Genomic DNA, 57671 nt, shown 5'->3' on the forward strand with positions numbered 1-57671 from the left:
TGACCCGCCGGAGGATCTCCACGATCCCCATGCTCACGTCCGCGGTGGAGCGCATCCGGCCGGGCTCCGCCGCCCACCCGAAGCGCCGGCTCGCGAAGCCGGCATAGGCCTCCGCCAGAGGCGTCCGCGAGGCCACGTACCCGGTGTCGCCGGTGCGGACCGCACGCTCCAGCGCGGCGGTGACCGCGGGTGCGAGCGGGAAGTCGGTCTCCGCGACGAACAGCGGCAGCACGTCGTCGGGATACTCCCGCCACTTCTCGCTCGTGCGCCGCCTGAGCTCATCGAGAGGGAGTGCGCGGATCGGTGCGGCGGTCATGGCCTTCAGCCTACCCAGCGCAGGGACGACGAACGGGTGCGGCCGTCGGACGGCCGCACCCGTTGCAGGCAGATGTCAGATCGCGAAGCCGAGGGCGCGCATCATGTCGCGGCCGTCGTCGGTGATCCGCTCCGGGCCCCACGGCGGCATCCACACCCAGTTGATGCGGAAGCGGTCGACCACGGAGTCCAGGGCCTGCGCCGTCTGCTCTTCGAGCACGTCGGTCAGCGGGCATCCGGCGCTCGTGAGCGTCATGTGGATGACCAGGGCGTCGTTCTCGTCGTCCCAGGCGAGGTCGTAGATCAGTCCCAGGTCGACGACGTTGATCCCCAGTTCGGGGTCCATGACGTCCTTCAGAGCCTCGGTGACCTCGTCGTACTTCTCGTCGGTCAGCGTTGCGGTCATGGCCTCAGCCTACGCTTCGATGGGCGCGCTCGGGTCGAGGAAGCGGTCGTAGCCCTCCTCCTCGAGGCGGTCGGCCAGCTCGGGGCCGCCCTCCTCGACGATCCTTCCCTTGACCACGACGTGCACGTAGTCCGGACGGATGTAGCGCAGGATGCGGGTGTAGTGGGTGATCAGCAGCACGCCGAGGTTCGTGGCCTCCTTGGCGCGGTTCACGCCCTCCGAGACGATCTTGAGCGCGTCGACGTCGAGACCCGAGTCGGTCTCATCGAGCACGGCGAGCTTCGGCTTGAGCACCTCGAGCTGCAGGATCTCATGACGCTTCTTCTCACCGCCGGAGAAGCCCTCGTTGACGTTGCGCTGTGCGAACTTCGGGTCCATGCGCAGGTTCGTCATGGACGTCTTCACGTCCTTGGTCCACTGGCGGATGGCGGGTGCCTCGCCGTCGAGCGCGGTCTTGGCCGTGCGCAGGAAGTTCGTGACGGTGACCCCTGGGATCTCCACCGGGTACTGCATCGCCAGGAACACGCCCGCCCTGGCGCGCTCGTCGACGCTCATCGACAGGACGTCCTCGCCGTCGAAGGTGATGGTGCCCTGCGTGACGGTGTACTTGGGGTGACCGGCGATCGTGTACGCCAGGGTCGACTTGCCGGAGCCGTTCGGCCCCATGATGGCGTGGGTCTCACCGGTCTTGATCGTCAGGTCGATGCCGTTGAGGATCGGCGTCGTACCCTGATCGGTCTCGACCGTCACGTGAAGGTCGCGGATCTCGAGAACAGACATTCAGACTTCCTTAATGACAGTGGGGTCGATGAGCACATCGTCGCCGTCGATCTCGACGGAGTACACGGGGACGGGCTCGTAAGCGGGGAGATTGAGGGGCTTGCCGGTGATCAGCGAGAAGCGGGAGCCGTGCGCCCAGCATTCCAGCGTGTCACCCTCGACGAACCCCTCGGCCAGGGAGATGTCGCCGTGCGTGCAGCGGTCGCCGATCGCATGGATGTCTCCGGCGGAGTCCTTCACGATCGCGATCGCCACGCCGTCGAGCTCGACGCGCAGCGGCGTGTCCAGCTCGAGGTCGTCGACGCCGCAGGCGCGCTGCGCGCTCACGCCTCGACTCCGACGAGCTCGGCCTCGATCGCGGCGAGCAGCTCGTCCTGCAGCTCCGGGATGCGGATGCGCTGCACGATCTCGGTGAGGAAGCCGAGCACCACGAGCCGCCGGGCCTCCGCCTCGGTGATCCCGCGCGCCTGCAGGTAGAACAGCTGCTCGTCGTCGAAGCGACCGGTCGCGCTCGCGTGGCCGGCGCCGACGATGTCGCCGGTCTCGATCTCCAGGTTCGGGATCGAGTCCGCGCGCGCACCCTCGGTGAGCACCAGGTTGCGGTTGGCCTCGTACGAGTCGGTGCCGGTGGCGTCCGGCCCGATGAGCACATCGCCGATCCACACGCTGTGCGCGCTCGCCCCGCGCAGCGCCCCCTTGTAGAGCACGTCGCCGACGGTGTGCGGCCCCTTGTGGTGCAGGTAGACCTGGCTCTCCAGGTGCTGACCGGAGTCGGCGAACGACAGGCCGTAGAGCCTCCCGTTCGCACCGGCGCCCGCGAGCTCGACGTTCGGGTTCACGCGCACCACGCCGCCGCCGAAGCTGACGACGACGTGGGTCAGCTCCGCGTCGCGGTCGACGCGGGCCTGGTGCGCGGAGGCGTGGATCGCGTCGTCCTGCCACTGCTGCACGCTGATCAGCGTGAGCCTGGCGCCGTCGCGGACGATGATCTCCAGATTCTGCGCGTACTGGGCGGTGCCGGTGTGGCGCAGCACCACCGTGGCGGAGCTGTGCGGCAGCGCCTCGATCACCAGGTGCGCGTCGGCGCGGCCGCCGGTGCCGTCGATGTGCACGAAGATCGGCTCGGCGACGGCCTCATCGGCCGGGATGCTCAGATGCATGGCATCCGTCGATCCCTGCCAGGCGACCGCCGAGACGACGTCCTCGGGAAGGAAGAACTCGCCGCGCGGCGCCGTGCCGTGACCGAGCGCCGGGCGCAGGTACTGCTCGTGACTGATCGCGTAGGTGACGCCGTCGTTCGGCTCCGCCGGCTCGAACAGCGGCTTCAGCTGCGCGACGGGGGTGTGCTTCCAGTTGACCTCGCGGCCGGTCGGCACGCCGAAATCGGCCGGGTCGAAGGAGCGGGGCCGCTCGGAGCGGGTCTGCACCGGCACGAAGCCGGCGTTCGCCACCTGTGCGGCAGGGTCGATGTGCGCGTTCGCTCGCGGCGCCACCGCGGGCGCCTGTGTGGGGGCCGCCATCAGCCGACCGATCCTTCCATGCCCATCTCGATGAGCTTGTTCAGTTCCATCGCGTACTCCATCGGCAGCTCGCGCGCGATCGGCTCGATGAAGCCGCGCACGATCATCGCCATGGCCTCGGTCTCCTCGATGCCGCGCGACTGCAGGTAGAACAGCTGCTCCGCGCTGACCTTCGAGACCGTGGCTTCGTGACCGAGCTGCACGTCGTCGACGCGGATGTCGATCGACGGGTAGGTGTCCGAGCGGGACTGCGTGTCCACGAGCAGGGCGTCGCAGACCACGGAGTTGGAGGAGTGGTGCGCAGCCGGGTCGACGCGCACCTCGCCGCGGTAGCCGGAGCGGCCGCCGCCGCGGGCGATCGACTTCGAGACGATCGACGACTGCGTGTACGGGGCCTGGTGCACCATCTTGGCGCCCGCGTCCTGGTGCTGGCCGGGGCCGGCGAAGGCCACAGACAGCGTCTCGCCCTTGGCGTGCTCGCCCACGAGGTAGATCGACGGGTACTTCATGGTCACCTTGGAGCCGATGTTGCCGTCGACCCACTCCATGGTCGCGCCCTCGTGCGCGACAGCGCGCTTGGTGACCAGGTTGTAGACGTTGTTCGACCAGTTCTGGATCGTCGTGTACCGCACGCGGGCGTTCTTCTTCACGATGATCTCGACCACGGCCGAGTGCAGCGAGTCGGACTTGTAGATCGGAGCCGTGCAGCCCTCGATGTAGTGGACGTAGCTGTCCTCGTCGGCGATGATCAAGGTGCGCTCGAACTGCCCCATGTTCTCGGTGTTGATGCGGAAGTACGCCTGCAGCGGGATCTCCACGTGCACGCCCTTCGGGACGTACACGAACGAGCCGCCCGACCAGACGGCCGCGTTCAGCGCGGCGAATCTGTTGTCGCCCGCGGGGATCACCGTGCCGAAGTACTCCTCGAAGAACTCGGGGTGCTCACGCAGCGCGGTGTCGGTGTCCATGAAGATGACGCCCTGCGCCTCGAGGTCCTCGCGGATCTGGTGGTACACCACCTCGGACTCGTACTGCGCGGCGACGCCCGCGACCAGGCGCTGACGCTCGGCCTCGGGAATGCCGAGCCGCTCATAGGTCTCGCGGATGTCCTCGGGCAGGTCCTCCCAGGACTGCGCCTGCTTCTCGGTGGAGCGGACGAAGTACTTGATGTGGTCGAAGTCGATCTCGCTGAGGTCGGCGCCCCAGGTCGGCATCGGCTTGCGGTCGAAGAGCGCCAGCCCCTTGAGCCGGGTCTTCAGCATCCACTCCGGTTCGGCCTTCAGCGCCGAGATGTCGCGCACCACGGCCTCGCTGAGACCGCGCTTCGCGCTCGCTCCGGCGGCGTCGGGATCGTGCCAGCCGAATTCGTACACCCCCAGACCATCCAGCTCCGGGCGGTCGATCAGCACATCCGACATCACACACTCTCCTCAAACGGGCCGCAACGGTGTCATCCGCCCCGACACACCTGACCCCCGTCGAGTCTGCGGGGATCGGATGCCGCTGGTGGGCCCCATCATTCAGGCGCTCGCATCGCGCCTAGACTGTCTGTGGTGGACGCAGCGCTCTGCGCGGCCATCACAACAATCCCGATTCTACAGGTTCCGCCCTGCCGACGGGCCGCTCCGGTCCGCAGCCGCCGTGAACCGGAGGACACATGCCCGCCAGCTCCGTCACGACCGAATCCGCTCCGCCCGCGGCCGCCACGGGGTTCGTCCCGCGCCGTCCGCTGCGGGTGATGGCCTGGCTGTCGTTCATCGCCGAGATCCTCATCATCGGCACCGGGGGCGCGGTGCGGCTGACCGGATCCGGGCTGGGATGCTCGGAATGGCCGCTGTGCACGCCGGAGTCCCTGGTCCCGATCCTGGAGCTGCAGGGCATCCACGGCGCGATCGAGTTCGGCAATCGCACCATGACCGGCCTGGTCGGACTGCTCGCACTCGGTGTGCTCATGCTCACCCTGCACGCGATCAGCGGACGGCGACTCGTCGTGCGCGCGGTGTGGTTCGCGATCGGCGGAATCGTGCTCGCCGTCGGCGTCTACGCCGCGGCCTCCGCTCTGAACGTGGTCGCGGCGGCCGCACTGATGTCGGCCGCGCTGCTCCTGGCCGTGGTCGTGGGGATGATCGATTCGCTGCGACGGACCACGCGACGCCGCGACCTGGCGGTGCTGGCCTGGATCGTGCTGGTCGGCGTGATGGCGCAGGCCGTCGTGGGCGGCTTCGCCGTGATCAGCGACCTGAACGCGTTCATCGTGGGATTCCACTACACCGTCTCGCTGCTGCTGGTGTGCGTCACGGCGCTGTTCCTGGTGCGACTGCACGCGGCGCCGGGCCCGCGCGAGAGCGCCGTCCCGGCCTGGTTCGCCGCGCTCACCCACGTCACAGGTCTCGCCCTGGCGCTCACCATCCTGTTCGGCGTGCTGACCACCGGCTCGGGGCCGCATTCCGGCGATGCCGACATCAAGAGGAACGGATTCGACGCGAGCGTCCTCGCGCACGTGCACTCCTGGCCCGGCTACCTGCTCGCGGCGCTCGTGCTGACGCTCGCGATCGCCGCCTGGATGCTGAGACTGCAGCCCCGCACGTGGCTGCTGGTGCTGATCCTGGCGATCCTGGTGCAGGTGGGCGTCGGCGTGCTGCAGGCCCGCACGGGTCTGCCGGCGATCGCCGTCGGCATCCACATGATCCTGGCGTCGCTGTCGGCGGCCGCCTACACGGTCGTGGTCACCAGGCTCAAGCGGCCCGTCGCCGGCTGAGGCCCTTCGACCGGCTCAGGGACCCGATCAGAACGGCAGCAGCGGGTCGACCGCCACCGCCAGGAAGATCAGCGTCAGGTACGTGATCGACGCGTGGAACACGCGCATCGGTCGCGGCTCGGTGCCGCGCAGTGCCCGGTTGTACAGGCGGTGCGACTCGTAGATGAACCACCCGCCGAAGACGAGGGCGGATGCCGTGTACACGACGCCCATCTGCGCCACGGGCACGAGCAGCAGCGAGCACGCCACGGTCGCCCATGCGTACAGGATCACCTGCAGTCCGACCTGGTGGGCCGGACGCGTCACGCCGAGCATGGGCACGTCCACGTCGTCGTAGTCGTCCTTGTACTTCATCGACAGCGGCCAGTAGTGCGGCGGCGTCCACAGGAAGATCAGCACGAACAGCACGAACGGCGCCCAGTCCAGCGAGCCGGTGACGGCGCTCCACCCAATGAGCACGGGGAAGCATCCGGCGATCCCGCCCCAGATGATGTTCTGCTCGGTGCGGCGCTTGAGGATCATCGTGTAGATGACGACGTAGAAGAAGATCGCGAACGCCGACAGCGACGCGGCCAGCCAGTTGGTGAACGCCAACAGCCAGACGGTGGAGATCACCGCGAGCACCCACGAGAACACCAGCGCGCCGCGGGGCGAGACCTCCCCCGTCACCAGCGGACGATTCTCGGTGCGCTTCATGTGCACGTCGATGTCGCGGTCCAGATACATGTTGAAGGATGCCGCCGATCCGGCGCTCATGGCGCCGCCGACCACGGTGGCGACGATCAGCCACAGGTCGGGAACACCGCCCTGGGCGAGGAACATCACAGGCACGGTGGAGACGAGGAGCAGCTCCATCACGCGGGGCTTCGTGAGGACGAAGTAGCCGCGGATCTTCTGGCCGACGGAGAACGTGCTCTCAGCGGTCTGCGATGTCGATGAGATCGCGATCCCCTCCTTCTGCGCGCAAGTGGGCACTCGTTCCAGTCTAGTGCTTCCGGCGTGTCGCGAGGACGCGTGCCGGAGCCGCGGAGACGCGTGAAATGCACCTGGGGAGGGTGCGGACGCACGAGTATGCTGAAACCACTCGCGCGCCCCTTGCGCTGTGCAATCTCTTCTCCGTGACGATGCGGAGCGCGCAGGATCAGGAATACGGGCGCCTCCGAATGTGTCAGAAGGAGTATGACCGTGGCAGAGCTTCAGTGGGACGACATCGACCGCCGAGCGGTGGACACCGCACGAGTGCTGGCGGCCGATGCCGTGCAGAAGGTCGGCAACGGCCACCCGGGCACGGCGATGAGCCTGGCTCCGCTCGCCTATCTGCTCTACCAGCGCGTGATGCGCCACGACCCGGCTGATGTGGACTGGCTGGGCCGCGACCGCTTCATCCTCTCGGTGGGACACTCCTCTCTCACGCAGTACATCCAGCTCTACCTGGGCGGCTTCGGTCTGGAGCTGAGCGACCTCGAGGCGCTGCGCACCTGGGGGTCGCTGACCCCCGGTCACCCGGAGTACCACCACACCCGCGGCATCGAGATCACCACCGGTCCGCTCGGGCAGGGGCTGGCCTCGTCGGTCGGCTTCGCGTACGCGGCCCGCTACGAGCGCGGTCTGTTCGACCCGGATGCCGCTGCCGGCACGAGCCCGTTCGATCACTTCGTGTACGTGATCGCCGGCGACGGCGACCTGCAGGAGGGCGTCACGAGCGAGGCGTCCTCGCTGGCGGGCCACCAGGAGCTCGGCAACCTGATCGCGTTCTACGACTCCAACGAGATCTCCATCGAGGGCGACACCGACGTGGCGTTCACCGAGGACGTGCGCCAGCGCTACGAGGCCTACGGCTGGCAGGTGCTCGAGGTCGACTGGCGTCGCACCGGCCAGTACGTCGAGGACGTGCAGGAGCTCGACGATGCGATCGAGCAGGCCAAGGCCGAGACGGGCAAGCCGTCGCTGATCATCCTGAAGACCATCATCGGCTGGCCGGCCCCGAACATGTCGGGCACCGAGAAGGTGCACGGCAACGCGCTGGGCGCCGACGAGGTCGCCGCCACGAAGAAGGTGCTCGGCTTCGACTCCGAGCAGTCGTTCGTGGTCGAGGATGCCGTGCTCGCGCATACCCGCGAACTGGGCGCCCGCGCCGCAGAGGCGCGCAAGGCGTGGCAGCAGTCGTTCGACGAGTGGGCGTCCGCCAACCCCGAGCGCAAGGCGCTGCTGGACCGCCTCGAGCAGCACGCTCTGCCGGAGGGCATCGAGAAGGCGCTGCCCGTCTTCGAGGCGGGCACCGAGACGTCGACCCGCGCGGCCTCCGGAAAGGTGCTGAACGCACTGGCCGCCGAGCTGCCCGAGCTGTGGGGCGGATCCGCCGATCTGGCCGGCTCCAACAACACCACGATCTCCGGCGCCGCGTCGTTCATCCCCGCCGAGCGCTCCACGCACGACTGGAAGGGCGACCGCTACGGGCGCGTGCTGCACTTCGGCATCCGCGAGCACGCGATGGGCGCGATCCTCAACGGCATCACGCTGCACGGCCCGACCCGCGCCTACGGCGGCACGTTCCTGATCTTCAGCGACTACATGCGCCCCGCCGTGCGGCTGGCGGCGCTGATGGACATCCCGAGCACGTTCGTGTGGACGCACGACTCCATCGCGCTCGGCGAGGACGGCCCCACCCACCAGCCGATCGAGCAGCTGGCCTCGCTCCGCGCCATCCCGAACTTCACGGTGGTGCGCCCCGCGGACGGCAACGAGACGGCCGCCGCGTGGCTGGAGATCCTGCGCCGCCACGGCGGTCCGGTGGGCATCGCGCTGACCCGGCAGAACGTGCCGGTGTTCGAGCGGGGCGAGGGCGCGGCATCCGGCGACGTGCTCGCGTCCGCGTCGAACACCGCGAAGGGCGCCTACGTCCTCGCCGAGGCGCCCGGCGGCACCCCCGACGTGATCCTCATCGGCACCGGCTCCGAGGTGCAGCTCGCCGTCGCCGCGCGCGAGACGCTCGCGGCAGAGGGCGTGAACGCCCGCGTGGTCTCCGCGCCGTCGCTGGAGTGGTTCGCCGAGCAGGACGAGGAGTACCGCGAGTCGGTGCTGCCGGCATCCGTCACCGCCCGCGTCTCGGTCGAGGCGGGCTCCGTGCTCACCTGGCGGGGCATCGTGGGCGACCGCGGACGCTCGGTCGGCATCGACCACTTCGGCGCCTCCGCCGACTACAAGACCCTGTTCCAGAAGTTCGGCATCACCGCCGAGGCCGTCGTCGCGGCGGCCCGCGAGTCGATCGCCGCCGAGTGAACGACTGCAAGACCAACTCAGAGGAGAACGCATGAGCACCCCCACCGAAGACCTCTCGGCCGCCGGCGTCAGCATCTGGCTCGACGACCTGTCGCGCACCCGCATCCAGTCCGGCAACCTGAAGCAGCTGATCGACACGCGCGACGTCGTGGGCGTCACGACCAACCCGACGATCTTCGCGAACTCGATGACCAACCCGGACGACACGTCGTACGACGAGCAGGTCGGCCAGCTGGCCGCGTCCGGCGCATCCGCCGCGGATGCCGTGTTCGCCGCCACCACCCAGGACGTCCGCGACGCCCTGGACGTGTTCCGCCCCGTCTACGACGCCACCGACCGCGTCGACGGCCGGGTGTCGATCGAGGTCTCCCCGGACCTCGCGCACGACACCGAGGGCACGATCGCCCAGGCCAAGGACCTGTGGGAGCGCGTGGACCGCGAGAACCTGCTCGTGAAGATCCCCGCGACCAAGGCCGGTCTGCCCGCGATCACCGCGGCCATCGGCGCGGGCATCAGCGTCAACGTCACGCTGATCTTCAGCCTGGAGCGCTACGCCGAGGTCATCGACGCGTACCTCTCGGGGCTCGAGACGGCCCAGGCCGCCGGCATCGACCTGTCCAAGATCCACTCGGTGGCGTCGTTCTTCGTCTCCCGCGTGGACACCGAGACCGACAAGCGCCTGGCCGCGATCGGCACCGACGAAGCCGCCGCGCTGCGCAGCAAGGCGGGCCTGGCGAATGCGCGACTGGCGTACGAGCTGTACGAGAAGACCTTCGCCGGCGACCGCGCCAAGGCGCTGCTCGACGCGGGTGCCACGCTGCAGCGTCCGCTGTGGGCATCCACCGGCGTCAAGGACCCGGCCCTGCCCGACACGCTGTACGTGACCGGCCTGGTGGCACAGGGCGTGGTCAACACCATGCCCGAGAAGACGCTCGAGGCGACCTTCGACCACGGCGTCGTCACCGGCGACACCATCACCGACGGCTACGACCAGGCGCGTCAGGTGTTCGAGGGTCTGAAGTCCGTCGGCGTCGACTTCGACGATGTCACCCAGGTGCTCGAGGACGAGGGAGTCGCCAAGTTCATCGACTCCTGGCACGACCTGCTCGCGCAGGTCGAGAAGGGCCTCGAGGCCGCACGATGACCGTGTCGGTGCACGTGACGCAGGCCGCCCGGGCCGCGGTGGACGCTCTCGTCCCCGAGCTCGTGGCGGACCTGGTCGCGTCGCGTGTCACCGCCGGCGATCCCACGCTGTGGGGCGCCGAGGCCGAGTCCGAGGCCGCGGTGCGGCTGGGCTGGGTGGATGCGGTGTCGGTTTCCCGCCCGCTCGTCGACGAGATCGTGGCGCTGCGGGAGCAGCTCGCGTCGCAGGGCATCGACCGCGTTGTCCTGGCCGGCATGGGCGGCTCCTCCCTCGCCGCCGAGGTGATCGCGGCCACGGCCGGCGTGCCGCTGGTCGTGCTGGACTCCACGGCGCCCGCACAGGTGCTCGCGGCACTGGACGGCGATCTGGCGCGCACCGTCCTGGTCGTCTCATCGAAGTCGGGCACGACCGTCGAGACGGATTCGCACCGGCGCGCGTTCGAGGCCGCGTTCGAGGACCTCGGGCTCGCCCCGGCCGAGCACATCGTGGTCGTCACCGACCCGGGGTCGGCTCTGGACGCGACGGCGGCGGATGCCGGCTACCGGGTGTTCCACGCCGATCCGAACGTGGGCGGGCGCTACTCGGCGCTGACCGCCTTTGGCCTCGTGCCCGCCGGGCTCGCCGGCGCCGATGTCGCCGAGCTGCTCGATGAGGCCGAGGCCTCGCTGCTGGAGTTCGCCATCGACTCCCCGGAGAACCCCGCTCTGCGTCTGGGCGCCGCCATCGCCGGCGCCGAGCCGGGCGATGCGGGCCGCCGCGACAAGCTCGGCCTCGTCGCCGACGGCACCCACGTGGCCGGTCTGCCCGACTGGATCGAGCAGCTCCTGGCCGAATCCACCGGCAAGAACGGCACGGGCATCCTTCCCGTCGTGCTGCTGCCCGTCTCCCCCGAGCTCGAGACCCGGCCCCGCGACCTGCGGATCGTGCGGCTGGTGGAGGATGCCGACGAGTTCGGCCTCCGCGAGCGTCATCCCGGCGAGATCCTCGTCAGCGGCAGTCTGGGCGCGCTCTTCCTGCTGTGGGAGCACGCCACGGCGGTCGCCGGGCGCCTGCTGGGCATCAACCCGTTCGACCAGCCGGACGTGGAGTCCGCCAAGGCTGCCACGCGCGGCCTTCTCGAGTCCCGGCCGCAGCCGAGCGCACCGACGTTCGTGCAGGACGGCGTCGAGGTGCGCGTCAGCGATCCCGCGCTGGCGATCTCGGCGAGCATCGAGACGGTTCTCGACGCGCTCTGGGCCGCGCTGCCGCCGGACGGCTACGTCGCCATTCAGGCGTACGTCAACCGTCTGGAGCTCGGTCAGCTGCAGGGCCTCCGCGAACTCGCCGCGGCCGATTCCGGACGCCCGGCCACCTTCGGCTGGGGCCCGCGCTTCCTGCACTCGACCGGTCAGTATCACAAGGGCGGCCCGCAGCAGGGCGTGTTCCTGCAGATTCTCGAGCGCACCGACGTCGACCTGGAGATCCCCGGCCGGCCCTTCACCTTCGGGCAGCTGATCGAGGCCCAGGCGGCAGGCGATGCCGCGGTGCTCACCTCGCTCGGGCGGCCCGTCGTGTCGCTGACCGTCACGGATGCCGCCGACGACGTGCTCACTCTCTTCACCGCCACTCAGTGATCCCCGATCTGGAGATATCCCTCACCGATGACCGTTACCATCTCACGCGGAAGCAATCCGCTCCGCGATCCCGATGATCGTCGCCTCAACCGCATCGCAGGTCCCAGCGCTCTGGTGATCTTCGGCGTGACAGGCGACCTGTCGCGCAAGAAGCTCATGCCCGCCGTGTACGATCTCGCCAACCGCGGCCTGCTGCCGCCCGGCTTCGCGCTGGTCGGCTTCGCCCGCCGCGACTGGGAGGACCAGGACTTCGCGCAGGTCGTCTACGACGCCGTCAAGCAGCACGCCCGCACCGAGTTCCGCGAGGAGACCTGGGAGCAGCTGCTGCAGGGCATCCGCTTCGTGCAGGGCACCTTCGACGACCCGGAGGCGTTCCGCCGGCTGCGCGAGACCGTCGAGAAGCTCGACGTGGAGCGCGGCACGATGGGCAACCACGCCTACTACCTGTCGATCCCGCCCAAGGCCTTCCCCGAGGTGGCCAAACAGCTGCGCGAGTCGGGCCTGGTCGGCGAGCAGCACGCGGATGACACGCACTGGCGCCGCGTGGTGATCGAGAAGCCGTTCGGCAGCGACCTGGAGACGGCGCGCGCCCTGAACCGCGCGCTGGAGGCCGCGTTCCCGGCGGACTCGATCTTCCGCATCGACCACTATCTCGGCAAGGAGACGGTGCAGAACATCCTGGCTCTGCGCTTCGCCAACGAGCTGTACGAGCCGCTGTGGAACCGCAACTACGTCGACCACGTGCAGATCACGATGGCCGAGGACATCGGCGTCGGCGGCCGCGCCGGCTACTACGACGGCATCGGCGCCGCGCGCGACGTCATCCAGAATCACCTGCTGCAGCTGCTCGCGCTCACCGCGATGGAGGAGCCGATCAGCATGTCGGCGGATCACCTGCGTGCCGAGAAGGAGAAGGTGCTCGAGGCGGTGCGCCTGCCCGACGACATCTCGCTGGCCACCGCGCGCGGACAGTACGCCGGCGGCTGGCAGGGCGGTGAGAAGGTCAACGGCTTCCTCGAGGAGGACGGCATGGCCCCGCAGTCGTCCACCGAGACCTACGCAGCCATCAAGCTGGAGATCGACACCCGCCGCTGGGCGGGCGTGCCGTTCTACCTGCGCACCGGCAAGCGCCTGGGTCGTCGCGTCACCGAGATCGCCGTCGTGTTCAAGCGCGCGCCGGAGCACCTGTTCGGTCGCGCGCAGACGGCGGAACTGGGCCAGAACGCGCTGGTCATCCGGGTGCAGCCCGACGAGGGCGTGACCATCCGGTTCGGCTCGAAGGTGCCCGGCAGCGGTGCGAACGTGCGCGACGTGACGATGGACTTCGGCTACGGGCACGCGTTCACCGAAGCGAGCCCGGAGGCCTACGAGCGGCTGATCCTGGACGTGCTGCTGGGCGATCCGCCGCTGTTCCCGCGCCACGAGGAGGTCGAGCTCTCCTGGAAGATCCTCGACCCCGTGGAGCAGTACTGGGCGTCGCTGCACACCCCACTGGAGCAGTACGCGCCCGGATCCTGGGGCCCGGCATCCGCCGACGCCCTTCTGGCCCGCGACGGACGAGTCTGGAGACGCCCGTGATCATCGATCTTCCCGACACCACGGTCAGCAAGGTCGCCAAGCAGCTGGTCAAGGTGCGCGAAGAGGGCGGCGCCGTCGCCCTCGGGCGCGTGCTGACCCTGCTCATCATCGCTCGCAACGGGGTGGCCGAGCCGGCAATCGACGCGGCGAACGACGCCTCCCGCGAGCACCCGATGCGCGTGATCGTGCTGATCACCGGCGACGGCGAGGCGCACCTGGACGCGCAGATCCGCGTCGGCGGCGACGCAGGAGCCAGCGAGGTCGTCGTGCTGCGCGCCTTCGGCGATGCCGCCAGCAATGCGGAGAGCCTGGTCACCGGCCTGCTGCTGCCGGATGCTCCGGTGGTCGCGTGGTGGCCGGAGGAGGCGCCGACGGATGCCGCGAACTCCCCGCTCGGTCGCATCGCGCAGCGCCGCATCACGGATGCCGCCACCTCGCCGGACGTCCGCGATCGGCTCGCCCTCCTGGGCCGCACCCACGCCCCGGGCGACACCGACCTGGCGTGGACTCGCCTGACCCACTGGCGCGAGCAGCTGGCGGCAGTGCTCGATCAGCCGCCGTACGAGCCGGTCACCGCCGTCGAGGTGCGCGGCGCGGCGGCGTCGCCCTCCACGGCGCTGCTGGCCGCCTGGCTGAGGATGGCGCTGGACGTTCCGGTCAGCTGGTCGTACGAGGAGCCCGATCACTGGCAGGAGGGCATCAAGTCGGTGCGCCTCACGCGCTCCAGCGGCGACATCCTGCTCGAGCGCCCCGCTCCGGGCGCGGCCGTGCTCACCCAGCCGGGCCAGCCGGACCACGAGCTGCACCTGCCCCGTCGCACGCTGCGCGAGTGCCTGGCCGAGGAGCTGCGGCGCCTGGACGCCGATCTGCTGTACGGTCGGGTCATCACCGAGGGCTGGGAGAGGCTGGGCCCCGCGGACAAGGGAGCGTGAGCGCATGGCGAGCACGGTGCAGGGTTCCGTCAAGACGGTCGTCGTCGAGGCGACGCCGCAGAGCCTGGCCGCCCGCGTGGCGGACCGGTTCCTGACCCGCATCATCGCTCGCACTCGCAACGGCCGCATCGCGCACATCTGCCTGACCGGCGGCTCGATGGGCGGCGCTGTGCTGACGGCGGCGGCATCCGACGAGCGGGTGTCCGAGATCGACTGGTCGCTGGTGCACTTCTGGTGGGGGGATGAGCGCTTCGTCGAGCGCGACGCGCCGGACCGCAACTCGCTGCAGTCGCGCAGCGCGCTGCTGGATGCCCTGCCCGTTCCTGCCGAGAACATCCACGAGGTCGCGGCGCCCTCGGACGGCGTGACACTGGACGAGGCCGCGGCGTCGTACGCCGCCGAGCTCGCCCGCTTCGGCAAGCACGGCGATCCGTGGCCGTCGTTCGCCGTGTGCTTCCTGGGCGTGGGCCCTGACGGGCACATCGCCTCGCTCTTCCCGGATCGCGCCGAGGTGACGGTTACGGATGCCGCGGTGCTGCCGGTGCGCGACTCCCCCAAGCCTCCGCCGGAGCGCGTCACGCTGACCCGTCCCGTGCTGAACGCCTCGAAGCGGGTCTGGCTGGTGCTCACGGGCGCCGAGAAGGCATCCGCTCTCGGCCTGGCGCTCGCCGGCGCGAGCTACGCGAGCGTGCCCGCCGCCGGCGCGAAGGGACGCCGGCGCACGGTGTTCTTCGTGGATGAGGCCGCCGCGGCCGAGGTCGCGCCGGAGCTGATCGACCGCGACTACTGAGCAGGCCCGTCGTCCGTCTGCGTCCCTGAGCCCGTCGAAGGGCCGCCGCTGCCCCGCTGCATCCCGAGCTCCTGGCTCTCGCTGAGCACCTGCGGGTGATACCTGGCGAGCCCGAAGACTCCGAACACGGCGATCGCCCCGGCCACGCCGAACAGGATCAGCACGAGCAGCGGCGCCGCGGAGGCCTCGCGCAGCACGAGCGCGCCGATCAGCACGGCCACGATCGGGTCGATCACCGTGAGACCCGCGATCACCAGGTCGGGCGGGCCCGAGCTGTACGCCGTCTGCACGAAGTAGGCGCCCACCGCGGCGGCGGCCAGCAGCGCGATGACGCACACGACGGTGAGCCACTCGAAGTTGCCGTTCTGGATGCGGCTGATGACGGCCTTCGCGAGGGTCGCGACGAAGCCGTAGAGGATGCCCGCTCCGGTCACGTAGAACAGGGCGCGCATCCGGCGCCGCAGGATCAGCCAGCAGGCGCCCAGCACGATGATGACGACCAGCAGGATCGCCAGGATCGTGAACAGGTTCTCGTTGCTGATCTCACGCTCGACCGCGTAGAACGCCGCGAGCGTGACGAACAGGAAGATGCCGCCCAGGCAGCTGGCGATGGCGATCAGTGACTTCCTGGTGGGCGTGTGCCCGGACACGCGCGCGTTCAGCAGCGTGGTCACCACCAGCGCCACCGCCCCCAGCGGCTGCACCACGATCAGCGGTGCGATCGCCATGGCGCTGAGCTGGCAGAGCACGGCCAGACCGAGCATGAGCGTGCCGATGATCCACGACGGTCGGGCCAGCAGTCCCTTCAGCTGGGAGCTGCTGAGTCCGGTCGCCCCCTCGACACCGGTGAGCTTCTCGACCTTCTCCACGCCGCGGTGCTGGTACTGCGCACCGAGCGACATGAAGACAGCGCCGGCGAGGGCCAGCGGGATGCCGAGGAGCAGGGCGGGGTTCTGGAACACGCCGATCAGCTGATCACTCACGTCGGCCGCGAACTCCACCCCATGTTGCACTGTCTCACCTTATCCGCCGTCGGCCGCACAGTAGTGTTGTGGCGTGGCTGTTCTTCCGATCCGCATCATGGGCGATCCCGTCCTGCATGCTCCCGCTGCCGCGGTGGGCGAGATCACCGACGAGATCCGCACGCTGGTCGCCGACATGTACGACACGATGGACGCCGCGCCGGGTGTCGGCCTCGCGGCTCCGCAGGTGGGCGTGCCCCTGCGCATCTACGTGTACACGTACGTCGACGACGACGACCGGCCGTGGCGCGGTGAGATCATCAACCCCGAACTGTGGATGACGCCGTCCGAGCCGGGGGCGCCCGACCAGGAGGAGGAGTCGGAGGGATGCCTGTCCTTCCCCGGTGAGCGCTTCGCCCTGCGTCGCTCCGACCGCGTGCGCGTGACCGGCACCGACCTGGAGGGCGCACCGGTGCGGATCGACGTCGAGGGCTGGCGCGCCCGCATCATGCAGCACGAGTTCGATCACCTGAACGGCATCCTGTACGTCGACCGCCTCTCGGACGGCGACGCGAAGACGGTGCAGAAGATCGCCCGCAAGCGCGGCTGGTCGCGCGGCGGGGCGAGCTGGATGCCCGGCGTCGACGATCTGGAGGGATGACCGCTATGGCCACGGATGACAGCCCGGCGATCCGCGTCGGCATCGTCGGCTACGGCAACCTCGGCCGCGGCGTCGAGCGCGCACTGACGCTGGCCCCCGACATGCGCCTCGTCGGCGTCTTCTCGCGACGCGATCCCGCCACCGTCGCACCCCTGTCCGCGGACACCGATGTGCGCTCCGTCGACGACCTGTCGCAGCTGCGGGACGAGATCGACGTGCTCGTGCTGTGCGGCGGCTCCAAGAGCGACCTGCCGCGGCAGAGCCCGCAGCTGGCGGCCGCCTTCAGCATCGTCGACAGCTTCGACACGCACGCGCGCATCCCCGAGCACTTCGCCGCCGTGGACGCCGCCGCCCGGGCCGCGGGGACGACGGCGATCATCTCCACTGGTTGGGACCCGGGCCTGTTCTCGCTGCAGCGGCTGTACGGCGAGGCGATCCTGCCGCAGGGCGAGACGCACACCTTCTGGGGACGCGGACTCAGCCAGGGCCATTCCGACGCCGTCCGCCGGGTGCCGGGCGTCGCCGCAGGAGTGCAGTACACGCTGCCCTCCGAAAAGGCCATCGCGCAGGTGCGCTCCGGTGCGCACCCGCCCCTGGGCACGCGCGACAAGCACACCCGCGAGTGCTTCGTGGTGCTCGAGGACGGCGCAGACGCGGAGGCCGTGCGTGAGGCGATCGTCTCGATGCCGGACTACTTCGAGCCGTACGACACCACGGTGCACTTCATCTCCGCGGAGGAGTTGGCCCGGGACCACGCCGGCGCCCCGCACGGCGGCTTCGTGATCCGCACCGGCACCACCTCGGAAGTCAGCACGCAGACGGTCGAGTTCCGGCTCGCACTGGATTCCAACCCCGAGTTCACCGCCAGCGTCCTCGTGGCGTACGCACGTGCCGCCGCCCGCCTGTCCTCCGCCGGTCAGCACGGGGCGAGGACGCCGTTCGACGTGGCGCCCGGCCTGCTCTCCCCCAAGTCGGCGGCGCAGCTGCGCGCCGAACTCCTCTGATCGCAGAGGATCGCAGACGACGAAACCCCGCCACGCGGGCGGGGTTTCAGTCTTTGGCTCCCCGGCTTGGACTCGAACCAAGAACCTGCCGGTTAACAGCCGGCTGCTCTGCCAATTGAGCTACCGAGGATCATGCCGCCCGCCGAGCGGGCAACTCGTCCAGCTTAGCAAACTCCGCGTGCACTCCCGAACATGCGCCGCACCCCGGGCGTGGCGCGATCAGCGCGCGGCATCCGCCTCTGAATTGGGCGACCAGAGCAGGTCCCTTCCGATGCCCCTGGCCACGACGTGGCCGCGACGGAGGATGAGCGCCTCGGCCTCCAGCTCGCGGATGAAGGCGGCATCGTTGGTGACCAGCAGCGCCGCCATCGACTGCTCCCGGCGGCGGCGCGTGATCGCCTCGAACACCACGGGCCGCACCTCCACGTCGAGGTTGGCCAGCGGTTCATCCGCGATCAGCACGTGCGGCTCCAGGATGAACGCCCGCGCGATCGCTGCGCGCTGGCGCATCCCCGCACTGAGCTCGTACGGGAACTTCGCGGCTGCCCCCAGGGGCAGGTGCAGCTCGTCCAGCAGCGACGCCACCCGGATCGCGAGCGCCCTGCTGTTGACCTTCTTCTCACGCGACGTGATCGGCTCGGAGATCGCCTCTCCGATGGTCAGCCGGGGTGGCAGATTCGCACCGGCTGCCTGCGGGATGTAGCCGCTCAGCGCCGTCAGCATCCGTCTCCTGCGGCCGAGGCGGCGGATGTCGATGCCGCACACCTGCGCGCGTCCGCCGGCGGCCTTCAGTGACGCATCCGCGTGACCGGCCAGGGCGGTCACCAGAGTGGACTTCCCCGCCCCGGTCGCACCGCCCACGCAGATCAGCTCGCCGGAGCGCAGCGTGAACGTGACGCCGTCGACGGCGCGCGTGACGCCGCCGTGGCCGATCCGGTCGATGACGAGGTCGGAGCATTCGATGGCGACGTCGCTGGCGGGCATGCATCCATCCTGCCCGCTCAAGTCGCGCACAGGCTCACGACTCGACGAAACGCTGCCTCTCCTGGTCGAGATCGCGCAGCCTCATCCGCAGGGCGCGCCCGCCGTCGGAGTCGGCCGGCACACGCTGCACGGCACCGAGCAGCTCGTTCTTCTCGTGGTCGATCGAACGCAGGATCAGCCGGCGGCACAGGTCCGTGGCCGAGACCAGCGCGCGCTCCTCGTCCTTCGCCGGGAACGGCATCATCAGCAGCTCCCCCGCCAGGCTCCGGTACGGTTCGCGTACGGCATCCGCGGCCGCCGCCGCCCAGCCGACGCGGGTGCGGTCGGCCACGCCGGCGATCGACTCGCGCACGGCGTCGAGGCCGGGATGCCGGAAGTGCTCGGTCAGCGCGCGTGCGAGCAGCTCCGGCTCGATCGAGTGCCCGTACTGCAGCACGCCCATGAGCGCGTCGCGTTCGAGCGCGACGTCGGCGGTGCGCGGCAGGTCCGCCAGGCGCACGCGGATGATCTGCTCGGCATCCGGGGCGGCCGGCCCACCGGACGCCGGCGAAGCGGATGCGGCACGCCGCGGCTCGCGGTCGGCCGCCGCCGCGCCGCGCGCGGCGCGCTGCACCTGCTGCCGCACGTCGGTCGGGTCCATGCCCAATCGTCGCGCCAGGACGCGCTCGTAGCCCGGGCGCAGCAGCTCGTCGCGGATCTCGGCGACGATCGGCGCTGCGGCGCGGAGAGCGCCGACCTGCCCCTCCACGGTGGCCAGGTCGTAGCCGGCCAGCTTGCGGTCGATGGCGAACTCGAACATCGGCACCTTGGCATCCATCAGCCCGCGCACCGCCGCATCGCCGCGCTGCAGCCGCAGATCGCACGGGTCGAGCCCGTCGGGCGCGACCGCGACGAAGGTCTGGGCGTTGAAGCGGGAGTCCTCCGAGAACGCGCGCAGCGCGGCCTTCTGCCCGGCCTCGTCGCCGTCGAAGGTGAACACCACCTCGCCAGATGCCGAGTCGTCGCCCATCACCCGCCGCAGCACCTTGATGTGCTCGGCTGCGAACGCGGTGCCGCAGGTGGCGATCGCCGTGGTCACCCCGGCCAGATGGCAGGCCATCACGTCGGTGTAGCCCTCCACGACCACGACCCGTCGCGGATCGCCGCGGGCGATGTCGCGCTTGGCGAGATCGAGACCGTACAGCACCTGCGTCTTCTTGTAGAGCGGCGTCTCGGGGGTGTTCAGGTACTTCGGACCCTGATCGTCGTCGTACAGCCTGCGGGCGCCGAAGCCGATGGTCTGACCGGTCACGTCGCGGATGGGCCAGATCACCCGACCGCGGAACCTGTCGTACACGCCGCGCTGGCCTGTGGAGACCAGCCCCGCGTTGGTGAGCTCGTCCCGGGAGAAGCCCTGCGCGCTCAGCGCCTTGAGCAGATTGTCCCAGCCGCGCGGGGCGTATCCGACGCCGAAGTGCGCCGCAGCTCCCGCATCGAAGCCGCGCTCGCCCAGGAACCGCCTGGCGCTCTCGGCCTCGGGGCTCAGCAGCTGCCCGCGGAAGTACTCGGCGGCCGCCGTGTTCGCCGCGTACAGGCGGCTGCGGCCGCTGGTCTCCGGGGCGGCGCCGCCGTCCTCGTAGTGCAGCGCGTAGCCGATCCGGCCCGCGAGCCGCTCGACGGCCTCGGTGAAGCTGACGTGGTCCATCTCGCGTAGGAACGAGTAGACGTCGCCGGAGGCGCCGCAGCCGAAGCAGTGGTAGAAGCCCACCTGAGGGCGCACGTGGAAGCTGGGGCTCTTCTCGTCGTGGAACGGACACAGGCCCTTCATCGAGCCGACACCGGCCGACTTCAGCGCCACGCGCTCTCCCACGATGTCGGCGATGTTGGTGCGGGACTTCACCTCTTCGACGTCGGCCTGCAGGATGCGCGGCATCAGTGCACCCTCTCGACCGAGGCCCGCGGGACCGGATGCCGGCGGGCGCCCGGCCGCGCATGACGCGGCGTCCAGATGCCGACCTCGGCCGGGTCGATCTCGCCGACCAGACGGTTGTGCCAGTCCACTGCGGTCTGGTCGGTCAGACTCGCCACCTGGTCCACCACGACGCGGGCGCGGTCGGCATCCGTCGACGCCGCCGCGAAGTCGGCCGCGAAGGCCGGCTCCAGCACATCGGCGCCGGCCGACCACAGCGCATCCGTGGACCACAGCGCATCCGCCAGCCGCGTCAGCACCTTGCGCTGCTCCTTGTACACGCCCTTGCGCGCGTCGATCGTCACGATCGACTGCCCCATGATGCCCTTCAGCACGGCGATCTCGGTCTCCACGATGCGCGGCACCACCACGTGCCCGCTGTAGCGCGCCAGAGACGGCCCGGGATGCGCCTCGCGGGTGGCCGCGACGGCTGCCCGGGCGAAGCGCCCGATCAGGTCGCTGGTGAGGTTCTTCAGCCGGGCGAGATCCCGGCGTGAGCGGTCGAACGTCTTCAGCCACATCGGCTGCCGGGTGAGGCGGTACAGCGCATCCGCCAGCTCCTCCCGGGTGTAGTCGTAGCCCACCCACTGCTGGATGCGTCCGACCAGCGGGTGATGCTCGAGCGGATCGGAGAGCTGCGCGACGTCGAGGTAGCCGTTCACGATCGCGTCCTCGAAGTCGTGCACCGAGTACCCGATGTCGTCGCTGAGGTCCATGATCTCGGCCTCGATGCAGCGCAGCCGACCCGGCGCGCCCTCGCGCATCCAGCGGAACACCGGCTCGTCCTCCGGATACACTCCGAACTTCAGCCGGCCGCCCGGATCCGGCAGGGGGTTGTCGATGGTCCACGGGTACTTGCAGGTGGCATCGAGGCTGGCCCGGGTGAGGTTCAGGCCGACGGAGTGATCTCGGTCGTCGAGCACCTTCGCCTCGAGGCGGGTGAGGATGCGCAGGGACTGCGCGTTCCCCTCGAAGCCGCCGATGTCCGCCGCCCAGTCGTTCAGGGCCCGCTCACCGTTGTGACCGAACGGCGGATGCCCGAGATCATGGCTCAGGCAGGCCGTGTCGACCACGTCCTCCGAGACGCCCAGCGCCGTGGCCAGCTCACGGCCCACCTGCGCGACCTCGAGCGAGTGGGTGAGCCGGTTGCGGGCGAAGTCGGCCGTGGATGCCGGGCTGAGCACCTGCGTCTTCGCGGCCAGGCGCCGCAGGGCCGCGGAGTGCAGCACGCGGGCGCGGTCGCGGGAGAAGTCGTTGCGCTCGGAGCGATGGGTCTCGGCGAAGAAGCGCTCCGCGTCGGCCGCGCTGTATCCCGGGTCAGCCGCCACTGTTCTCGGTCTCCGCTCCGCGCATCATCACACTGACATCCTGATCGATCTCCCGGGAGTCCAGCCAGCCCTCCGGCAGCACGGTGCGCTTCGGGGAACCGGCGCGCCCGCGCTGCCCCTCGGCGCCTGCGCCGGGGTAGGGCGCGTCGCCGATCGTGCCGAGCAGGTCGTCGATCTCCTGCAGGGTGGATGCCTTCGCCAGAGCCGCGCGCAATTCGCCGCCGACCGGGTAGCCCTTGAAGTACCAGGCGACGTGCTTGCGGATGTCCTTGCATCCGCGATCCTCGTCCTCGAAGAACTCCACCAGCAGCTCCGCGTGGCGGCGGAACGCCTGGGCGACGAACTGCAGCGTGGCGTCGACCTTCGGCGCGGCAGTCGCGCCGGCCGGGCCCAGAGCATCCGAGAGCTCGCCGAACAGCCACGGCCGCCCCAGGCATCCGCGCCCGACGACGACCCCGTCCGCACCGGTCTCCGCCATCATCCGCACGGCGTCGTCCGCCGACCAGATGTCGCCGTTGCCGAGCACGGGGATGCTGGTGACCGCCTGCTTCAGCTCGCCGATCGCGCTCCAGTCGGAGTGGCCGGAGTAGTACTCGGACGCCGTGCGCGCGTGCAGCGCGACCGCCGCCGCCCCGGCATCCTCCGCCGCGCGACCCGCGTCCAGGAAGGTGAGGTGGTCCTTGTCGATGCCCTTGCGCATCTTGACCGTGAGCGGCACGTCGCCTGCGGCCTTCACTGCGCGAACGACGATGTCTGCGAAGAGCTTCGTCTTCCAGGGGAGCGCCGCTCCCCCGCCCTTGCGCGTGACCTTGGGCACCGGGCATCCGAAGTTCAGGTCGATGTGGTCGGCGCGGTCCTCCGCGACGATGATGCGGACGGCCTCGGCGATCGTGCCCGGATCCACGCCGTAGAGCTGGATGGACCGGGTCGTCTCGCTCTCGTGATGCTGGATGAGCCGCATCGTGATGGCGTTGCGCTCCACCAGCGCGCGCGAGGTGATCATCTCGCTCACGTACAGACCGGCCCCGTACTCGCGGCACAGCCGCCGGAACGCGGTGTTGGTGATCCCCGCCATGGGCGCGAGCACGACGGGCACGTCGAGGTCGATCGGTCCGATGCGGAGGGCGGGAGAGGTGGCGGTCGCGAGAGTCATGTCCCCTCCATTCTCCCAGACACGGGCCCCGCGCGGGCGCGGCGGAATTAGGCTGTGGATATGACCGAGACCGCGCTCCGCCAGATCCCCTTCACCGACGCCGAGGGCACCGAGAGGACCCTCGATGACTACGGCTCCCCGGTGCTGCTGGTGGTCAACGTGGCCTCCAAGTGCGGGAACACCCCGCAGTACGAGCAGCTCGAGCGCCTGCAGCGGGAGTACGGCGACCGCGGGCTGACGGTGCTGGGCTTCCCGTGCAACCAGTTCATGGGGCAGGAGCCCGGCTCCATGGAGCAGATCCTGGCGTTCTGCTCCACCACCTACGGGGTCACCTTCCCGGTGAATCAGAAGCTCAAGGTGAACGGTCGCAACGCGCACGACCTGTACAAGGCTCTCACGCAGACGACGGATGCCGCAGGCAAGGCCGGCCGGGTGGAGTGGAACTTCGAGAAGTTCCTGGTCGCCGCCGACGGCTCGGTGCAGCGGTTCCGGCCGAAGCAGCAGCCGGACTCCCCCGAGATCGTGTCGGCGATCGAGAGCGCCCTCACGGCCGCCGGCCGTTGAAGTCGGTCAGCTCGTCGCCGCACTCCGCTGCGCCCAGATGTCGCGGATGACGTTCTCGAACGCCTCCGGCGGCTGGGCGCCGCTGACGCCGTACTGGCCGTCGATCACGAAGAACGGCACCCCGTTGATCCCGTAGCTGCGCGCCTGCGCCTGGTCGGCGCGGACCGCTTCCAGGTACTGGGCCGACTCCAGCGCGGTGCGGGTCTCGCCGGCATCCAGTCCGACCTCCTGGGCGAGGGCGACGAGGTCGTCGATGCGGCCGACGTGCCTGCCCTCGGTGAAGTAGGCCGACATGAGCCGCTCCTCCATCTGGTGCTGCACGCCATGCGCCTTCGCGAGGTGCAGCAGCTCGTGCGCCTTGACCGTGTTCGTGTGCTGCAGCAGATCGAAGCGGTACTGCAGCCCGGCGCCCGCGGCGACGTTCGTGACGTGCGAGAGCATCTGCTCCACCTGCTCGCGCGCCATGCCCTTGTGCCCGGCGAGGAAGTCCAGCTCGTCGCCGTCGAAGTCGACGGGCGTGTCGGGAGACAGCTCGAAGGAGTGGAAGGTGATGCTCACCTGCGGGGCGTCGTCGTCATCCGCGGTGGCGGCGAGCCCCTTCTCCAGGTTGCGCTTGCCGATGTAGCACCACGGGCAGGCGATGTCGGACCAGATGTCGATGGAGATGGGTTCGCTCACAGCACGGTGCAACGGGATGGAACGCGCTCGTATTCCGTGCCGGTAATCTTCTGAGGTGCTCACCGCCGCCGATCCGCTCCCGTTCCGCCCGCATCGGGTGCTGATCGCGGGGGTGTCCGGGTCGGGCAAGACCACGTTCGCGCAGCGGGTCGCGGATGCTCTGCAGCTGCCGCGCCACGAACTGGACGCACTCCATCACGGCGCCGGATGGACGCCGCGTCCGTCGTTCCTCGATGACGTGCGCGCCTTCGCCGCGACGGAGCGCTGGGTCAGTGAGTGGCAGTACAGAGCGAAGGGCACCGATGACGTGCTGCCGCCACGGGCCCAGCTGTGCGTGTGGCTGGACTACCCCGACCGGATCGTGCGCGGACGCCTGTGGCGCCGGACCCTCGGCCGCAGCATCCTGCGTCGCGAGCTCTGGAACGGCAATCGCGAGCCGAACCTCTGGCATCTGGCCACGAAGACCGCGCCCGAGGAGAACGTGCTGCGCTGGCAGCAGAAGACGCTGAACGTGTGGCGGGAGCGGATGCCGCAGTACGAGGCCCGCTTCCCGCACCTGACCATCGTGCGCTTCGCCCACCCGCGTGAGGCCGAGCGGTGGCTCAGCCGGCTGCCGGCCGGCTGAGCCCGCACGCTGCTAGCCCGAGTCGTCCGGTGCGTCGACCGCGCCGCCGAACCGGCGGTCGCGGGACAGGTAGATGCCGATCGCGCGCCACAGCTCCTCGCGGGAGAAGTCCGGCCACAGCGTGTCCAGGAACACCATCTCGGCGTACGCCGACTGCCAGAGCAGGAAGTTCGAGGTGCGCTGCTCCCCCGAGCTGCGCAGGAACAGGTCCACGTCGGGCATGTCCGGGATGTAGAGGTGCCTCTGCAGCTGCTTCTCGTTGATCGCGCTGGGCTTCAGACGCCCGGCGCGCACATCCTCCGCCATCGCCCGCATGGCGTCGATCAGCTCGACCCGCCCGCCGTAGTTGACGCACATCGTCAGCGTGAGCACGTCGTTGTCGCGCGTGAGCTGCTCGGCGAACTGCAGCTCCTTGATCACAGAGCCCCACAGCCGCGGCTTGCGCCCTGCCCAGCGCACGCGCACGCCCCACTCGTTCAGCTGGTCGCGGCGGCGGTGCAGCACGTCGCGGTTGTAGCCCATCAGGAACCGCACCTCGTCCGGGGAGCGGGCCCAGTTCTCCGTCGAGAACGCGTAGACCGACAGGTGCTTGACCCCCGCCTGGATGGCGCCGGCGACGACGTCGAGCAGCACCTCCTCGCCCGCCTTGTGCCCCTCGATGCGGCTCAGGCCCCGGCGGTTCGCCCAGCGTCCGTTGCCGTCCATGACGATCGCGACGTGCTCGGGCACCACGGGGAACTGCGGCGGATGCGCGCCGGTCCAGTCCAGCGGCCGGAACGGCACGGCATCCTTGTGCGTGTACGGCTTGGGCGTCACCGGGCTCCGATCCTCGGGGTGGACACATGCTCGAGCGAGCGGATGCCGCGTTCCAGCTGCCACTGCACATATGCGGAGATCGTGCCCGAAGCCGCGGCCAGATCTCCGGGAGCCGCTGCGTCGATCGTCGCCCAGTCGCCGCTCATCAGCGCACGCATCAGCGTGAGGGTGGATGCCGAGATGCGCGGGCTCCCCACCGGGGCGCAGTCATCGCACACCGTGCCGCCCAGCTGCGGGCCGAAGTGCGTGTGCGGACCGGGCACCCCGCACCGCGCGCAGTCCTCCAGCGCCGGCGCCCACCCAGACAGCGCCATCACGCGCAGCAGATAGGAGTCCAGGATGCTGCGCGCGGCATGCTCCCCGCGCGAGAGCGACCGCAGTCCGCCCACCAGCAGCAGATACTGCTCGGTGGTGGTCTCGGCCTCGCTCAGCCGGTCGGCGGTCTCGGCCATGGCGCTGGCCGCCGTGAAGCGCTCGTAGTCCACCGCGATCTCCGCGCCGTAAGCCCCCAGCGACTCGGCCTGCTGCACGATGTCCAGCGACCGGCCCTGGTACAGCTGCACATCGGCGACCATGAACGGCTCCAGCCTGGAGCCGAACTTCGACGAGGTGCGCCGCACGCCCTTCGCCACCGCACGGATCTTGCCGTTGCGTCGCGAGAGCATGATGACGATGCGGTCCGCCTCACCCAGTTTGTGGGTGCGCAGGATCACCGCTTCGTCTCGGTAGGTGGGCACCCCTCGATTATCCCCCGGGCAGGCGACAATGGAGGTGTGAGCGAACCGACCTTCATCATCCCGCTGTGGGCGGATCTGCTCGGCGTCGGCCTCGGCGGCATCCAGGGCGCCATGTTCGCCTCGGGCTTCCAGGGCGAGCGCCGGCTCGACTGGCTCGGTGTGGCCATCATCGGCATCATGATCGGCATGGGCGGCGGACTCATCCGCGACCTGATGATCGGGCAGCCGCCGGCCACGCTGCAGAACAACTGGTACCTGATCACCGCCGGCGGCGCCGCACTGCTCGGGATGCTGCTGGCGGGTGTGTTCAACCGGATCAACACGTTCATCGTGGTGCTGGATGCCGTGGTGATCGGCATGTTCGGCGCGTTCGGCGTCAGCAAGGCGATCGCCTTCGGCATCCCGGCGGTTCCCGCCGTCTTCATCGGCGTGTGCGCGGCCGTCGGCGGCGGCGTGCTGCGCGACGTGCTGATGGGACTGCCGGTGGCCATCATGCACGTCGGTTCGCTGTATGCGGTGGCCGCGGGAGTCGGGTGCACCTTCATCGTGACCGCGCACGCATTCGGGATGAGCATCACCCTGGCCGCGGTGCTGGGCATCGTCGTCACGGCGATCATCCGCGTGCTCGCCGTGATCTACGACGTGTCGCTGCCGGAGCAGCGCCGCCTCTACCGCCGCAAGGTCGCGACCGAGACCGGGATGATCCCGATCATCAAGCCCTGACCCGACGCTTCGACAGGCTCAGCGACCCAGGGCCACCAGACCGACGCTTCGACAGGCTCAGCGACCCAGGGCCACCAGACCGACGCTTCAGGCGTCGACGAGCTGGGCCTCGCGGGTGCGGATCGAGCGGTTCACGCACGAGACGATCGCCTTGAGCGACGCGGTCGAGATGTCGCCGTCGATGCCCACGCCCCACAGCCTGTGGTCGTCCACCTGCAGCTCGACGTAGGCCGCCGCCTGCGCGTCGCCGCCGCTGGACATGGTGTGCTCCACGTAGTCGTACAGCGACACGTCGAAGCCGCGCTCGCGCAGGATCTCGATGAACGCAGCGATCGGTCCGTTGCCCGTTCCGGCCGTCGCGATCCGCTCCTCACCGTCGCGCAGCACGACATCCAGCGAGACCTCGCCGGTCATGTCGCTGCGCGTCTGGGTGCCCAGCAGCTCGAACCGGCCCCACTTCGCGTCGTCCTGATCGGCGGGCAGGTACTCGTCGGTGAAGATCGACCAGATCTGGTCACTGGTGACCTCGCCGCCCTCGGCATCCGTCTTCGCCTGCACGACGCCCGAGAACTCGATCTGCAGCTTGCGGGGCAGATCCAGCGCGTGGTCGGTCTTGAGCAGGTAGGCGACGCCGCCCTTGCCGGACTGCGAGTTGACGCGGATGACGGCCTCGTAGGAGCGGCCCAGATCCTTCGGGTCCACCGGCAGGTAGGGCACCGCCCACTCGATCTCGTCGACCGTGACGCCTTCTGCCTCGGCCTTCGCTGCCATCGCCTCGAAGCCCTTCTTGATCGCGTCCTGGTGCGAGCCGCTGAACGCGGTGAACACCAGGTCCCCCGCCCACGGACTGCGCTCGGGCACGGGCAGCTGATTGCAGTACTCGACGGTGCGCTTGACCTGGTCGATGTCGCTGAAGTCGATCTGCGGGTCGATGCCCTGCGTGAACAGGTTGATCCCCAGCGCCACCAGGTCGACGTTGCCTGTGCGCTCGCCGTTGCCGAACAGGCATCCCTCGATGCGATCGGCACCGGCCAGGTAGCCGAGCTCGGCGGCGGCGATCGCCGTGCCGCGGTCGTTGTGCGGATGCAGCGACAGGATCACGTTCTCGCGGTGGGCCAGATGCCGGTTCATCCACTCGATCGAGTCGGCGTACACGTTGGGGCTGGCCATCTCGACCGTGGCGGGCAGGTTGATGATCACCTTGCGGTCGGGCGTGGGCTCGAGCACCGCGATCACCTCGTTGCACACCTCGACGGCGTACTCCAGCTCGGTGCCCGTGTAGCTCTCCGGCGAGTACTCGTAGTACACCTCGGTGCCGGGAACGGTCTTCTCCAGCCTGCGGCACAGCCGGGCGCCCTCCAGAGCGATCTGCTTGACACCCTCGCGGTCGGAGCGGAACACCACCTCGCGCTGCAGCACACTCGTGGAGTTGTAGAAGTGCACGATCGCCTGCTTGGCCCCCGCGATCGCCTCGTAGGTGCGCTCGATCAGGTGCTCACGGCACTGGGTCAGCACCTGGATCGTGACGTCGTCGGGGATCAGGTCCTCTTCGATCAGCTGGCGCACGAAGTCGAAGTCGGTCTGGCTGGCCGACGGGAAGCCGACCTCGATCTCCTTGTATCCCATGCTCACGAGCAGCTCGAACATCACGCGCTTGCGCTCGGGCGACATCGGGTCGATGAGCGCCTGATTGCCATCGCGCAGGTCCACCGCGCACCAGCGGGGCGCTTCGGTGATGCGCTGCGAGGGCCAGGTGCGGTCCGGCAGGTCGACGCGGATCTGCTCGTGAAACGGCCGGTACTTGTGAACCGGCATCGAAGAGGGCTTCTGGTTGTTCTTCATGATGGGGCTGCTTCTCTGTCAGAAAACGTGCTCAGGCCAACACGAGCGCCGCGACGAATCAGGCCCGATGATCAGGACTCGTCACGGCAGCGAAGAAGAAGCAGACCGCCCAGAGGCATGCATCGATGCTAGCACCACGTTTGGCAGAATGCTCACCCTGCGCCCCCAGGCGGCGTCAGGGGATGAGAGCGATCTTCCCGCCCGGGTGCCCCTCCGCGAGGAAGCGCAGCGCCTCCGGCGCCTGCGCGAGCGGGTACTCCCGCGCCATCGGCACGACGAGATCGCCGCGTTCGGCGGCCCCGACCAGTCGCACGCGCGCCGCGTCGCGGAACCGCGCCGTCTCGGGGTCCGAGCCGGAGCTCGCCTGGAATCCGTGCTCGGCCGCGGCCCGCGGCGAGACGATCGTGACGATCCTGTGCCGGTCGCCGACGAGAGCGAGGGATGCTTCGGTCGCCTCGGCCGTCCCCGCGGCATCCAGGGCGGCGTCGATCGTCTCGACAGCGGCATCCGCCATCACCGCGCGGATGCGGTCGGTCAGGCCGTCGCCGTACTCCACCGGGATGCCGCCGAAGCGACGCACCGCCTCGAAGCGGGACGGGCTCGCCGTGCCGATGATCCGGATGCCGCGCGCTGCGGCCTGCTGCAGCACGCTCGCGCCGACGGAACCGGAGGCCGCGTGCAGCAGCAGCGTCTCCCCCGGGCGCGCGTCGACCGCGTGCAGCATCGCGGATGCCGTCGAGCCCGCCAGCAGCAGATTCGCCGCCTGGGCGTGCGTCAGGGCAGCCGGCTTGCGCAGCACCTTCTGCGCCGGAACGGTGAGCTCGGTGGCGTACCCGCCGCTCACCCGGAACGCGATGACTTCGTCCCCCACCGACACTGCTCCGGTGACGATGCGCGTGTCCGGCCCCACGGCGGTGACGACGCCGGAGACCTCGTAGCCGATCACCGTGGGGAACTCCACGCCCGGACGCGGGACGGCGACGTGCTTGGCATCGGCTGGATTGACCCCGGCGGCATGCACGCGGATGGTGACCTCGCCCGGCCCCTGCTCGGGCACCTCGTGCTCCTCGAGACGCCAGGTGGCCGGTTCGCCGGGTCCGGGGGCGACCCATCGCCTGGCCGTCCGCAGCGGCGCGCTCATCTCAGAAGCCCAGGCGGCCGAGCTGCTTCGGATCGCGCTGCCACTCCTTGGCCACGCGCACGTGCAGCTTGAGGAACACGCGTGTGCCGAGCAGCTCCTCGATCCCCGCGCGCGCGGCGGCGCCGACATCGCGCAGCCGCGACCCCTTGCGCCCGATGATGATGGCCTTCTGGCTGTCGCGCTCGACCACGATGGACGCGTACACATCGGTGAGGTCGCTGTCCTCGCGGGGCTCGACGTCGTCGACCACCACGGCGATGGAGTGCGGCAGCTCGTCGCGCACGCCCTCCAGCGCGGCCTCGCGGATGATCTCGGCGATGCGGTCATCGTCGGACTCGTCGGTGACCACGCCCTCCTCGTACAGCCGCGGCCCCACTGGCATGAGCTTGAGCATCTCGTCGGCCAGCACGTCCAGCTGCTCAGGGCCGAGCGTCCCGTCGCCCAGCGCCGACAGCGGGATGACGGCCGCCCAGTCCTCACGCAGCGAGTCGACCTCCATCAGCCGCTCGATGATGTCGTCCTTGTCCGCGGCATCCGTCTTGGTGACGATCGCCACCTTCTTCGCGCGCGGGTAGCCGTCCAGCGACGCCGCGATGCGGCGATCGCCCGGGCCGACCTTCTCGGTCGCCGGCACGCAGAACCCGATCACGTCCACGTCGCCCAGCACCTGCTCCACCAGGTCGTTCAGGCGCTCGCCCAGCAGTGTGCGGGGTTTGTGGATGCCGGGGGTGTCGACGATCACGAGCTGCCCGTCCGGCCGGTTCAGGATGCCGCGGATCGCGCGCCGCGTGGTCTGCGGCTTCTCGCTGGTGATCGCGATCTTCTCCCCCACCAGGGCATTCGTCAGCGTGGACTTGCCGACGTTCGGCCGTCCGACGAACGTCACGAATCCGCTGCGCGTCTGCTCACTCATCCCGCTGCCCTCCATCTCGGTCACCGTCCAGTGGCAGCTGCTCGGCCGCCCGCTCCACGAACACCGTGGCCAGTCCGCGCCCGCGCCCGCGCGACGCCCCGCCGGTGAGCACCAGCCCGTCGACGGATGCCGTGGCTCCCGGCTGCGGGATCTGCCCGAGCGCCTTGCCCAGCAGGCCGCCGATCGAATCGACGTCCTCGTCCTCGAGCTCCAGGCCGAACAGGCCGCCGACGTCCTCCAGCGGCAGCCGCGAATTGACCCGGTACCGTCCGCCGCCCAGGTCCACGACCTCGGCCGGACCGCGGTCGTACTCGTCGGCGATCTCGCCGACGAGCTCCTCGATCAGATCCTCCAGGGTGACCAGGCCCGAGATGCCGCCGTGCTCATCGATCACCATGCACACGTGCACGGCGTCCCGCTTCATCTGCTGCAGCAGGCTCTCGGCCCGCATGGACTCGGGCACGAACACGGCCGGACGGGCGATCGGCCGCACCGGAGCGCCCCGCCACGAGCTCTCGTCGCGGTAGGCGAACTGCACGAGGTCCTTCAGGTACAGCACCCCGACCACGTCGTCGGCGTCGTCGTCCACCACCGGCATCCGCGACACACCGCTGCGCAGGAACAGCTCCATCGCCTGGGTGGTCGTTGCCGCCGCGTCGACGGTGAGCATCTCGGTGCGCGGCAGCATGACCGCGCGCACGAACTGGTCGGTGAAGTCGAACACCGAGTGGATCAGATCGCGATCGTCCGCCTCGATGAGGTCGTTCGAGGCGGCCTCGTCGACCATGCTCAGCAGCTGCTCCTCCGAGGCGAAACTGCTGCGTCCGCCTCCGGGTGTCACGCGCCGCCCGGCGCGCACGAGCGCCTCGGCGAGCGGTCCGAGCAGCACGCGCACGCCGCGCACCGTCGGCGCCCAGGCACGCAGGATGCCCGCGGCGTGCAGCCGTCCGAACGAGCGCGGGCTCGCGCCCACCAGCACGAACGTGATGCCGGTCATCAGCACCGCCGCGGCTAGCATCGCCCACCAGATGCTCGGCAGCAGGGAGTCCAGCGCGACGGTGACCAGCACGGCGGCGGTCGTCTCGGACAGCACGCGCATGAACGCGACGGAGTTCACGTGCGGGTCGGGATCGGCGGCGATCCCCTGCAGCGCCGCAGCGCTGCGCCCCTCGGACGCCAGCTCCTCGAGATCTCCGCTCGAGGTCACCGAGAAGGCGGCATCCACCGCGGCCATCAGGCCGCCGAACGCCACCAGCAGCACGGCCGCCGCGAGCAGGATCGCCGGTGTCATCGGCGGCGTTCGGCGTGCGCGAATCCCTGAATCAGCGACTTCTGCAGCCCGAACATCTCACGCTCCTCGTCGGGTTCGGCGTGATCGAAGCCCAGCAGGTGCAGCAGGCCGTGCGTGGTGAGCAGGATCAGCTCGTCCATCAGGCTGTGGCCGGCCGTCTGCGCCTGCGCCTCGGCCACCTGCGGGCACAGCACGATGTCGCCGAGCAGCCCCGGCGGCGTCGGCCGGTCGGGCGTTCCGGGACGCAGCTCGTCCATCGGGAAGCTCAGCACGTCGGTGGGTCCTGGCTCGTCCATCCACTGCACGTGCAGGGCCTCCATGGCACCCTCGTCCACGAGCACGATCGCGACCTCGGCATCCGGGCTCACGTGCAGCTCGGCGAGGTTGAACGCGGTGAGCCGCTGCAGCACCGTCTCGTCGACCTCGATCGCCGACTCGTTGTTGATCTCGATCATTCCAGGCCTCGTTTCGGCTTGCGGTCACGAAGGCTCGGGCGCATGCCCGCTCGCCGGTCGGCGCGGTTCGCGAAGGCGTGCGCCTGCTCGCGCTCGTACCGGGCGGCCGTGCGCTGCTCGTCGTACTCGCTGTAGGCGTCGACGATGCGGCCCACCAGCGAGTGACGGACCACGTCGTCGCTGGTCAGCCGGGAGAAGTGGATGTCGTCGATGCCGTCCAGCACGCGCGTGACCAACCGGAGCCCGGACGCGCCCTGCGGCAGATCCACCTGCGTGATGTCGCCGGTGACGACCATCTTGGTGCCGAACCCGAGGCGGGTCAGGAACATCTTCATCTGCTCGGGCGTGGTGTTCTGCGCCTCGTCGAGCACGACGAACGAGTTGTTCAGCGTGCGCCCGCGCATGTAAGCCAGCGGCGCCACCTCGATCGTGCCGGTGGCCATCAGCCGCGGGACGATCTCGGGATCCATCATCTCGTTGAGCGCGTCGTACAGCGGACGCAGGTAGGGGTCGATCTTGTCGGTGAGCGAACCGGGCAGGAACCCGAGCCGCTCGCCCGCCTCGACGGCGGGCCGGGTCAGGATGATCCGCTCGACCTCCTTGCGCTGCAGCGCCTGCACGGCCTTCGCCATCGCGAGATAGGTCTTGCCCGTTCCGGCCGGACCGATGCCGAACACGATCGTGTTCTCCTCGATGGCGTCGACGTACTCCTTCTGTCCCTGCGTCTTGGGGCGGATCACCCTGCCGCGCGTGGACAGGATGGCCTCGCCGAGGACCTCGCTCGGGCGCGGCCCATCATCACGGCGCAGCATGCGGGCGGAGCGCTCCACATCGCCGGGCACCAGATCGTGACCGGAGCGCGTCAGCTCCAGCAGCTCCTCCACCAGCCGGCGCGCGGCCTGGATGTCGGCATCCGCACCGCCGAGGCTGATCTCGTTGCCGCGCACCAGCACCTGCACGTCCGGATGCTGCTGCTCCAGCATCTTCAGCAGGCGATCCTGCGGACCGAGCAGCTGCACCATGGCGACACCGTCGGCATAGATGCGCTCGGTGCGCTCCGGACGGGGCGGGAACTGCGGGGACGAATCGTCAGAGTCCAACGAGCTTGCTCTCCTCGATGTTCGCGAGCACGTGCGCGTGCACGTGGAAGACGGACTGACCGGCACGGGCGCCGTTGTTGAAGATCAGCCGGTACTGACCGTCGGCGTGATCGGTCGCGATCCGGCTGGCCAGGGCGACCATCTCGGCCATCAGGGCCGGATCGCCCGCGGCGAGCTCGGTGACATCGCGATACTGCTCGGTCCGGGGGATCACGAGCACGTGCAGCGGTGCCTGCGGGTTGATGTCGCGGATCGCGAAGACCCGGTCGGTCTGCGCGACGATCTCCCCGGGGATCTCCCCGTTCCGGATCCGCGTGAAGATCGAGGGCTCTGTCATGCGACTCAGTCTAATTGCCAACGGTCACCAGCGGCCCACCTCGCCAGCGGCCCACCGTCACCAGCGCCCCAGTGCCACCGAGAGCGCGGCGATCGCTGCCGGCCCCGCCGTCGACGTGCGCAGCACGGTCTCGCCCAGGCGCACGCGCTCGGCGCCGGCGGATTCCAGCCGCTCCAGCTCGTCGGGCGCGATACCGCCCTCCGGTCCGACCACCAGCACGATGTCGCGGCCGTCCGCCCGGATGCCGGAGAGCCTGGCATCGGTCCAGGGGTCGAGCACCAGCATCCGGGAGCCCGCAGCACGGGCGACCAGCTGCGCGGTCGACTCCACCTGCGCCACGTCGGGCACCCACGCTCGATGCGCCTGCTTGGCAGCCTCGCGGACGATGCCCGCCCAGCGCTCCCGCCCCTTCGCGATCTTCGGCCCCTCCCAGCGCGACACGCTGCGCGCCGCCTGCCAGGGCACGATCTCGTCGACGCCGAGCTCGCAGGCGGCCTGCACGGCGAGCTCGTCGCGATCGCCCTTCGCGAGCGCCTGCACGAGCACGATGCGCGCCTCCGGGCCGCTTTCGACGTGGCGCGACGCGATCCGCACGATGACCTCGGCCGCCGACACGTCCTCGACGGCACCCTCCAGCCACGTGCCGCGGCCGTCGCCGAGAGTGACGGCCTCCCCCACGCGCACCCGCCGCACCACGGCGGCGTGCTTGGCCTCGGTGCCGGTCAGGGTGACCAATCCCCCGACCGCGGCGTCGGTGCAGTCAGGGACGATGAAGTGCAGTGCCATGCCGGCTCCTTCGGGGTCGCGTCAGCGGCTGCGGAAGCGATCGCGCAGCTTGGAGAACAGCCCCTGGTGGAACTGCGCCAGCTGGGGCGCGGGGGCCTTCGTCTTCTTGGCGAAGTCCTCGATCAGCCGTCGCTGCGCCGCATCGAGCCTCGTCGGCGTCACCACCTGCACGCCCACCCGCAGGTCGCCGCGCTGGCTGCCGCGCAGCGGGGTGACGCCGCGCCCGCCGATGGTCAGCACGTCGCCGGACTGCACGCCCGCGCGCAGCTCGAGCTCGACCGGGCCGTCGAGTCCCTCGATGGTCGTGGCGGTGCCCAGCACGGCATCCGTCATCGACACCTCGAGCGTGGCGAGCAGATCATCGCCCTCGCGGCTGAAGATCGGATGCGGTGCGACGGTCACCTCGACGTACAGGTCGCCGTTCGGACCGCCCGCGCGCCCGACGGCGCCGGATCCCGGCAGCTGCAGGCGCAGGCCGGTCTCCACACCCGCCGGGATGTCGAGCCCGATCGTACGCCGGGTGCGCACGCGGCCCTGGCCGGCGCACGCGCCGCACGGCGATTCGATCCGCGTGCCGAAGCCCTCGCACGACCCGCACGGCTGCGTCGTGACGACGTTGCCGAGCAGGCTGCGCACCTGTCGCTGCACGTGCCCCGAACCGCCGCACACGTCGCAGGTGACCGGTGAGGTGCCGGGCTGGCAGCAGCTGCCCTGGCACGTCTCGCACAGCTCGGCCGTGTCGATCTCGAGGTCGCGGTGCGCACCGAAGACGACGTCGCCGAGTTCGAGATCGACACGCACCAGCGCGTCCTCCCCCCGCTCGCGCCGCGATCTCGGTCGCGCTGCCCGCCCGCCTCCGGACGCGCCGAAGAACGTCTCGAAGATGTCCCCGAACCCGCCGAATCCGCCGAACCCGGCGCCGTTCTCGTCGCCGCCCATGTCGTAGCGACGGCGGGACTCCTCGTCGCCGAGCACGTCGTAGGCGTGCGTGACGAGCTTGAACCGCTCGGACGCGTCCTCACCCGGGTTCACATCCGGGTGCAGCTGCCTGGCCAGCTTGCGGTAGGCCTTCTTGATCTCTTCCTGGCTGGCATCCCGGGACACCCCGAGGACTTCGTAATGGTCCGCCACGTTCACCTTTCCGATACCCGGGTCACCGGGTGGTTCCGTCTTCTTCGAGCATCCGGGACAGATAGCGCGCCACGGCACGGGCGGCGGCCAGGTTGCTCGGATAGTCCATTCGCGTCGGCCCCATCACCCCGACGCGCGCCGTCCCGCCCGGCGCCGCGTAGTTGCTGGCCACGAACGACGCCTCGCCGAGCCCGAACGGCGCGTTCTCCGTGCCGATGCTGGTGGCCAGGCCGTGCTCGTCGGTGGTCATCTCGCTCATCAGCCGGATCAGCGTCACCTGCTCCTCGATCGCCTCCAGCAGCGGGTGGATGCTGCCGCGGAAGTCCTGCTCGCGCCTCGCGAGCGTCGCGGCGCCGGCCATCACCAGCCGCTCCTGCCGGAACTCGGCGAGCTCCTCGCGGATGACGTCGGCCAGGGCGAGCAGCGCGGGCTGCAGCCTGGGTGCGGTGACGGCTCGGTCCGTGCTGGAGAGCGCCTGCACCCGGTCGGCCGCCTCGCTGACCGCGCGACCGGTGATGAGGGATGCGAGCTGCGCACGCAGCACGGCGACATCGGCCTCCTCCAGCTCGATCGGCAGCGGGGCGATGCGCTGGGACACCCCGCCGGCATCGGTGACGAGCACCACCAGCATCCGGTGGGGGGCGAGCGCCACCAGCTCGATGTGGGTGATGCTGGCGCGCGCGAACGACGGGTACTGCGCGAGGGCGACCTGTCCGGTCAGCTGCGTGAGCACGCGCACCGTGCGCGCCATCAGATCGTCGAGGTCCGTGGGATCGGCCAGGAAGGTCTCGATCGCGTTGCGCTGACCGGTCGAAAGCGGGCGCACCTTGGCGAGGTGGTTCACGAACACGCGGTAGCCCTTGTCGGTCGGCACGCGACCGGACGAGGTGTGCGGAGCGACGATGAGCTCCTCGTCCTCGAGCTGCGCCATGTCGTTGCGGATCGTGGCGGCCGAGACGCCGAAGGCGTGCCTGTCCACGATCGACCTGCTGCCGACCGGCTCGTGGGTGGCGACGTAGTCCTGCACGATCGCGCGGAGGACCTCGAGCCCTCGTTCTGTGACCATCATCCCTCCCGCTGGCACTCCTACCACTTGAGTGCCAATCCTACCCTCTGCCGCCTGCGGGGCTCCCGTCACTCGGTGAGGGCGCGCACCACGGCATCCGCCAGCAGTCGCCCGCGCAGGGTCAGGCGCACGCGCCGGTCGCGCAGTGCAGAGGCCGCATCCACCAGGCCGTCCGAGATCAGCTCCGCCACACGTCCGCGATGACTCTCGGCGATGCCGTCGATCGGAAGCCCTTCGGCCAGGCGACTCTGCAGCAGCACGCGCTCGAGGGTGCGCGCACCGGCGTCCGGCTGCTCGCGCCCGGCGGCCGGCGATTCCCCCCGCGCGAGGCGCTGGGAGTAGGCCGCCGGATGCTTGACGTTCCACCAGCGCAGGCCGGCGACATGGCTGTGCGCACCGGGCCCGAACCCCCACCAGTCGTGCCCGCGCCAGTACGCCAGGTTGTGCCGGGACTCGTGGGGCCTGCCCGCGGGACCAGCCGCGGGGCGCGCCCAGTTGCTCACCTCGTACCAGGAGAACCCGGCGTCCGAGAGCCGCCGATCGGCGAGCTCGTACATGTCGGCCTGCAGGTCGTCGTCGGGCGCGGCGACCTCGCCGCGGCGGATCTGCCGTGCCAGCTTCGTGCCGTCCTCGATGATCAGCGCATACGCCGAGATGTGATCGGGTTCCAGCTCCAGCGCGGCGTCCAGTGACCGTTCCCAGTCGTCCAGCGACTCGCCGGGAGCCCCGTAGATGAGGTCGACGCTCACGTCCAGTCCGGCGTCGCGCGCCGCGCGCACCGCTGTCGCCACGTTCTCCGGACGGTGCGTGCGGTCCAGCGCGGCCAGCACGTGCGGCACCGCGGACTGCATCCCGATCGAGAGACGGTTCACGCCGGCATCCACCAGCGTGTCCACGACCTCGGCGGTGACGGTGTCGGGGTTCGCCTCGACGGTCACCTCCGCGCCGTCGCGGATGCCGAACGCGTCGGTGACCGTGCGCAGCATCCGCGCCAGATCCCCTGCCGGCAGCAGCGTGGGCGTGCCCCCGCCGAAGAAGATCGTGTCGAGGGGACGCAGCGGCCCCGCTTCGGCGAGCACGCGGCGCGCGAGCTCGATCTCCAGGCCGAGCGTGTCGGCGTACTCGTCCTGCCGCGCCCCGCGCAGTTCGGTGGCCGTGTAGGTGTTGAAGTCGCAGTATCCGCAGCGCACCCGGCAGAACGGCACGTGCAGGTAGGCCGAGAACGGCGTCGACGGATCCGGAACGATGCCGGCGGGCAGCCGGCCGTCAGGCGGCGCCGGGTCTCCCAGCGGCAGCGGTCCCGTCATCAGACCGGTGTCGCGTAGAGCGGGGAGATGGCGCGCAGGTAGCGCGCGAACAGCTCGCGCCGGCGCCTCTTCACCATGCCGGGCAGCCGGTACAGCACCGAGGCCGGCGTGTCGAAGGCCCGCACCGTGAACCACACCTCGTCGGAGTCATCGCGCCAGTCCACGTCGAAGGACTCCTCGCCGCTGACCACCGATCCGCCGACGGTGCCGAGCACGAAGCCGATGCGACGGTGCTCCTCGGTGACCGAGATGACCCGCAGCTCCGCATCCGCCCGCATGCCGCCGACCCGCCCGTGCACCTTCAGCGTGGTGCCGGGCGCGACGAAGGGCGTGCCCTCGGCGTCGAAGCGCTGCTCCACCTCGCTGCGATTGGGCGCGATGGGGGCACCGTCCGCGTCGAAGCTGACGCCGGTGTAGGTGTCGCCCGCGGCCGGGCGCACGTCACTCAGCTCCAGTCCGGCCGCGCGCTGCGCGGTCCAGGACAGCAGCGCTTCACCGGCGGTGCGGAAACGCTCCTCGCCGCTGCCGATGCGCCACGACTCCTCGGCGGGAGTGCTGTGCTCGGGCGGGTACTGCATGAGATCCGGGGCGTGCGTCGCCCCGACCGCGGCGTAGTCCACCGTGCCTTCTCGGAATGTCCCGCGACGCATGTTCCCAACCCTACGCGACCTGCCTGAACGGCGTCCCCGCGACGTTCCGCCCGGTCCTGCCGCCGATGTGCTACTTCTTGCTCTCGACGTCGCCCGACAGGGCGGCGATGAACGCCTCCTGGGGCACTTCGACGCGGCCGACCATCTTCATGCGCTTCTTGCCCTCCTTCTGCTTCTCGAGCAGCTTGCGCTTGCGGCTGATGTCACCGCCGTAGCACTTGGCGAGCACGTCCTTGCGGATCGCACGGATGGTCTCGCGGGCGATGATGCGCGCACCGATCGCCGCCTGGATCGGCACCTCGAACTGCTGGCGCGGGATCAGCTTGCGCAGCCGCTCGGCCATCATGGTCCCGTAGCTGTACGCCTTGTCGCGATGCACGATCGAGCTGAACGCGTCGACCTTCTCGCCCTGCAGCAGGATGTCGACCTTCACCAGGTCGGCCTCCTGCTGGCCGGACGGCTCGTAGTCCAGCGAGGCGTAGCCCTGTGTCTTGGATTTCAGCTGGTCGAAGAAGTCGAACACGATCTCACCGAGCGGCATGTTGTAGCGCAGCTCGACGCGCTCCTCGGAGAAGTACTCCATGCCCAGCAGCGAGCCGCGACGGGACTGGCACAGCTCCATCACCGTGCCGACGTAGTCCTTGGGCAGCAGGATGGCCGTCTTCACCATCGGCTCCGAGACGGTCGCCACGCGTCCATCCGGATACTCGCTCGGATTGGTGACGGTCACCGTCTCGCCGGTGTCGGTGGTCACCTCGTAGATCACGCTCGGCGCCGTGGTGATCAGGTCCAGGCCGAACTCCCTGGACAGCCGCTCGGTGATGATCTCCAGGTGCAGCAGGCCCAGGAACCCGCAGCGGAAGCCGAAGCCGAGCGCCACCGAGGTCTCCGGCTCGTACTGCAGCGAGGCGTCCGAGAGCTTCAGCTTGTCCAGCGCCTCGCGCAGCTCGGCGTAGTCGCTGCCGTCGATCGGGTAGATGCCCGAGAACACCATCGGCTTCGGGTCGGTGTAGCCTGCGAGCGGCTCGGATGCCGCACCCCTGGCCGTGGTGACCGTGTCGCCCACCTTCGACTGGCGCACGTCCTTCACGCCCGTGATCAGATAGCCGACCTCGCCGACGCCGAGGCCCTGGGAGGGGATCGGCTCGGGGCTGGAGACGCCGATCTCGAGCAGATCGTGCGTCGCCCTGGTCGACATCATCTGGATGCGCTCGCGCGGTTCGAGACGGCCGTCCACCATGCGCACGTAGGTGACCACGCCGCGGTAGGCGTCGTAGACCGAGTCGAAGATCATCGCCCGCGCAGGGGCGTCGGCATCCCCCACCGGCGCGGGGATCTCCGAGACGATCCGGTCCAGCAGCGCCTCGACGCCGACGCCGGTCTTGCCCGAGACGCGCAGCACGTCCTCCGGCCGCCCGCCGATCAGGTCGGCGAGCTCCTTGGCGAACTTGTCCGGGTCGGCGGCGGGGAGGTCGATCTTGTTGAGCACCGGGATGATCGTCAGATCGTTCTCCAGCGCCAGATACAGGTTGGCGAGGGTCTGCGCCTCGATGCCCTGCGCGGCGTCGACCAGCAGGATCGCGCCCTCGCAGGCGGCCAGCGAGCGCGACACCTCGTACGTGAAGTCGACGTGCCCCGGGGTGTCGATCATGTTCAACGCGAACGTCTCGGTCTCCGAGCCAGGCCCGCGAAGGGCCCACGGCATCCGCACCGCCTGGCTCTTGATGGTGATTCCGCGTTCGCGCTCGATGTCCATCCGGTCCAGGTACTGCGCGCGCATCTCGCGGTCGGAGACGACGCCGGTGATCTGCAGCATCCGATCGGCGAGGGTCGACTTGCCGTGGTCGATGTGGGCGATGATGCAGAAGTTGCGGATCTGCGAAGCAGGCGTCGCGGCTGGGGAGAGCGGAGTGAGAGCGCGGGGTGACATGTGGTCCTTGGTGCGGCCGGAGGGGTTCCCGCAAGTCTACGAGAGCGGGCCGGAATCCTGCATTCCGCAGGACCGGTGATAGTCTCGCGAAGTTGCCCTGGCGCCTGCGATCGGGTGCCATGCGGCACAGGACTCCGTCACAGCAGCCCGGGCTGCCGGTGTGCGTTATCGGGTGGATGGTGCTTGAATGTCATCCCGACCCAGCGTTGCGTCGGCAGATCCCGCGCGTGCTGTAGAAGAGAAAGAATCACCACCTTGATCAAGTATCTCGTGCGCCGGACACTCGGCTGGCTGCTGATGATCGTGGTCGCGACCAACGTCACCTACTTCCTGGCCTGGTCCTTCCTCGATCCGCGAAGCAACTACGTCGGCCGGAAACCTCCCCTCAGCCCCGAGCAGATCACCAACGTTCTGCGGCCCCGCAACCTGGACGCCAACATCCCGCTGATCGAGCGGTGGTGGACCTGGTTCACCGGCATCATCCTGCGCTGGGACTGGGGCGTGAGCCCCACGGGCGGCTCGGTCAACGACGAGGTGTCCTACCGCATGTGGGTCAGCGCAGAGCTCGTGCTGGGCGCGACGATCATCGCGACGCTGCTCGGCATCTGGATCGGCGTCTACACCGCGTCTCACCAGTACAAGCTGGGGGATCGGATCTGGCAGGGCATCTCGATCGTCACGATGAACATCAACATCATCGTGGCCGGACTTGCCGTGGTCATCCTCGCGATCAACTTCAACAAGTGGGTCGACACGCGCGTCTTCTACGTCACCGGCTCCTCGTCCGAGGGCGTCACCGGATTCTTCCCGGTGCTGATAGATGCGCTCCAGCACGTGGCGCTGCCCACGATCGCCCTGGTCATCACCGGCTACGCCGGCACGCACTTCCTGCAGCGCACGCTGCTGCTGGACAACATCAACGCCGATTACGTGCGCACCGCGCGGGCCAAGGGGCTCACCAAGCCGCAGGCGATCCGCCGCCACGCCTTGCGCACCTCGCTGATCCCGGTGGCCACCCAGGTCGCGTTCTCGATCCCGGCGATCTTCACCGGCGGCATCCTGACCGAGACGATTTTCGCCTGGCAGGGCATGGGCCGCTACTTCCTGACCACCATCAACGGGAACGACGTCCACGGCGTGGTCGCCGTCGCCGCCTTCGGCGCCGTGCTGACCGCCATCGGCGCCCTGCTGGCCGACATCACCGTCGTCGTTCTGGACCCGCGAGTGAGGGTGAGCTGAGATGAGCACTGAGATGATCGACCCCGGAGTGCAGCCGCCCGTCGGCCCCGACACCACCGCCGAGCGCATCCCCACCAGGCAGCTGAGCAAGTGGACGCTCTACACGCGCCGCTTCATGCGCAACAGGCCGGCCGTGGCCGGCGTGGTGATCTTCATCCTGATGGTGATCTACTCGATCGTCGTCCCGCTGACCTCCCCGTACAGCATCGACGACCAGGACTTCCTCAACCTCAGCACCGGCCCCTCGGCCGAGCACTGGTTCGGCACAACCGCCGGCGGCAACGACACCTGGACCCAGACCGCGGTGGGTCTGCAGCGCTCGCTGATGATCGCCGTGACGGTGTCGGTCGGGGTGACCGCGCTCTCGGCGATCGTCGGCACGGCCGCGGCCTACTTCCGCGGCATCGTCGAACGGATCACCCTGCTGATCATCCACTTCCTGATGGTCGTCCCCACCTTCCTGATCCTCGCCCTCGTCTCCAACGACGCCGGCGGCGACTGGCGCGTGATCTCGATCGCGATGATCTTCGTCAGCTGGTTCTTCCCGGCCCGAGTCATCTGGACGCTCGCCCTGTCGCTGCGAGAGCGCGAGTACATCGACGCCGCGCGCTACATGGGCGTGTCGGGCATGAAGATCGTGATGCGGCACATGGTGCCCAACATCGGCTCGCTGCTGGTGATCAACTTCACGCTCGGCGTGGTCAGCGCCGTCATGCTCGAGACCGGCCTGTCGTTCATCGGCTTCGGCGTGAAGATCCCCGACGTCTCGCTCGGCTCGCTGATCGGCTACGGCGCCGCCACCGTCACCAGCGCGCCCTGGCAGTTCTACTTCCCCGCATTGGCGCTGACCCTGCTGACCGTCTCGATGGCGCTGGTCGCCGACGGCCTGCGCGACGCCCTCGATCCCACCTCGGCGGCGGGAGGCCGCGCATGAGCACCCCCATCACGAAGACCGTCCTCTCCGTCCGCGACCTCACGGTCAGCTTCGCCTCCGAGGCGGGCCGGGTCGACGCCGTGCGCGGCGTCTCGTTCGACCTCGAGGCGGGCAAGACGCTCGGCATCGTCGGCGAATCCGGCTCGGGCAAGTCCGTCACCTCACTGGCCATCATGGGGCTGCTCGACGAGAACGCCAAGATCACCGGGTCCATCGAGTTCGAGGGTCAGGAGCTGCTCGGCAAGACCGACAAGCAGATGTCCATGATCCGCGGCAACGGCATGGCGATGGTTTTCCAGGACCCGCTGACCTCGCTCACGCCGGTGTTCACCATCGGGGATCAGCTGGTCGAGGCGCTCACCGTGCACCGCGGCCTGTCCAAGCAGGCCGCCTGGGATCGCGCCCTCGAGCTGCTCACCCTGGTGGGGATCACCAACCCGGAGCGGCGGATGAAGTCGTTCCCCCACGAGTTCTCCGGCGGCATGCGCCAGCGCGTGGTGATCGCCATCGCGATGGCCAACAACCCGCGCCTGATCATCTGCGACGAGCCCACCACCGCGCTCGACGTGACGATCCAGGCGCAGATCCTCGACCTGATCGAGAAGGCGCAGCGCGAGACCGGCGCCGCGGTGATCATGATCACCCACGACATGGGCGTGGTGGCGCGCACCGCCGATGACGTGATGGTGATGTACGCCGGCAAGCCGGTGGAGCACGCGCCAGCGCACGAGCTGTTCCACAACACCCGGATGCCGTACTCGATCGGCCTGCTGGGCGCGATCCCGCGCGTCGACAAGTCCGAGAAGGAGCCGCTGATCCCGATCAAGGGGAATCCGCCGCTGCTGATCGATCTGCCGGATGCCTGTCCCTTCGCCTCCCGTTGCCCGATCGCCATCGACGCGTGCGTGCGACGCGAGCCCGACCTGCTGCCGGTGCACTCCGACACCGGCGACGAGCACCTGGCCGCCTGCATCCGCGCCGATGAGATCGACTCCGACGGTCGCATCGGCGGGCTCCCGGTCTACCCCGCCCCCGAGGTGCACGAGAGCGCGCTCACGCAGACGCCGCGCGAGGATCGCGCGGTCACGCTCGAGGTGCGCAACATGGTCAAGACCTTCCCCCTGCTCAAGGGTGCGCTGTTCAAGCGCAAGGTGGGCGAGGTGCAGGCCGTCAAGGGCATCAGCTTCGATGTCCGCGAGGGCGAGACCATGGCCATCGTGGGCGAGTCCGGCTCGGGCAAGACCACGACGCTGCTGCAGATCATGGACTTCGAGAAGCAGGCCGACGGCGACATCATCATCGCCGGAACGAGCGTGAACGGCCTGCACAGCAGGTCGGTCGAGCGCAAACTGCGGCGCGACATCCAGATCGTGTTCCAGGACCCGATGGGCGCCCTGGACCCGCGCATGACCGTCACCGACATCATCGCGGAGCCGATGCGCGCGATCGGGATGCACAAGGACGAGGTGCACGCCCGCGTCGCCGAGCTGATGGACCTGGTGGGCCTGAACCCGGCGCATCGGGACCGCTTCCCCGGCGCGTTCTCCGGCGGCCAGCGGCAGCGCATCGGCATCGCCCGCGCGCTGTCGACGAACCCGAAGATCGTCGTGCTCGACGAGCCGGTCTCGGCGCTGGACGTGTCCATCCAGGCGGGTGTCATCAACCTGCTCGACGACCTGAAGGCCAAGCTGGGGCTGTCGTACCTGTTCGTGGCTCACGACCTGTCGGTGATCCGCCACATCGCGGACCGCGTCGCGGTCATGTACCTGGGCGAGTTCGTCGAGTACGGCGATGTGGACGAGGTCTTCGAGAACCCGCAGCATCCGTACACGCAGGCTCTGCTGTCGGCCATCCCCGTGCCCGATCCCGACATCGAGCGCACTCGTCAGCGCATGATCTTCGACGCCGACACCATGAGCACGCGCCCCGCGACGGTGTGACGGATTCGACACTCGTTATCGGACGGTGACCGTACGGTCACCGTCCGATAACGGTTAGTCACGATTCACTCACACCGGCGTCGTCCTCGGCGCATGCGAACTAACCTCCCTAATGACACGCCGAAAGGCGAAAGGAGCACCATGAAGCAGCACAAGCTGATGGGAGCGCTGGCAATCACCGGCGCTTTCGCACTCGCACTGAGCGGGTGTGCATCCAACACCGGCAACACCGGTGACGGCGGCGACAAGGGCAGCGACAACGCGCCCAAGACTCAGGCAGCGGACTACAACCCCCAGCCCCGCGAGAACCTCAAGCAGGGCGGGACGGTCAACTTCGCGATCGGCGAGATCCCCGAGCAGCTGAACGCGTTCAACACGGACGCCAGCGCCGGCACCGCCACGCTCGCCGCCTGGTACATGCCGCAGATCATCCTGATGAAGCCGGATGGCACGCTGTACAAGAACGACAACTACCTGTCGGAGTGGAAGAACGAGATCAAGGACGGCAAGACGGTCCTCACGTTCACCTTCACCGACAAGGCCACCTGGAACGACGGCACCCCGATGGACTGGACCGCCATCGACGCCACCTGGAAGGCCAGTCGCTCCAACGACGAGGGCTTCCACCCGAACGCCACGGACGGCTACAAGGAGATCGAGTCGGTCGTCGAGGGCGACACGCCCAAGACCGCGATCGTCACCTTCAAGGGCGAGTTCGCCTGGCCGCAGATGCCGTTCAACGGCGGCGTCATCCACCCGAAGCTCGCCGATCCCGAGACCTTCAACAGCGGCATGATCGACAACCCGCACGCCGAGTGGGGTGCGGGCCCCTACACCGTCGACAAGTTCGACGCCAACAAGGGCTTCATCTCGTTCAAGCCGAACGACAAGTGGTGGGGCGACAAGCCCATGCTCGATGAGGTCACCTTCACGGCGATGGACTCGCAGGCCTCGATCAACGCCTTCAAGAACGGCGAGATCGACCAGGTCGGCGTCGGCACCAAGGACCGCCTGGCGCAGGTCGCGGACATGAAGGACATCACGATCCACCGCGCCCAGCAGACGGCGAACACGATCCTCGAGGTCGACGCCACGAAGCCGCAGTTCCAGGACGTGGCCGTGCGTCAGGCCTTCTTCATGGCGATCAACATCGAGCAGCAGAAGAAGATCGCGTGGAACGGCCTGGACTACGAGGAGGACCCGGCGGGCTCGCTCACGCTGTTCTCGTTCCAGCCGGGCTACAGCAACTCGCTCAAGGAGGCCGGCTACAAGTACGACGCGGACGCCGCGAACAAGCTCCTCGACGACGCCGGCTGGGAGAAGGGCTCCGACGGCATCCGCGAGAAGGACGGCGTGAAGCTGTCCGTGACCTACCCCATCTTCAGCGATGACCCGACGCAGGCCGCGCTTGCGCAGTCGATGCAGAAGATGGAGAAGGAGGTCGGCATCGATCTGAAGATCGACGTCCGCCCGTCCAACAAGTTCTCCGACGACTACAACTCGAAGAACTGGGATGCCGTGGGGCTGCGCTTCACCTCCTCCGACCCGTTCGGCGCCGCATGGTTCTGCCAGCTGTACTGCATGGACCAGGGCCTGAACCTCTCGGGCGTGCAGAACGAGGAGACCGACAAGAAGATCCACGAGGACATCGAGTCGATCACCGACCCGGTCAAGCAGACCGAGGCCGCGATGAAGCTCGAGGCCGAGATCTACAAGGAGTGGGGCATCATCCCGCTCTACAACGGTCCGTCGATCTCCGCGACCAAGAAGGGTCTGGCCAACCTGACCCCCGAGCCCTACGTGGGTCTTGACCTGTTCGGTGTGCAGCCGGTCGAGAACGTGGGCTGGGAGAAGTGATACCCGATCGACTCGCTGAGCGCACCTTCATGGGTCGCTGAGCTGGTCGAAGCGAGCGGGGCCGGTGGTTCATCCACCGGCCCCGCTTTCCTATGCTGAGACCGTGACAGTTCAGGTCGTCCTGGTGCACGGCATCCGCACCTCCGCCACGATGTGGCGTGCCCAGCTGGCGTATCTCGAAGAGGCGGGCATCCCCGCCACCGCGGTGGATCTGCCCGGGCACGGCACCCGGATGGACGAGGACTTCACGCTGCACGAGGCGCTGCACACGATCGACTCAGCCGTGCGCACGGCCGCCGAGCGCGGGCCCGTGCTGCTGGTCGGCCATTCGATGGGCGGTCTGCTCTCGCTGGCCTACGTCGGCGGGGAGGATCCGCCGCCCGTGGCGGCGCTGATCGCGGCATCCTGCAGCGCACTCCCCCGCGGCGCGGCGCTGTCCACCTATCGGCTGCTGGCCGGCGCGATGAACTCGCTGCCGGACCGCGGTGAGTGGATCGCCGCGCGGGTGCTGGCCGCGACCATCCCCCTCGAGACGCGTGCGGACTTCGGTGCCGGCGGTTTCGCCCTGGATGCTCAGGATGCCGCGCTGCGCAGCCTGGCCGTGCTCGACATCGCCGCCGCCGTCGCCCGCATCCGCATCCCCCTCTGGTTCGTGAACGGGCAGTTCGACCAGCTGCGCACGCACGAGAGGCTGTTCCGGCGTCTGGCGCCGCACGCCGAGTTCGTCATCGTGCCGCGCACGACGCATCTGGTCACGGCGATGCGTCCGCGGGTGTTCAACGCGCTGCTGGGTGTGGCTGCGGCGACCGTGCGAGCGCGGTCATGAGGCCGCCGGCCACGGACAGCACGGCGGCCGTCAGGAACACCAGCCAGAAGCCGCCGACCAGTGCCACCAGCCCCGCTCCGACGACGGGTCCGATCAGCTGACCGAGCGCGGCGGTGACGTTCACGATGCCGAGGTCCCTGGCGTGATCCTGCTCGTCGGGCAGCAGGTCGGTCGCGAACGCGAGGCCGACGGTCGAGAAGGCGCCGTAGCCGAGTCCCATCAGCGCCGCCGCGACGAGCGTCATCTCGAAGGTGGGTGCGAGCACGATGACCACGCCGGAGGCGGCCTGCACGAAGGTCGCCGCGACCGTGAGCCCTCTCCTGTGCCCGGAGCGGTCGGAGAGGATGCCGGTGAGCACCGACGCGATCACCACGAACACGGTGTACACCACGATCAGCAGCAGCAGGTTGTCCTGCGCCGCGGTGCTGGGCTGGCCCAGCCCGTGCAGCAGGAAGAACAGGAACAGCGCCGTGCCGAGCGCGTTGCCGACGTTCGCGACCAGTCGTCCTGACAGCATCCAGGCGAAGTCCCGGTCGCGCAGGGAGGCGAGGCGAGGGCGGGTCGCCGCGCGCGGCGGGAGATCGGATGCCCCGGCCGGCGGATCCGGCAGCAGCACCGCCGTGAGCGTGCCGACCACCGCGATGATCCCCGCCAGCAGCAGGTATCCGGCGAGCACTCCCAGGCCGAGCAGCACCACCAGACCCACCCCGAGCACGATGCCCACCGCCTGACTGGACCCGACTGCCGCCGACGCCGCCCCGCGCTGCGAGGGCGGCAGCTGGTCGGCGATCAGGGCGGTGAAGGCCGCCGAGGCGACCGAGACGCCGATCGACACGCCCACCCAGCAGGCTCCCACCAGCCAGGGGCCTTCGACCGTGCCGGTGAGCACGAGGAAGATCGCTGCGGTCCACACGCCCGCCAGGGCCCAAGGACGTCGTCGTCCGCGGGCCGAGCGCGAACGGTCCGAGATCGCGCCGACCGCCGGACCCGCGACGATGCTGGCGAGCCCTCCGATGCCCAGCACGAGACCCGACGAGACCACGCCGCGGATCCAGTCCTCCTCCGGCGTGTCCAGCTGCAGCGGAAGCAGCAGCTGCACGGGGGTGAGCTGCACCGTCCAGATGGCGAGCCATGCCAGCGTGAACAGCGTCATCCAGCGGGCGCCGACCTTCACCCTGATCTTCGAAACGGGCATGGTGCTCCTCGGGCGTCGTCTGTCGGATCGATTCTGCACCCGGTTCCAGGTGCTGCGCGACTGAATCCCGCCACGGCGTGTCCTCGGAGCGCGTGTTTTCGCGCATCGCCGCGGTGCTGGTAACATTGACTCTTGGCTTGCGTGTGGGTTCGTCCCTCACGACCGCTGTCGGCGCCCTCTCTCGTCTGCAGCATCCGATCACCATCCAGACAGAAAGCGTCCACACGTGGCAAACATCAAGTCGCAGATCAAGCGCAACAAGACCAACCTGAAGGCTCAGGAGCGCAACAGGGCCGTCAAGAGCGAGCTGAAGACCGTCGTACGCAAGACCCGCGAGGCTGTCATCGCCGGCGACAAGGAGGCCGCTGAGGCCGCCCTCAAGGTCGCGTCTGTCAAGCTCGACAAGGCCGTCAGCAAGGGCGTCGTGCACAAGAACCAGGCGAAGAACCGCAAGTCGGCCATCGCCAAGCAGGTCGCCGCTCTCTGAGCCTTTGAACCTCTCGAAGGCCCGTCCCGTTCGCGGGGCGGGCCTTCTGCGTTGCATGCCGCCGCGTCGGCGGGCACTTCGCGGGTCCCGTGTGGCGGGCTCCCCGCCCGCGAGGCCGCGATTCAGGCCCGCGAAAGTGCGAGCGAACGCGCCCGGGCGTGTCGCGGGTCCCAGCTTGCGGGCTCCCCGCCCGCGACGGCGCAATACGGGCCCCGCGAAACCATGGCAGTCGGGCCGGCGAGAATGCGAGCGAAGTCCCGCTCAGTGAGCAGTCGAGAAGGGCTCGCGGGTCGCGATGACGGCGACCATGCGCTCCAGGGCGAAGATCGGGTCGCGCGCGGCGCCCTTGACCTCGGCATCCGCCCGGGCCGTCGCCTGGATGGCCATCCCGAGGGAGCGCTCATTCCAGCCCTGCAGATCGCGACGGGCGCGATCGACCTGCCAGTCCTTCATCCCGAGGCGCTGCGCGAGCTGACGACTGGGTTCGCGGTTGCCGGCCACGCGCGCCATGGTGCGCAGCTTCATCGCGAACGCCGCGACCATCGGCACCGGGTCGGCGCCGGATGCCAGGGCGTGCCGCAGCGCGACCAGCGCCTCGCCGTAGCGCCCGGCGATGGCGGTGTCGGCGACGACGAACGCCGACACCTCGACGCGGCCCCCGTAGTACCGGGTGACGACGTCGTCGGTGATGTCGCCCTCGACGTCGCCGATCAGCTGCTGGCAGGCGGCCGCGAGCTCGGTGAGGTCGTCGGCGAAGGCCGAGACCAGGGCGCGCAGGGCCGTGGGGGCGATGCGCTTGCGCGCGGCCTTGAACTCCCCCGCCGCGAAGTCGACCCGATCGCTGTCGCGCTTGACCGCCGCGCACGGGATCTCGATGCCGCTGCCGGTGCCGGCGCGCACGGCGTCGAGCAGCTTCTTGCCACGCACGCTCGCACCCGTGTGCCGCAGGATGACGGTCGCGCCCTCCTGCGGGTTCTCCACGTAGCGCACGGCCTCCTGCAGGAACGCGTCCGTGCACTTCTCCACGCCGGCCACGCGCACCAGCCGGGGCTCGCCGAACAGCGAGGGAGAGGTGAGCGACAGCAGCGTGCCCGCCGCGTAGTCATCGGCACGGACGTCACTGACCTCGAGTGCCGGATCCTCGGCGCGCAGGTAGTCCCGCACCCCGGCGATGGCGCGCTCGGCGAGCACGTCCTCGGGCCCCGAGACCAGCACGATCGGCGCCGGACGCGGATCGCGCCAGGGCACCTGCGGGATCTTCGCGCCCTTGGCCGCGGAGCTGCCGCGGGCGGACGATCGGGGTGCTGCCATCGCTCCAGCCTACCGGCGGGCGCCGACGTCAGGAGGAATCCGGCGGAGGGGCCCGCGTCGACCACACCCGCAGCTCGTCGCCGTGCAGTCCCAGCAGGATCAGCCCGCGCAGATCGGTGCGCAGCACCCGCGTGCCGACCGCCTGGAGCAGACTCAGGGTCTCCGTGCGCGGATGCCCGTAGTCGTTGTCCTCGCCGACGCTGATCACTCCGGCCGCGGCGTCGATCGCCTCGTACAGCGCCGGCTCCTGGTCGCGGCTGCCGTGGTGCGCCACCTTCACCACGTCGAAGGCGCCGCGCACGCGCCCGGACGACAGCAGCAGCCGCTGCGAGCCCGCGCCGAGATCGCCGAGCAGCAGCGTGCGCGGCACTCCCCCGCCCGCCACCTCGATCACGACGCTGGCGTCGTTGCCCGAGGGGAAGACGACCGGATCGGGGTTCGGCCAGACCACCCGCCAGCGCGCATCACCGAGCGTCCCCGACATGCCCGCGCTCGCGTCCCGCAGGGTCGCGCCCGAGGACGCCAGCTCCGCGAGCATCCGTCGCTCGTCGGCCTCGACGACGGGACCGTGCAGCACCGTGCCCACCATGCCCCGCACCGCGGAGGTGCCTCCCACGTGGTCGAGGTCGAAGTGCGTCAGCACCAGCAGGTCGATGCGCTTCGTGCCGGTCTGCGCCAGGCAATCGCTCAGCGCGTCCGGATCGGGCCCGGTGTCGACCAGGGCCGTGCGCCCGGCCGAGCGGAGCAGCACGGCATCCCCCTGCCCGATGTCGCAGGCCGCGATCGCCCACTCCGCCGGAGTGGTCAGGGGCGCGAGCGGGCCGGTGAGCAGCATCCGCCCGCCGCCGACCGCCACGGCGACGACGAGCACCACGGCCGACGTCGCCCGCAGTCGACCAGACGCGGGCCGCACCAGCACGATCACCGCCGCCGCGCTCAGCAGCCCCACCACCAGCGCCGCGACCCCACCGGGCACGACCGCCACCGTCGCTCCCGGAAGCCCCGCGCTGACAGTCGCCGTGACGTGGATCCAAGCCGCGGGCAGCCACGCCGCCGCGGCGAAGAGATCGGCCAGCGGCGCAACGCCGGCGGTCAGGCAGGCCAGCAGGCCGATCACGGTCGCGATGGGCGCCGCCGGCTCGGCGATGAGATTCGCCGGGATGCTGACCAGCGACTGCTGCTCGGAGAACAGCGCGATGATCGGCCCGCACACCACCTGCGCCGCCAGGGGCACCGACAGCGCCAGCGCGAGCGGCGCCGGCATCCAGCGACCCAGTCCGCGCAGCAGCGGACGGGAGAGCACCAGCAGAGCCGCTGTGGCGGCCGCCGACAGCGCGAAGCCGGGAGAGGCGGCGAACCACGGATCGGCGATCAGCAGGCCGCACACGGCCAGCGCGAGCATCGCGAGGCCCGCGCTGGGTCTGCCGAGCAGGATGCTGAGCATCGCGAGCGCCGCCATCACCGCCGCGCGCACCACGCTCGGCTCCGGAGTGACGAGCACCACGAACGCGCCGAGGGCCAGCAGCGACAGCACCACGCGCAGCGCGCGCCCGCCGCCGGCGAGCGAGACCAGCCAGAACACCACGGCGACGATGATCATGCAGTTGGCTCCGCTGACGGCCGTCAGGTGACTCAGTCCGGACGCCAGCATCGCCGCGTTCAGCTCGTCGGAGACCGCCCGCGTGTCACCGACGGCGAGACCGGGCAGCAGTCCGGCCCCCGGCTCGGGCAGGCGGGTGGCCCGGGCGATGAACGCCGCCCGGGTGCCGGCCGCGATCGCGAAGATCCCGGATGCCGGGCGCACGACCTCCACGTCCCGGCCGAAGACGACGAGACCGGCGCGCTCGGCGGGCCCGGTCGCCTTCGCCTGACCGAGGATGTGCAGCCGGGCGCCCGGCTCGACGCCGTCGACGGGGTCGACGCCCACCCGCACCGGCGCGCTGAGCGTGTGGGCGCGGCCGGGCGGGCCCAGCGCGATCGTCTGCGCGTCGAACCACAGCCGGCCGTCCGATCCGATGGATGCCGACGACGACACCTGCACGGTCGCCTCGACGGCTCGCCCGTCCGAGCGCGCCAGGGCCGCCCGCTCGGGCTGCGCCCCGGCGACCACCAGCCCGACGGCGCTGCAGCACAGCAGTGCGAACACGATGAGCCCGTTCACCCGGCGCCCGCTCCAGCGCCCCGCCAGCAGTCCGCCCGCCGCGACGGCCGCCGCACCCGCGAGCGGCAGCGCGACCACCGGCACCGCGATGCACAGCAGCGCCACCGCCCACAGCAGCACGGCGAGCGCACTCGTCCGAAGGTCCTTCATCCGGGCAGGTCCTTCATCACCACGCGGCCTTCACACGCGCACCTTGTCGCGCATCCCCGCCAGCAGCTTGTCGCCGATCCCCGGCACCGCCAGCAGATCCTCCACAGCGCGGAACCTGCCGTTGTCGTCGCGCCACTCCAGAATCCGCTGCGCCAGCGCCGGGCCGATGCGGGGAAGCGTCTCCAGGTCGTCCTGGGTCGCCTTGTTCAGGTCGATGCGGCCGTCCGCGCCCACGGCCGACGCGGATGCCGATGCGGCGGCACCGCCCGCGCCCTGCGGCGGCACGACGACCTGCTCGCCGTCGCTGAGCGGACGCGCCAGGTTCACCGCCTGCAGATCAGCATCCTCCAGCGTGCCTCCGGCCGCAGCGAGGGCGTCGACGAGGCGCGCATCCGCATCCAGGATGTACAGCCCGGGGTGCGCCACCTCGCCCAGCACGTGCACGTAGAGCTCGCCCCCGGCGCCGTCCACGGTGATGCCGGAGTCGGCGTCGGCAGAGGTCGATGACCCGTCCAGCGCGATGGCGTCCATGGGCGCGGCCTGCCCGCGCAGGATGCCCCAGCCGACCGCCGCCGACAGCACGACCAGCCCGAGCGTGATCGCGGCCCCGATCCCCAGCTTCAGTCGCGGGCGCGGCCGCGTGTGCGCGGGAGACGCGTCCTCGGCAGGTGGTTCGGATACGGGCACTCCGTCACGCTACGCATCTCGCGACCACCGGATGCCCGGAAATCCCGGCATCTGTGGAGAACTCGTGCAGACCGGCGGGCTGTGCAGAAGCGGGAGGACGGGCATGCGCGGGTGCCCCTTCGACAGGCTCAGGGACCCAGCGCGACGGCCCTTCGACAGGCTCAGGGACCCAGCGCGACGGCCCTTCGACAGGATCAGGGACCCAGCACGCCGCCCCTTCGACAGGCTCAGGGACCCAGGGGCGCGTGCTCAGCCCTTGACGGCGAAGTTCACGATCTTCGGCGCGCGCACGATCACGCGCACGATCTCCTTGCCCTCCAGGGCCCGCTGCACCTTCTCGTCAGCGCGCGCCACCGCCTCGAGGTCGGCCTCCGAGATGTCGGCGGGCACCTCGATCGTCGCGCGCACCTTGCCGCCCACCTGCACGGCCGTCGTGACGGTGTCCTGCACCAGCAGCGCGGGATCGGCATCCGGCCACGGCACGGCGCTGACCGACGGCTCGTGACCGAGCCGGGCCCACAGCTCCTCGGCGGTGTGCGGCGCGATCGGCTCCAGCATGAGCGCGACGGTCTCGGCCGCTTCGCGCACGGCCGGATCGGCCGCCCCCGCGCCGGAGTCGATGGTCTTGCGGATGCCGTTCACCAGCTCCATCAGGCGCGCGACCAGCACGTTGAACTTCGTCTGCTCCACCAGACCGGGGGCATCCGCCAGCAGGCGGTGCGTGATGCGACGCAGCGCGGCGTCGCCGGCAGCGGCATCCGCCCCGACCGGGCTGGTGGTCTCGTCACCGGCGCGCAGCGCGCGTGCGAGGAACTTCTGCGCACCGGCGAGTGAGACGCCGTTCCACTCCTTGTCGTCCTCCACGGGTCCGGCGAAGGCCAGGCCCAGGCGCAGCGCGTCGGCTCCGTACTGCCCCAGCAGGTCGGACAGCTCCACCAGGTTGCCCTTGCTCTTGGACATCTTCGCGCCGTCCATGATGACCATGCCCTGGTTGACCAGGTTCGAGAACGGCTCCTCGAAGTCGATCAGGCCCAGGTCGAACAGCACCTTGGTGATGAATCGCGCGTAGAGCAGGTGCAGGATGGCGTGCTCGACACCGCCGAAGTAGCCGTCCACGGGCGCCCAGCGCTTCGCCTGATCCGGGTCGAACGCGAACTCCTCGCTGTTCGGGGACAGGAAGCGCAGGAAGTACCACGAGCTGTCGACGAAGGTGTCCATGGTGTCGGGGTCGCGCAGCGCCGGCTCGCCCGAGACCGGATCGACGGTGCGCACCCACGACTCGGCGGCGCCCAGTGGCGAGGTGCCCTTGGGGCGCAGGTCCAGACCCTCCACACTCGGCAGCTTCACCGGCAGTCGATCTTCGGGCACCGGCACGACCTCGCCGTCCTGCAGGTGCAGCATCGGGATCGGCGTGCCCCAGAAGCGCTGACGGGAGATCAGCCAGTCCCGCAGCCGGAAGTTCTTCGCCGCGCGGCCCGTCCCGGCCGCCTGCAGGCGCTCGATGGTCGAGGCGATCGCGGTCGCCTTGTCCAGGCCGTCCACCTCGCCGGAGTTCACCATCCGGCCGTTGCCGACCAGCGCCGTGCCGGTGGCCGACGGGTCGAGCTCGGCCAGATCGCCGCCCTCGTTCGCGCCGCCGGTGACCGTCGTGTCGACGACGATCTTCACGGGCAGGCCGAACGCGCGCGCGAAGTCGAGGTCGCGCTGGTCGTGCGCGGGCACGGCCATCACGGCGCCGTGACCGTAGTCGGCCAGCACGTAGTCCGCCGCCCAGATCGGCATCCGCTCGCCGCCCACGGGGTTGATCGCGTACCGCTCCAGGAACACGCCCGTCTTGGGACGGTCGGTGGACTGCCGCTCGATCTCGGTCTGCTTCTGCACCTGATCCAGGTAGTCGTCGAACCGCGCCCGCACCTCGGCGGACGCACCCGCCACCAGCTCCGCGGCCAGGTCCGAGTCGGGTGCGACGACGAAGAACGTCGCGCCGTGCAGGGTGTCCGGGCGCGTGGAGAACACCGTGACGGGCTCGTCGCGCCCCTCGATGCGGAAATCGACGTCGGCACCCGTGGAGCGGCCGATCCAGTTGCGCTGCATCTGCAGCACCTTGTGCGGCCAATGCCCCTCGAGCGCATCCAGGTCGTCCAGCAGACGATCGGCGTAGTCGGTGATCTTGAAGTACCACTGCGTGAGCTTCTTCTTCACCACCTCGGCGCCGCAGCGCTCGCACCGGCCGTCGACGACCTGCTCGTTCGCCAGCACCGTCTGGTCGTTGGGGCACCAGTTGACTGCGCTCTTCTTGCGGTACGCCAGCCCGCGCTCGTACAGCTTGAGGAACAGCCACTGGTTCCAGCGGTAGTACTCCGGGTCGGAGGTGTGCAGCACACGCGACCAGTCGTACGACATGCCGTAGCCGCGGAAGCCGGCCTTGTGCTGATCGATGTTCCGGTAGGTCCACTCGCGCGGATCGGCGCCGCGCTTGATCGCCGCGTTCTCGGCGGGCAGGCCGAAGGAGTCCCAGCCGATCGGGTTGAGCACGTTGTGCCCGCGGTGCCGCCAGTAGCGCGCCACGATGTCGGGGTACAGGTAGTTGATCGCGTGCCCCATGTGCAGATCGCCGGAGGGGTACGGGAACATGCCCAGGATGTACTTGCGGGGCCGCTCGTCGTCGTCGCCGCCCGCGAGGAAGGTCTCGTGCTCTCCCCAGTACTGCTGCCACTTGGCCTGGATGTCGTGCGCGGACATCCCCTCAGCGGTGTCCTCGGCGGACTCGGGGTGGTTTTCGGACGCGTGCTCGGACAAGGAACGACCAATCTGACGATGCGGGAGTGCCCCGGAGAACCGGATGTTCCAGGTTATCGCGCCGGGAGGAGCGCCGCCCACTCGGCGGGCACCGGTGCGCCGAGCGCGGCCAGCGGCGCCCGCGCCTTGACGGCGACCTCGGCGGCCTCGGCATCCGCTCGGGAGAGCCAGGTGATCCCGCCGCCGGCACCCACGTGCGCACCGTCGGGCTCGATCACGATCGAGCGGATCACCATCGCGAGATCCACCCGCCCGTCCAGCCCGACGTGCCCGAAGCAGCCGGAGTACACGCCGCGCGGCGCGCCCTCCAGACCGTGCAGGATCGTCATGGCCGAGAGCTTCGGGGCGCCCGTCATGCTGCCCGCCGGGAACGCGGCATCCGTCAGCTCGCCGAAGGTGACGCCCTCGCGCAGCCGCATGCTGACCGTGCTCACCAGCTGGTGCACGGCCGAGTACGACTCGACCTCCCACAGTCGCTCCACCCGCACCGTGCCCGGCACGCCGACGTGCGAGAGGTCGTTGCGCATCAGGTCGACGATCATCACGTTCTCGGCGCGCTCCTTGACGTCGGCCTGCAGCTCCGCCGCCAGGCGGGCGTCGTCCGCGGCATCCGCTCCGCGCGGCCGCGTGCCCTTGATCGGACTCGTCGACGCCACCCCGTCGGCGACGGCCAGGAACAGCTCCGGGCTGGCGCTGAGCAGCCAGCGCTCCCCCACCCGGATGCATCCGCCGTGGTGCGCCGGTGCGGACTCGCGCAACCGCCGGTGCACCGCGATCGGGTCGGCGGGGCGGGGCACGCTGAAACGCGTCGTGAGGCACAGCTGGTACGCGTCGCCGC

Annotated in this window: 52 protein-coding genes and 1 tRNA gene (2 of these 53 running past the window's edge); 18 read left to right on the forward strand and 35 right to left on the reverse strand. The window is 69.8% G+C overall.

Annotation, left to right across the window (positions count from 1 at the left end):
• From Q9R19_RS07000 to sufB, 6 genes are all read right to left on the reverse strand, one after another.
• Positions 1-316, reverse strand: the 5' portion of a protein-coding gene (locus Q9R19_RS07000; RefSeq protein WP_311255594.1) for an aminotransferase class I/II-fold pyridoxal phosphate-dependent enzyme. Its footprint begins 881 nt before the window's first position; the window shows 316 of its 1197 coding nt (coding positions 1-316); the start codon lies at positions 314-316; its stop codon lies off the left edge, out of view.
• A 75-nt stretch (positions 317-391) separates the two neighbouring features.
• Entirely contained in the window at positions 392-721 is a 330-nt protein-coding gene (locus Q9R19_RS07005) for a metal-sulfur cluster assembly factor (RefSeq protein WP_285630448.1), read from the reverse strand.
• 9 nt (positions 722-730) lie between these two features.
• A complete protein-coding gene (sufC, locus tag Q9R19_RS07010) occupies positions 731-1501 on the reverse strand; it encodes a Fe-S cluster assembly ATPase SufC (protein WP_311255595.1) in 771 nt (256 codons plus the stop codon).
• Positions 1502-1828, reverse strand: a complete 327-nt coding sequence (locus Q9R19_RS07015; RefSeq protein ID WP_311255596.1) for a non-heme iron oxygenase ferredoxin subunit — start codon at positions 1826-1828, stop codon at positions 1502-1504.
• Complete coding sequence (gene sufD / locus Q9R19_RS07020) at positions 1825-3021, reverse strand: Fe-S cluster assembly protein SufD (protein WP_311255597.1); 1197 nt, start codon at positions 3019-3021, stop codon at positions 1825-1827. The genes Q9R19_RS07015 and sufD overlap by 4 nt, the downstream gene beginning before the upstream one ends.
• Entirely contained in the window at positions 3021-4439 is a 1419-nt protein-coding gene (gene sufB / locus Q9R19_RS07025) for a Fe-S cluster assembly protein SufB (RefSeq protein ID WP_311255598.1), read from the reverse strand. The genes sufD and sufB overlap by 1 nt, the downstream gene beginning before the upstream one ends.
• Before the next feature lie 239 nt (positions 4440-4678).
• Here sufB and Q9R19_RS07030 point away from each other — a divergent pair, with 239 nt between their 5' ends.
• Positions 4679-5779 carry a COX15/CtaA family protein gene (locus Q9R19_RS07030; RefSeq protein ID WP_311255599.1) on the forward strand — a complete coding sequence of 367 codons (1101 nt, stop codon included), beginning with the start codon at positions 4679-4681 and terminating at the stop codon, positions 5777-5779.
• Positions 5780-5806: 27 nt separating this feature from the next.
• Here Q9R19_RS07030 and Q9R19_RS07035 read toward each other — a convergent pair whose 3' ends face one another.
• Positions 5807-6727, reverse strand: a complete 921-nt coding sequence (locus tag Q9R19_RS07035) for a heme o synthase (RefSeq protein ID WP_311255893.1) — start codon at positions 6725-6727, stop codon at positions 5807-5809.
• Between the two features lie 237 nt (positions 6728-6964).
• Between Q9R19_RS07035 and tkt the strand changes: the two genes are divergently transcribed.
• From tkt to pgl, 6 genes are read left to right on the forward strand one after another with little or no spacing between them, the layout of a single operon-like run.
• Positions 6965-9058, forward strand: a complete 2094-nt coding sequence (tkt, locus tag Q9R19_RS07040) for a transketolase (protein ID WP_311255600.1) — start codon at positions 6965-6967, stop codon at positions 9056-9058.
• Between the two features lie 31 nt (positions 9059-9089).
• Positions 9090-10202: a transaldolase gene (gene tal / locus Q9R19_RS07045; protein ID WP_311255601.1), complete on the forward strand. Its 1113-nt coding sequence runs from the start codon at positions 9090-9092 to the stop codon at positions 10200-10202.
• Positions 10199-11815, forward strand: coding sequence for a glucose-6-phosphate isomerase (locus Q9R19_RS07050; RefSeq protein WP_311255602.1), 1617 nt, complete (start codon positions 10199-10201; stop codon positions 11813-11815). The genes tal and Q9R19_RS07050 overlap by 4 nt, the downstream gene beginning before the upstream one ends.
• Before the next feature lie 27 nt (positions 11816-11842).
• A complete protein-coding gene (zwf, locus tag Q9R19_RS07055; RefSeq protein WP_311255603.1) occupies positions 11843-13393 on the forward strand; it encodes a glucose-6-phosphate dehydrogenase in 1551 nt (516 codons plus the stop codon).
• Positions 13390-14325, forward strand: coding sequence for a glucose-6-phosphate dehydrogenase assembly protein OpcA (locus Q9R19_RS07060; protein ID WP_311255604.1), 936 nt, complete (start codon positions 13390-13392; stop codon positions 14323-14325). Before zwf ends, Q9R19_RS07060 begins: the two co-directional genes overlap by 4 nt.
• Positions 14326-14329: 4 nt before the next feature.
• On the forward strand, positions 14330-15115 hold the full coding sequence (pgl, locus tag Q9R19_RS07065; protein WP_311255605.1) for a 6-phosphogluconolactonase: 786 nt from the start codon (positions 14330-14332) through the stop codon (positions 15113-15115).
• Here pgl and Q9R19_RS07070 read toward each other — a convergent pair.
• Complete coding sequence (locus tag Q9R19_RS07070; RefSeq protein ID WP_311255606.1) at positions 15109-16128, reverse strand: DMT family transporter; 1020 nt, start codon at positions 16126-16128, stop codon at positions 15109-15111. The genes pgl and Q9R19_RS07070 overlap by 7 nt on opposite strands.
• A 43-nt stretch (positions 16129-16171) precedes the next feature.
• Here Q9R19_RS07070 and def point away from each other — a divergent pair, with 43 nt between their 5' ends.
• Positions 16172-16738 carry a peptide deformylase gene (def, locus tag Q9R19_RS07075; protein WP_311255607.1) on the forward strand — a complete coding sequence of 189 codons (567 nt, stop codon included), beginning with the start codon at positions 16172-16174 and terminating at the stop codon, positions 16736-16738.
• A gap of 5 nt (positions 16739-16743) precedes the next feature.
• On the forward strand, positions 16744-17742 hold the full coding sequence (locus Q9R19_RS07080; protein WP_311255608.1) for a diaminopimelate dehydrogenase: 999 nt from the start codon (positions 16744-16746) through the stop codon (positions 17740-17742).
• Between the two features lie 54 nt (positions 17743-17796).
• Here the strand turns inward: Q9R19_RS07080 and Q9R19_RS07085 are convergent.
• The 5 genes from Q9R19_RS07085 to dusB all read right to left on the reverse strand — a co-directional run bounded on the left by Q9R19_RS07085 (position 17797) and on the right by dusB (position 23155).
• A tRNA-Asn gene (locus Q9R19_RS07085) sits at positions 17797-17872 on the reverse strand.
• 89 nt (positions 17873-17961) lie between these two features.
• A complete protein-coding gene (locus Q9R19_RS07090; RefSeq protein WP_311255609.1) occupies positions 17962-18726 on the reverse strand; it encodes an ATP-binding cassette domain-containing protein in 765 nt (254 codons plus the stop codon).
• 34 nt (positions 18727-18760) lie between these two features.
• Positions 18761-20638: a DNA primase gene (dnaG, locus tag Q9R19_RS07095; RefSeq protein ID WP_311255610.1), complete on the reverse strand. Its 1878-nt coding sequence runs from the start codon at positions 20636-20638 to the stop codon at positions 18761-18763.
• A complete protein-coding gene (locus tag Q9R19_RS07100) occupies positions 20638-22002 on the reverse strand; it encodes a deoxyguanosinetriphosphate triphosphohydrolase (RefSeq protein WP_311255611.1) in 1365 nt (454 codons plus the stop codon). The genes dnaG and Q9R19_RS07100 overlap by 1 nt, the downstream gene beginning before the upstream one ends.
• Entirely contained in the window at positions 21992-23155 is a 1164-nt protein-coding gene (dusB, locus tag Q9R19_RS07105) for a tRNA dihydrouridine synthase DusB (protein WP_311255612.1), read from the reverse strand. The genes Q9R19_RS07100 and dusB overlap by 11 nt, the downstream gene beginning before the upstream one ends.
• 60 nt (positions 23156-23215) lie before the next feature.
• Between dusB and Q9R19_RS07110 the strand changes: the two genes are divergently transcribed.
• Positions 23216-23719 (forward strand): glutathione peroxidase, encoded by a 504-nt coding sequence (locus Q9R19_RS07110; RefSeq protein ID WP_311255613.1) that lies wholly within the window; start codon positions 23216-23218, stop codon positions 23717-23719.
• A gap of 6 nt (positions 23720-23725) precedes the next feature.
• Here the strand turns inward: Q9R19_RS07110 and Q9R19_RS07115 are convergent, their stop codons facing one another.
• Positions 23726-24397 carry a DsbA family oxidoreductase gene (locus Q9R19_RS07115; RefSeq protein ID WP_311255614.1) on the reverse strand — a complete coding sequence of 224 codons (672 nt, stop codon included), beginning with the start codon at positions 24395-24397 and terminating at the stop codon, positions 23726-23728.
• 55 nt (positions 24398-24452) lie between these two features.
• On the opposite strand from Q9R19_RS07115, the gene Q9R19_RS07120 reads away from it, so the two are divergent.
• The gene (locus tag Q9R19_RS07120; RefSeq protein ID WP_311255615.1) at positions 24453-25022 is read left to right on the forward strand and encodes an AAA family ATPase; all 570 of its coding nucleotides are present in this window, start codon (positions 24453-24455) and stop codon (positions 25020-25022) included.
• 12 nt (positions 25023-25034) lie between these two features.
• On the opposite strand, the gene Q9R19_RS07125 is transcribed toward Q9R19_RS07120, so the two are convergent.
• Both Q9R19_RS07125 and recO read right to left on the reverse strand, forming a co-directional pair.
• The gene (locus Q9R19_RS07125) at positions 25035-25838 is read right to left on the reverse strand and encodes an isoprenyl transferase (protein WP_311255616.1); all 804 of its coding nucleotides are present in this window, start codon (positions 25836-25838) and stop codon (positions 25035-25037) included.
• The gene (gene recO / locus Q9R19_RS07130) at positions 25835-26575 is read right to left on the reverse strand and encodes a DNA repair protein RecO (protein WP_311255617.1); all 741 of its coding nucleotides are present in this window, start codon (positions 26573-26575) and stop codon (positions 25835-25837) included. Before recO ends, Q9R19_RS07125 begins: the two co-directional genes overlap by 4 nt.
• 36 nt (positions 26576-26611) lie before the next feature.
• Between recO and Q9R19_RS07135 the strand changes: the two genes are divergently transcribed.
• Positions 26612-27298: a TRIC cation channel family protein gene (locus Q9R19_RS07135; protein ID WP_311255618.1), complete on the forward strand. Its 687-nt coding sequence runs from the start codon at positions 26612-26614 to the stop codon at positions 27296-27298.
• An 87-nt stretch (positions 27299-27385) separates the two neighbouring features.
• Here Q9R19_RS07135 and leuA read toward each other — a convergent pair whose 3' ends face one another.
• The 13 genes from leuA to lepA all read right to left on the reverse strand — a co-directional run bounded on the left by leuA (position 27386) and on the right by lepA (position 41247).
• Positions 27386-29140, reverse strand: a complete 1755-nt coding sequence (leuA, locus tag Q9R19_RS07140; RefSeq protein ID WP_311255619.1) for a 2-isopropylmalate synthase — start codon at positions 29138-29140, stop codon at positions 27386-27388.
• 175 nt (positions 29141-29315) lie between these two features.
• Complete coding sequence (locus Q9R19_RS07145; RefSeq protein ID WP_311255620.1) at positions 29316-30281, reverse strand: NADP-dependent oxidoreductase; 966 nt, start codon at positions 30279-30281, stop codon at positions 29316-29318.
• A 1-nt stretch (position 30282) separates the two neighbouring features.
• Positions 30283-31194, reverse strand: coding sequence for a GTPase Era (gene era / locus Q9R19_RS07150; RefSeq protein ID WP_311255621.1), 912 nt, complete (start codon positions 31192-31194; stop codon positions 30283-30285).
• Positions 31187-32485: a hemolysin family protein gene (locus tag Q9R19_RS07155; protein WP_311255622.1), complete on the reverse strand. Its 1299-nt coding sequence runs from the start codon at positions 32483-32485 to the stop codon at positions 31187-31189. Before Q9R19_RS07155 ends, era begins: the two co-directional genes overlap by 8 nt.
• Complete coding sequence (gene ybeY / locus Q9R19_RS07160) at positions 32482-32940, reverse strand: rRNA maturation RNase YbeY (protein WP_311255623.1); 459 nt, start codon at positions 32938-32940, stop codon at positions 32482-32484. Before ybeY ends, Q9R19_RS07155 begins: the two co-directional genes overlap by 4 nt.
• Positions 32937-33962, reverse strand: coding sequence for a PhoH family protein (locus Q9R19_RS07165; RefSeq protein ID WP_311255894.1), 1026 nt, complete (start codon positions 33960-33962; stop codon positions 32937-32939). Before Q9R19_RS07165 ends, ybeY begins: the two co-directional genes overlap by 4 nt.
• Before the next feature lie 67 nt (positions 33963-34029).
• The gene (locus Q9R19_RS07170) at positions 34030-34377 is read right to left on the reverse strand and encodes an HIT domain-containing protein (RefSeq protein ID WP_311255624.1); all 348 of its coding nucleotides are present in this window, start codon (positions 34375-34377) and stop codon (positions 34030-34032) included.
• 57 nt (positions 34378-34434) lie between these two features.
• Positions 34435-35163, reverse strand: a complete 729-nt coding sequence (locus Q9R19_RS07175; RefSeq protein WP_311255625.1) for a 16S rRNA (uracil(1498)-N(3))-methyltransferase — start codon at positions 35161-35163, stop codon at positions 34435-34437.
• Between the two features lie 21 nt (positions 35164-35184).
• Positions 35185-36294 carry a molecular chaperone DnaJ gene (gene dnaJ / locus Q9R19_RS07180; RefSeq protein ID WP_311255626.1) on the reverse strand — a complete coding sequence of 370 codons (1110 nt, stop codon included), beginning with the start codon at positions 36292-36294 and terminating at the stop codon, positions 35185-35187.
• Between the two features lie 22 nt (positions 36295-36316).
• The gene (gene hrcA / locus Q9R19_RS07185) at positions 36317-37360 is read right to left on the reverse strand and encodes a heat-inducible transcriptional repressor HrcA (protein ID WP_311255627.1); all 1044 of its coding nucleotides are present in this window, start codon (positions 37358-37360) and stop codon (positions 36317-36319) included.
• A 68-nt stretch (positions 37361-37428) separates the two neighbouring features.
• Positions 37429-38667, reverse strand: coding sequence for a radical SAM family heme chaperone HemW (hemW, locus tag Q9R19_RS07190; protein WP_311255628.1), 1239 nt, complete (start codon positions 38665-38667; stop codon positions 37429-37431).
• A complete protein-coding gene (locus Q9R19_RS07195) occupies positions 38667-39317 on the reverse strand; it encodes a DUF1990 family protein (protein WP_311255629.1) in 651 nt (216 codons plus the stop codon). Before Q9R19_RS07195 ends, hemW begins: the two co-directional genes overlap by 1 nt.
• A gap of 70 nt (positions 39318-39387) precedes the next feature.
• Positions 39388-41247: a translation elongation factor 4 gene (gene lepA, locus Q9R19_RS07200; RefSeq protein WP_311255630.1), complete on the reverse strand. Its 1860-nt coding sequence runs from the start codon at positions 41245-41247 to the stop codon at positions 39388-39390.
• 255 nt (positions 41248-41502) lie between these two features.
• Between lepA and Q9R19_RS07205 the strand changes: the two genes are divergently transcribed.
• The 5 genes from Q9R19_RS07205 (at position 41503) to Q9R19_RS07225 (ending at position 48043) form a co-directional block, all read left to right on the forward strand.
• Complete coding sequence (locus Q9R19_RS07205; protein WP_311255631.1) at positions 41503-42486, forward strand: ABC transporter permease; 984 nt, start codon at positions 41503-41505, stop codon at positions 42484-42486.
• Between the two features lies 1 nt (position 42487).
• Positions 42488-43420: an ABC transporter permease gene (locus Q9R19_RS07210; protein ID WP_311255632.1), complete on the forward strand. Its 933-nt coding sequence runs from the start codon at positions 42488-42490 to the stop codon at positions 43418-43420.
• Positions 43417-45360: an ABC transporter ATP-binding protein gene (locus Q9R19_RS07215; protein ID WP_311255633.1), complete on the forward strand. Its 1944-nt coding sequence runs from the start codon at positions 43417-43419 to the stop codon at positions 45358-45360. The genes Q9R19_RS07210 and Q9R19_RS07215 overlap by 4 nt, the downstream gene beginning before the upstream one ends.
• A 141-nt stretch (positions 45361-45501) precedes the next feature.
• The gene (locus tag Q9R19_RS07220; RefSeq protein ID WP_311255634.1) at positions 45502-47217 is read left to right on the forward strand and encodes an ABC transporter family substrate-binding protein; all 1716 of its coding nucleotides are present in this window, start codon (positions 45502-45504) and stop codon (positions 47215-47217) included.
• Positions 47218-47320: 103 nt separating this feature from the next.
• Entirely contained in the window at positions 47321-48043 is a 723-nt protein-coding gene (locus Q9R19_RS07225) for an alpha/beta hydrolase (protein ID WP_311255635.1), read from the forward strand.
• Here Q9R19_RS07225 and Q9R19_RS07230 read toward each other — a convergent pair.
• Positions 47994-49238, reverse strand: a complete 1245-nt coding sequence (locus Q9R19_RS07230) for an MFS transporter (RefSeq protein WP_311255636.1) — start codon at positions 49236-49238, stop codon at positions 47994-47996. The genes Q9R19_RS07225 and Q9R19_RS07230 overlap by 50 nt on opposite strands.
• Positions 49239-49464: 226 nt before the next feature.
• Between Q9R19_RS07230 and rpsT the strand changes: the two genes are divergently transcribed.
• Positions 49465-49725 (forward strand): 30S ribosomal protein S20, encoded by a 261-nt coding sequence (gene rpsT / locus Q9R19_RS07235; protein WP_311255637.1) that lies wholly within the window; start codon positions 49465-49467, stop codon positions 49723-49725.
• Positions 49726-49986: 261 nt separating this feature from the next.
• Here rpsT and holA read toward each other — a convergent pair whose 3' ends face one another.
• The 5 genes from holA to Q9R19_RS07260 all read right to left on the reverse strand — a co-directional run.
• A complete protein-coding gene (gene holA / locus Q9R19_RS07240; protein WP_311255638.1) occupies positions 49987-51036 on the reverse strand; it encodes a DNA polymerase III subunit delta in 1050 nt (349 codons plus the stop codon).
• A 28-nt stretch (positions 51037-51064) separates the two neighbouring features.
• Positions 51065-53347, reverse strand: coding sequence for a ComEC/Rec2 family competence protein (locus Q9R19_RS07245; protein WP_311255639.1), 2283 nt, complete (start codon positions 53345-53347; stop codon positions 51065-51067).
• A 30-nt stretch (positions 53348-53377) separates the two neighbouring features.
• Positions 53378-54034: a helix-hairpin-helix domain-containing protein gene (locus tag Q9R19_RS07250; RefSeq protein ID WP_311255640.1), complete on the reverse strand. Its 657-nt coding sequence runs from the start codon at positions 54032-54034 to the stop codon at positions 53378-53380.
• A 249-nt stretch (positions 54035-54283) separates the two neighbouring features.
• Positions 54284-56776: a leucine--tRNA ligase gene (gene leuS, locus Q9R19_RS07255; RefSeq protein WP_311255641.1), complete on the reverse strand. Its 2493-nt coding sequence runs from the start codon at positions 56774-56776 to the stop codon at positions 54284-54286.
• Positions 56777-56886: 110 nt separating this feature from the next.
• On the reverse strand, positions 56887-57671 hold the 3' portion of the coding sequence (locus Q9R19_RS07260; RefSeq protein WP_311255642.1) for an anthranilate synthase component I family protein. The gene runs 571 nt beyond the window's last position; the window shows 785 of its 1356 coding nt (coding positions 572-1356); its start codon lies beyond the right edge, outside the window — the gene reads right to left on this strand; its stop codon occupies positions 56887-56889.

It is taken from the genome of Microbacterium sp. ARD32, assembly GCF_031844385.1.
GTDB lineage: Bacteria > Actinomycetota > Actinomycetes > Actinomycetales > Microbacteriaceae > Microbacterium.

Bases quoted from the DNA above. Each gene is read 5' to 3' on its own strand.
- Q9R19_RS07030 (WP_311255599.1), top strand. From the start codon at position 4,679: ATGCCCGCCAGCTCCGTCACGACCGAATCCGCTCCGCCCGCGGCCGCC.
- Q9R19_RS07165 (WP_311255894.1), bottom strand. From the start codon at position 33,962: ATGGTGCAGCTGCTCGGTCCGCAGGATCGCCTGCTGAAGATGCTGGAG.
- Q9R19_RS07050 (WP_311255602.1), top strand. From the start codon at position 10,199: ATGACCGTGTCGGTGCACGTGACGCAGGCCGCCCGGGCCGCGGTGGAC.
- leuA (WP_311255619.1), bottom strand. From the start codon at position 29,140: ATGAAGAACAACCAGAAGCCCTCTTCGATGCCGGTTCACAAGTACCGG.
- Q9R19_RS07220 (WP_311255634.1), top strand. From the start codon at position 45,502: ATGAAGCAGCACAAGCTGATGGGAGCGCTGGCAATCACCGGCGCTTTC.
- era (WP_311255621.1), bottom strand. From the start codon at position 31,194: ATGAGTGAGCAGACGCGCAGCGGATTCGTGACGTTCGTCGGACGGCCG.
- ybeY (WP_311255623.1), bottom strand. From the start codon at position 32,940: ATGATCGAGATCAACAACGAGTCGGCGATCGAGGTCGACGAGACGGTG.
- sufB (WP_311255598.1), bottom strand. From the start codon at position 4,439: ATGTCGGATGTGCTGATCGACCGCCCGGAGCTGGATGGTCTGGGGGTG.
- lepA (WP_311255630.1), bottom strand. From the start codon at position 41,247: ATGTCACCCCGCGCTCTCACTCCGCTCTCCCCAGCCGCGACGCCTGCT.
- Q9R19_RS07090 (WP_311255609.1), bottom strand. From the start codon at position 18,726: ATGCCCGCCAGCGACGTCGCCATCGAATGCTCCGACCTCGTCATCGAC.
- dnaG (WP_311255610.1), bottom strand. From the start codon at position 20,638: ATGCCGCGCATCCTGCAGGCCGACGTCGAAGAGGTGAAGTCCCGCACC.
- Q9R19_RS07080 (WP_311255608.1), top strand. From the start codon at position 16,744: ATGGCCACGGATGACAGCCCGGCGATCCGCGTCGGCATCGTCGGCTAC.
- sufD (WP_311255597.1), bottom strand. From the start codon at position 3,021: ATGGCGGCCCCCACACAGGCGCCCGCGGTGGCGCCGCGAGCGAACGCG.
- Q9R19_RS07245 (WP_311255639.1), bottom strand. From the start codon at position 53,347: ATGAAGGACCTTCGGACGAGTGCGCTCGCCGTGCTGCTGTGGGCGGTG.
- Q9R19_RS07230 (WP_311255636.1), bottom strand. From the start codon at position 49,238: ATGCCCGTTTCGAAGATCAGGGTGAAGGTCGGCGCCCGCTGGATGACG.
- hrcA (WP_311255627.1), bottom strand. From the start codon at position 37,360: ATGGTCACAGAACGAGGGCTCGAGGTCCTCCGCGCGATCGTGCAGGAC.
- pgl (WP_311255605.1), top strand. From the start codon at position 14,330: ATGGCGAGCACGGTGCAGGGTTCCGTCAAGACGGTCGTCGTCGAGGCG.
- Q9R19_RS07215 (WP_311255633.1), top strand. From the start codon at position 43,417: ATGAGCACCCCCATCACGAAGACCGTCCTCTCCGTCCGCGACCTCACG.
- dusB (WP_311255612.1), bottom strand. From the start codon at position 23,155: ATGACTCTCGCGACCGCCACCTCTCCCGCCCTCCGCATCGGACCGATC.
- Q9R19_RS07195 (WP_311255629.1), bottom strand. From the start codon at position 39,317: ATGCGTCGCGGGACATTCCGAGAAGGCACGGTGGACTACGCCGCGGTC.
- tal (WP_311255601.1), top strand. From the start codon at position 9,090: ATGAGCACCCCCACCGAAGACCTCTCGGCCGCCGGCGTCAGCATCTGG.
- Q9R19_RS07155 (WP_311255622.1), bottom strand. From the start codon at position 32,485: ATGACACCGGCGATCCTGCTCGCGGCGGCCGTGCTGCTGGTGGCGTTC.
- Q9R19_RS07110 (WP_311255613.1), top strand. From the start codon at position 23,216: ATGACCGAGACCGCGCTCCGCCAGATCCCCTTCACCGACGCCGAGGGC.
- zwf (WP_311255603.1), top strand. From the start codon at position 11,843: ATGACCGTTACCATCTCACGCGGAAGCAATCCGCTCCGCGATCCCGAT.
- Q9R19_RS07170 (WP_311255624.1), bottom strand. From the start codon at position 34,377: ATGACAGAGCCCTCGATCTTCACGCGGATCCGGAACGGGGAGATCCCC.
- Q9R19_RS07145 (WP_311255620.1), bottom strand. From the start codon at position 30,281: ATGAGCGCGCCGCTGCGGACGGCCAGGCGATGGGTCGCCCCCGGACCC.
- sufC (WP_311255595.1), bottom strand. From the start codon at position 1,501: ATGTCTGTTCTCGAGATCCGCGACCTTCACGTGACGGTCGAGACCGAT.
- leuS (WP_311255641.1), bottom strand. From the start codon at position 56,776: ATGTCCGCGCACGACATCCAGGCCAAGTGGCAGCAGTACTGGGGAGAG.
- Q9R19_RS07210 (WP_311255632.1), top strand. From the start codon at position 42,488: ATGAGCACTGAGATGATCGACCCCGGAGTGCAGCCGCCCGTCGGCCCC.
- hemW (WP_311255628.1), bottom strand. From the start codon at position 38,667: ATGACGGGACCGCTGCCGCTGGGAGACCCGGCGCCGCCTGACGGCCGG.
- Q9R19_RS07005 (WP_285630448.1), bottom strand. From the start codon at position 721: ATGACCGCAACGCTGACCGACGAGAAGTACGACGAGGTCACCGAGGCT.
- Q9R19_RS07175 (WP_311255625.1), bottom strand. From the start codon at position 35,163: ATGGCACTGCACTTCATCGTCCCTGACTGCACCGACGCCGCGGTCGGG.
- holA (WP_311255638.1), bottom strand. From the start codon at position 51,036: ATGGCAGCACCCCGATCGTCCGCCCGCGGCAGCTCCGCGGCCAAGGGC.